Raw genomic sequence first — 55,967 nt, 5'->3', positions numbered from 1 at the left:
GGGCCCATTGAAGGCGAGCCCTTCAACTGGGATGTCTTTGCGTTCACCATCGCAGCGAGAGCGCGCGAGGAAAGAAGCCCCGGTTGGGCCCACGTCGCCCTTCGCATCTACGATGCCCTCGCGAAACAACCTCCCTTGGGAGCTACAGAGCACTCATTCATGCTCTCGGCGATGAACTTGCGGGCAGGACTGATCTCCGAATTGGGCGAACGCGAAGGTGACCCCGTCCTCGACTCCGAGCCCATCGTCGCGTGGATCCAGCGCCTCACGACGATGTCGCTGGAGGAAGCGTCACGATGGATGGCACTGGCGCAGGAAGACTTCCGCGCCATCCCCATCGAGAAGCTCCTCGTCATGCGAAGACTCAAGAACGCGCTCAACACCCTGGCCCATGCCCTGCCCAAGACACAGGTGGAGCAGAAGCACCCGGAGCTCGTCCCCTGGCTCCAGTTCCGGACCCGCCTGCCCTGACGCGACGGCGCCCTACCCCACCCCGCCAGGCACCTGCGTCACGTGGTTCAGGAAGTCGCGCAGGATGCGCGCCGTCGCGCCCCAGATGACGTGCGTCCCATACGTGTAGAAGTACAGGTCCCGCTCCGCCCCCATGATTTCCTTCTGCTCCACGCGGAGGATGGACGGGTCCAACAGCCCCGACAGTGGCACCTCCAGGATGAAGGCCACCTCCTCCGCGCTCGGCCGGTACTTCCCGTCCCCGGGAATCACCCCCACGAAGGGCCGCACCCGGTACTGCGAAATCGTGGGCACTTCATCCAGCATGCCCAGCACCCGCACGCCGCGCCGGTCGATGCCCAGCTCCTCTTCCGTCTCGCGCAGCGCCGTGTGCAGGGGCGTCGCGTCCTCGGGGTCGCGGCCTCCCCCCGGGAAGCTGTACTGGTCCGCATGCGTCCGCAGCGTCGCGGGCCTGCGCGTGAAGAGCACGTGGGGCACGCCGTCCCGCTCGAACACCGGCACCAGCACCGAGGCTTCCCGCAAGGTCCACCCCGGCAAGTACACCTCACGCGCCGGCCGCGAGGACAGCCGTGACTCCAGTGTCTGGAACAGCGCCTCCACACTCACGGCCCACGTCCTCTCACGCTAGTCGGTAATCTGCTTCTCCACCGGCGGCGTCCCCGGCTTGCCAGGGACCTCCACGTTCTCCGTGCCCGACATCGGGCTCAGCGTGCCCGTCTGGAGCAGCACCAGCAGCAGCACGCCCAGCGCCACGCGGTAGACGACGAACACCAACGTCGTCCGCGTGCGCAGGAAGCGCAACAGCCACGCGATGGCCGCCATGCCCGACGCGAAGGCCACCAGCGTCCCCACCCAGAGCGCCATCGCGGAAGGCCGCGTCTCCGCCTCCAGCAGGTGCTTGAGCTCGAAGACGCCCGCCAGCGTGGTGGCCGGAATGGACAGCAGGAACGAGTAGCGTGCCGCATCCTCGCGCTTGAGCCCCAGCGACAGGCCGCCCGTCAGCGTCGTGCCAGAGCGAGACGCCCCCGGAATCAGCGCCAGCGCCTGCCACATGCCAATGAGGATGCCATCCTTCCACCGCATGTCCGCCAGCGTCCGCTGGTGCGAGGCCCGCTTCTCCACGTAGAGGAGGATGAGGGCCAGCACGATGAGGCTTCCGGAGATGACGTAGAGCGAGCGGAACTCGTTCTCGATGAACTTCTTCAACGTCAGCCCGGCGATGCCAACAGGCAACGTGCCCACCAGGACGAACCACGCCAGCCGCGCCTCCAGCGTGCCGAAGGGCTCGCGCCGCGCCAGCCCCCGGAAGAAGGCCGCCACCAGCGACACGATGTCCTTGCGGAAGTAGATGAGCACGGCCGCCACCGTGCCCAGCTGGATGACCGCCGAGTACGCCGCGCCCGGGTCCTTCCAGCCGAACAGCTCCGGCGCGATGCGCAGGTGCGCCGTGGAGCTGATGGGAAGGAACTCCGTGAGACCCTGGACCAGACCCAGGACGATGGCTTCGAGGAGGCTCATAGGGTGCGGCCCCCGGATGTATGCCTGCTCTCCCCGCCCAGCAAGGGCGTTCCACCGCCTCTGTACGCACGAACACCCACGGCCCGCGCGGGCCGGGTAGGCTCGGACCGCACCATGCCCCCTGCCCCCCTCTGTCCCTGCTCCTCCGGCCTGCGCTACCGCGAGTGCTGCGCGCCCTTCCACCGAGGCGAGGCCGAGCCGCCCGACGCCGAGCGACTCATGCGCAGCCGCTACAGCGCCTTCGCCCTGCGCGAGGTGGCCTGGCTGTGGAAGACGCTGCACCCCAGCCACCCCGACCGCGCGCGGCCCCAGGACGAGGTGCTGCGCGAGCTGCGCGCCTTCGCCCAGGCGCACCAGTACCCGAAGCTGGTGGTGATGGACCGCCGGGAACCGGACGCGGACGGACTGGCGCAGGTGCTCTTCTTCGCCAAGGTGTTCGAGAAGGGAAAGGACCGCTCCTTCGTGGAGCGCTCCGACTTCCGCCACGACGGCACCGGCTGGCGCTACCTGTCCGGCGTGGCGCTGGCGCCCAGGGAGCTGGCCGTCCCTCCCGAGTCCCTCACGCTCGCCACGTTCCCTCGCTAGGTGGGCGTCTGGAAGTGGATGGAGCAGGCTGTCCGCCTGCCCCCGGGGGCGGCAGTCTCTCGTTGAAATGAAGGGGTCCTTTTCGTAGGTTCCCCGCTGACTTCGAGGAGCGCTGCGAGGCCGGACCCGGCCCCAGGCTCGAAGCGGAATCACCCAACGGCGCTCACCTGTACGCGTCTCTTGCGAGGGTGAGTCGTCGCAGCATTCACACCGAACTTCCCCGAGCCCGGAACGCCGCGCCCGCTGGACCAGGAGCCATTGCCATGACCGCCGCAACCAAGTCCCTGAAGCAGGATTACGCCATCGCCGACCTGTCGCTCGCCGACTGGGGCCGCAAGGAAATCCGCATCGCCGAGAGCGAAATGCCCGCGCTCATGGCCATCCGCGAGGAGTACGCCAAGACGCAGCCGCTCAAGGGCGCGCGCGTGACGGGCTCGCTGCACATGACCATCCAGACGGCCGTGCTGGTGGAGACGCTCCAGGCGCTGGGCGCCGAGGTCCGCTGGGCGTCGTGCAACATCTTCTCCACGCAGGACCACGCCGCCGCCGCGCTGGTGCAGGCCGGCACGCCGGTGTTCGCGCACAAGGGCGAGTCCCTCAAGGAGTACTGGGACTTCACCCACCGCATCTTCGACTTCGGCCCCGCGGGCAGCGACCACGAGGGTCCGAACATGATTCTGGACGACGGTGGTGACGCCACGCTGCTCATGCACCTGGGCAAGCGCGCGGAGAAGGACGCCAGCGTCCTGGCCAACCCCCAGAGCGAGGAAGAGCGCGAGCTGTACGCCGCCATCAAGGCGAAGCTGGCCGAGGACGCGACCTGGTACACGCGCAAGAGCGCGAAGATTCTCGGCGTCACCGAGGAGACCACCACGGGCGTGCACCGCCTCCAGGAGATGTCCGCCAAGGGCACGCTCCTGTTCCGCGCCATCAACGTCAACGACAGCGTGACGAAGAGCAAGTTCGACAACCTGTACGGTTGCCGTGAGTCGCTGGTGGACGGCATCAAGCGCGCCACGGACGTGATGATCGCCGGCAAGATTGCCGTCGTCGCGGGCTACGGCGACGTGGGCAAGGGCTCCGCGCAGGCGCTGCGCGCGCTGTCCGCCCAGGTGTGGGTGACGGAAATCGACCCCATCTGCGCGCTCCAGGCGGCCATGGAAGGCTACCGCGTCGTCACCATGGAGTACGCCGCGGACAAGGCGGACATCTTCGTGACGGCCACCGGTAACAAGGGCGTCATCACGCACGACCACATGGCGAAGATGAAGGACCAGGCCATCGTCTGCAACATCGGCCACTTCGACAACGAAATCGAGGTCGCCGCCCTGGAGAAGTACCAGTGGGAGGAGATCAAGCCGCAGGTCGACCACGTCATCTTCCCGGACAACAAGCGCATCATCCTGCTGGCCAAGGGCCGGCTGGTGAACCTGGGCTGCGGCACCGGCCACCCCAGCTACGTGATGTCCAGCTCGTTCGCGAACCAGACCATCGCGCAGATTGAGCTGTACTCGCACAGCGCCAACTACGAGGTCGGCAAGGTGTACGTGCTGCCCAAGCACCTGGACGAGAAGGTCGCTCGCCTCCAGCTCAAGAAGCTCAACGCGCAGCTCACCGAGCTGAGCCAGGAGCAGGCTGACTACATCGGCGTGAAGACCTCCGGCCCGTACAAGCCGGACACCTACCGCTACTGAGCGGTCCGCTGTCGCCCTCGCCCGCCTGCACCGGGGCGAGGGCCTCGCCCAAGCGCCAGGCATCACGGGCGCGAGTAACGCTCAGGCTGAAACACAACGGGCCGCCTCCCTCGCTGGGAAGCGGCCCGTCTTGTTGCGGGCCCTCACGCGCCAGCGAAGCGCCCAGGCGGAAACACAACGGGCCGCCTCCTTCTGATGGAGACGACCCGTGTGCTTACAAGCCCTCACGCGCCGGTGAGGCAGCGCGAGGGCCGAATTGAAGCGCCCTGCCTCAGACGGCCTTCAGGCGGCGGCCACCTGACGGCGTGGCGCTCTTGGCGGCATCCCGCAGCGCGTCCTTCTTCTCCTCGACGCGCTCCCAGGTGAACTCCTTCTCCGTGCGGCCGAAATGGCCGTAGGCGGCGGTCTTCTGGTAGATGGGCCGCAGCAGGTTCAGGTACTCGGTGATTTCGCGCGGACGCAGGCCGAACGTCTTGCGGACGGCCAGGGCGATGCGCTCTTCCGGAACCGTGGCGGTGCCGAAGGTCTCCACCATGACGCTGACGGGCTCGGCCACGCCGATGGCGTAGGACACCTGCACCTCGCAGCGCCGGGCCAGGCCCGCGGCCACCACCGTCTTGGCGATGTGACGGCCCATGTACGCGGCCGAGCGGTCCACCTTGGACGGGTCCTTGCCGCTGAACGCGCCGCCACCGTGACGGCCCATGCCGCCGTAGGTGTCCACGATGATCTTCCGGCCCGTCAGGCCGGAGTCACCCATGGGGCCACCCACCACGAAGCGGCCGGTGGGGTTGATGAAGAACTTCGTCTTGTTGTCGATGAGCTTCTTGGGCAGCGCCTTCGCGATGACGTCCTCGCGGATGGCCTCCTGGATCTTCTTGTTGGAGACCTCATCGGAGTGCTGCGTGGACACCACCACCGCGTCGATGCGGGCGGGGCGGCCGTCGCGGTACTCCACCGTCACCTGGCTCTTGCCGTCCGGGCGGATCCACGGGTGCTGCTTGCGACGCACATCCGCCAGGCGGCGGGTGATGGCGTGCGCGTAGTGGATGGGGGCCGGCATCAGCTCCGGCGTCTCATCGCAGGCGAAGCCGAACATCATGCCCTGGTCGCCGGCGCCCTGGTCCTTCTTGTTGTCGACACCCCGGGCGATGTCCTGGCTCTGGCCTTCGATGGCCACCATGACGCCGCAGGTGTTGCCGTCGTAGCCCATGGAGCTGTCGGTGTACCCGATGCGGCAGATGGTGCTGCGGACGAGCTTCGGGATGTCCACGTAACAGTTCGTCGTCACCTCACCCGCGACGATGGCGAGGCCCGTCTTGACGAGCGTCTCCACGGCGACGCGCGCCTGAGGGTCCTTGGCGATGATGGCATCCAGCACACCGTCGGAGATCTGGTCGGCGATCTTGTCCGGGTGGCCTTCAGTGACGGATTCAGACGTGAACAGGAAGTCGGTAGGCATGTCGTCTCAGAGGCTGCGCTGACAGTGCGCGAAGGCCGGACACTAGACGTGGCGTCCTAGAGGAGTCAAACGCGCAAGAGCGCCGCATCATTCAACTTTTCGGAATCCGCCAGCGAACAGCGACCAGGCTGGCGACGGCCGGATGGCCGCCTCCCACCCCAGCGTGAATTTCGCGAGGCGCCGGACGTTCCCTTGGGCTAACAGACGTCCGCGCATCCGCTCTGGAGGAGCAGCCCGACATGAACGCCCGCTTCCGTACCCTCGCCTTCCTGGCCACCTTCGCCTTCGCCCTCCCCGCGCTCGCCGCGAAGGAAGACCCCATCGCCAAGCCGGTGAAGACCGTCGTGCAGTCCGTGCGCTACGAGCGCGACGCCCTCGCCCTCAAGCACTTCGGCAGCCAGGAGCAGGGCAAGTTCCTGCTCGGCGACAACTGGGACAAGGGCACCGATGCGCAGCGCAAGGAGTTCGTCACGCTGTTCCAGGACCTCTTCGCGAACATCGCCTTCCCTCGCGTGCGGGAGAACTTCAAGAACCTGGACAGCATCACCTACGAGCCCTCGCAGGTGCAGGGCCCCGAGGCCACGGTGGCCTCCACCGTCTTCATCAAGCACCCGCTGAAGACGCAGGAGATGAAGCTCAAGTACCGCCTGGTGAAGGAAGCCGCCGCCTGGAAGGTCGTGGACGTGACGGTGCTGGGCTCGTCCATGCTTCAGGACATCCGGGACACGCAGGTGAAGCCGCTGATGGAGAAGGGCGGCTGGGACCTGCTGCTGGAGCGCATGCGCACGGAGCTGGCGAAGGTGAAGAAGAAGTAGCCCGCACCTGCCCGGCGGCCGGGCCACCAGGCTTCCCGGCCGCACCATTGTTTTCGCGAGGTCCGCGCATCGCGTAGAGTCGCCCCTCCCCTCGTGCCTGGCCGATGACCGACCCCGCCCCCGTGCCGTCCCCCGCCCCCAGGCAGCAGCCCTCCGCCCGCGAAGTGGACGCGTTCTGCATGCAGTACGCGCCCCGGGCGCCGGGCCACTCCGCCGTGCGGGATTTGTACCGGTTGCTGTGCAACGTGCCCGAGGGCAGCCTGGAGGACCGGCTCCAGTGGGTGGAGCGCTGGATGCAGTGGCTGCGCGAGCGCATCCCCGCCCACGCGCTGGTGGACGCCTCCGAACCCGAGGCCTCCGCCGCCGACACCCGGCTGGCCCTGATGGTGCGCGTGCTCGAAGGCGAGCCCGCCATGCGCGCCGCCCTCACGCGGCTGGTGGCCACCGTGTTCGAGGGCAGCCGGGGCCTCAAGCTCTTCGCCCAGGTGGGGCTGCCCGCCGGACAGGGCTTCTTCGCGGAGGCGTCGGACCGGCTCGCCCGTTCGCTGCTGCCCGCCCCTCCGGAGCCCGGCAAGCTGTCGGAGCTGCTGCTGCGCCTGTGCCCGAACCCGGACGACGCGGACTGGCTGGCACGGCTGTCCCCCGCGCGGCTCGCGCAGCTCGCGGCGCTGGTCGGCGAACCCGCGTCGCCAGAGCCCATGCCCGCCGCCCGCGTGCGCGCGGACTTGATGGACGCGCTGCTGCTGCTGGCGGTGCAGGTGGCGGCCCTGGGCATGGCCGAGGACGTGCGCGACCGCAGCCCGGAGACCTCCTTCCGCGCCTCGCCCTTCCTGCGGATGCGGCTGGTCTGTGACGCGGTCCTGGCGCGCGACGCGGCGGCGGACACGCTGCGGGATTTATCGCAATGCGTGGCCGACTGCCGCCAAGTGGTGGGCAGCGTGTCACGCCACCTGGAGGACTCGGGCGTCAGCGTGGACCTGGTGTACCGGCTGGAGCGCATCCGCCGGGGCCTGGAGCGCATGGAGGCCATTGCCCGCGTGCTGGGGGCCCCTCGGGGCGAAGCGCGCTGGCGCGAGGCCATGGCGCTGGTGTCGGACCTGCTGCGGCGCGCGCACGCGGACCGCTCCGTGGTGGAGCTGGTGAAGCGCAACATGCGGATGCTGGCGCGCAAAATCATCGAACGCGCGGGGCACTCCGGCGAGCACTACATCACCAGCACCCGCGAGGGCTTCCACGCGATGGTGCACTCCGCGGCGGGCGGCGGGCTGGTCACGGCGATGGCGGTCGTCGCCAAGATGCTCCTGTCGGGCCTGATGCTGGCGCCCTTCTTCTCCTTCCTCGCCGTGGGCCTCAACTACGCCCTGGCCTTCCTCCTCATCCAAGCGCTGGGCTTCACCCTGGCCACCAAGCAGCCATCCGTGACGGCAGCCACGCTGGCGGGCGCGGTGGGAGAAGGTGCCCGAGGAGAGCGGCTGGCGAGCCTGGTGGAGCTCATCCCGCGAATCACCCGCTCCCAGTTGGCGGCCTTCATGGGCAACCTGGGCGTGGTGGCCCCAGCGGCCATCGTGTTCGCGCTGGGGTACCAGTTCATCACCGGCCACGCCTTCCTGAGCCCGGCCAAGGCCCAGGCCACGGTGGCCTCGCTGCATCCGTGGAAGAGCGGCACGCTGATATTCGCCGCCATGACGGGCGTCATGCTGTGGATGAGCAGCGTGGCGGGTGGTTGGCTGGAGAACTTCGTGGTGTACCGGCGGCTGCCCGAGGCGCTGGCCCACCACCGCGTGCTGCGGCGACTCCTGGGGGAGGCGCGCGCCCGGCGGCTGGCGGACACCTTCCAGCACGCGGCCTCCGGCCTGGGGGCCAACGTGACGCTGGGCTTCCTGCTGGCCCTGGGGCCGTTGGTGGGCGGCTTCTTCGGCCTGACGCTGGACGTGCGCCATGTCACCTTCGTGCTCGGCTCGCTCTCCCTGGCGGGCACGGCGATGGGCCCCGGCGCGGTGCTCCAGCCGGAGTTCCTGGCCGCGCTGGCGGGCATGGCCCTCACCGGCGTCATCAACTTCGTCGTGTCCTTCTCGCTGGCGCTGGGGGTGGCCGTCCGCGCCCGCGACGTCCCGGCCCGCGAGGCCCTGCCCTTCCTGCGCGCCGTGCTCTCGCACCTGGTGAAGCACCCGCGCTCGTTCCTTTTGCCTCCCAAGGAACCGGAAAACGACGTGCTGCGGGTCTCCGCGCCGCCCGCCCACTGAGGGTGGGCCCTGGGGCGCCCCGCCATGACGCGGGCGTCCGTGGCAGGGCAGCGGCCGGGCGGCCGGGCTTTGCCTTTCGGGTCAGGGCGTTTGCCAGTAGGGTCGCCGCCGCATGAGCGGCGATAGAAATCCGAACTCCCACTCCCGTTTCGCCCACGCCTTCGCCGGACTGCTGGTCCGCAGGCCCGGGGCGGTCCTCCTGGTGATGCTGGCCCTGCTGGCCGTGTCGCTGTGGGGGACGTCGAAACTGCACATCAACTCCAACCAGCTCGACCTCATCTCCCAGGACCTGGAAGAGGTGAAGGACGTCAAGCAGGTCATCGACATGGTGGGCGGCAGCGGCTTCCTCATGGTCGCCCTGCGCTCGGAGGACGAGGCCGCGCTCAAGCGCACCGCCGACGACCTCGCGAAAATCATGCAGGAGGACAAGGAGAACGTCCGCAACGTCTCCTACAAGCTGCCCGTCGAGTTCATCCAGCAGAACATGGTCCTCTTCGTGAAGACGGAGGACCTGGTCGAGGGCAAGCGCCGCATCATGGCGTTCCTGCGCGACAAGCTGAAGCGCAGCAACCCGTTCTTCATCGACCTGGGCGGCTCCAAGCCCGTCGAGCTCGACATGCAGGACCTGGTCGACAAGTACTCCTCCATTGGCAAGAAGAGCATCCGCGACGACTACAACATCTCCAACGACAAGAAGATGTTGATGCTGCTCGTCAAGCCGATGTGGGACAACACCGAAATCGGCAAGACGAAGGACTACCTCGAGCGGCTCAAGGGCCAGATTGACGCGTACTCCGCGCAGCCGGGCAAGGTGAAGCTGGTGGAGGACTACCAGCTGATGGGGGATGGAAAGACCATCGCCTACGGCTTCACCGGTTCCTACAAGACGACGGTGGATGACTCCTACGCGATTGAAGAGTCGCTGGAGCCGGTGACGCTCATCGCCCTGGGCTCCATCTTCCTCATCACCATCATCTTCTTCCGCAAGCTGGCGCCGACCTTCCTGGTCGTCATCGGCACGGTGGTGGGCACGATTTATACGCTCGGCTTCACCTACGCGACGGTGGGCGAGCTGAACATGATTACGTCCATCCTGGGCGGCATCCTGCTCGGCTTCGGCATCGACTACGGCATCCACTTCGTCTTCCGCACGCGGCTGGAGCTGGGCGCGGGCAAGCCGTACGACGTGGCCATCCGGGACGCGGTGATGAACGCGGGCCGTCCGGCCGCGGTGGCCGCGGTGGTGACGGCGGGCTCCTTCTTCGTGCTGATGGTCAGCGAGTTCCGCGGCTTCAGCCAGTTCGGCTTCCTGGCCGGCATGGGCACGCTCATCCTGGGCCTGACGCTGTTCTGCTGGAGCGCGGCCATCCTGGCGCTGGCCGGCCGCCTCAACCCGGAGCTGCCCCAGAAGCTCATCGGCGTGATGAAGCCCCCGCCCACCAACTCCGCCACCACCGGCAAGGAGCTGCGCATCCCCAAGCCGAAGATGGTGCTGGGCATCAGCACGGCCATCGTCGCGCTCATCTGCGCCGCCGCGGTGCCCTGGGCCGGTTCGGAGGAGCCGCCCAAGGGCGTGGAGCTGGGCTTCTTCGAGCGCCTCAAGTACGGCGTGAGCTTCAACTACAACACCCGCGCGCTCATCCCCGACGGCATGTCGTCCGTGCTGCTCCAGGACGAAATCAACGAGCGCTTCAACATCTCCAGCGACCCGATGGCCATCTACACCAAGGACCTGGACGAGGCCGAAGGTGTGTACCGGGAGCTGACGCAGAACGCGCACAAGTACCCCTCCATCGACCAGGTGGTGAGCATCTTCACCTTCGTGCCCCCGGCGGAGACGGCCGCGGCCAACGCCAAGGTGCTGGAGGAGTGGAAGGCGGAGATGCAGCAGTTGGAGGACGAGGGCTTCTCCGTCGCCGCGCTGCCGCCGGAGATGCAGGCCAACGCGGACTTCTTCAAGAAGGTGCTGGACGCCAAGCCCTTCGACGTCCACGGCGTCCCGGCCAACTACACCGCGCAGTTCCGCAACCTGCCCTCCGCGAAGCCGGAGAACCACGGCTACCTCACGTACATCTACGCGAGCGTGGACCTGATGGACGGCCAGAAGATGCTGAAGTTCTCCGACGAGACGAGGGTCATCAAGGCCGCGTACACGCCGGGCAAGTTCGACCAGGACGCGTGGGACCCCAAGGCCCCCACGGTGGAGAAGGAGTTCCGCGCCGCGGGCGCCACGCAGCTCTACGCGCGGCTGGCGCGCATCGTCCTCTGGGACGGCAAGGTCACCGTGGTGCTCACCGCGCTCTGGATTCTGGCCATGCACTTCCTGGACTTCCGCAACGTGAAGCTGGCGCTGGCGTCCGTGATTCCGCTCGGCGTGGGCGTGGCGATGATGCTGGGCATCATGGCGCTGACGGGGCTGCGCCTGAACTTCATGAACATCATCATCCTGCCCATCCTCCTGGGCTTCGGGGTGAGTCACGGCCTCTACCTGCTCCACCGCTTCCTGGAGGGCACCTCACCCCTGGTGGCCTTGCGCAGCGTGGGCGCGGCCGTGGCGTCCTCCACGCTCACGGCGGTGGTGGCCTTCGCGGCGCTGCTGGCCGCGGCCCACAACGGCCTGCGCTCCATGGGTCTGGTAGCGTGCATTGGCCTCATCACCACGCTGGTGGTGTCCTTCACGGTGCTGGCCGCGGTGATGCAGCTCATGTACGACCGGCGTCAGCGCGAGTCGGGCGCGTCCTCCGGTGAGGGCGGCTCGACTGGCGGTGGCAAGGACACCGAGCCGAAGGCGGCCTGAGCCGCCTGGCCCGGGCGTGCACCTGAAGGAGGCCCCCTTCCCGCGGAAGGGGGCCGGGAGAGGGACATCATGATGAAGCGACTGTTGCCCGTGCTCGGGCTGGGCCTGCTGTCCGGATGCTCCGCGGTGAAGAATCAGCGGCTGCGCAGTGACTACGACACGGTGGACAGGCACCAGGTGAAGCGACTGGTGGTGGTGACGCAGCCGCTGCCCGACGGCAAGGTCGCCGTGGGCGAGCTGTGGAGCCTCATCGCCCGCCAGTGGGTGAACCAGAACCGTGACTTCCTGGTGAAGGAGAGCGCGGCGCTGCCCGACGTGCCCACGGACGCCACGTTCAAGACGCTGTGCGTGGAGGGGCTGGAGGGCGTGCTCTGGCTGTCCCCCCAGATTCAGCTCCGGGGCAGCGGCGCGGAGGCCGCGGTGAGCGCGAAGCTGGTGCGCTGCCGCGACGGTGAAGAGGTCTGGTCCGCCGAGGCCGCCGGGAGCTGGAACTCCAAGGACGAGGACTACGAGCAGCGCGTGAGCCAGTACGTCCAGGAGCTGGGTGAAGAAGTGGCGCCCTACGTGGTGCCGTCCAGCAAGCTGCTGACGGCCACGCTGGCCACCTTGCCCAATCCCGAACTGAGCGAAGCGGACAAGGACGAGAAAATCGAGCTGGGTGAGTAGGCTCCCCGCTCGTGGATGAGCAGATTGTCGCGCTGAGATTGGCCCTGGCCGCCCTGCTGGGGGGCGTGCTGGGCCTGGAGCGTGAGGTGCGCGGCCAGGCGGCCGGGCTGCGCACCCACATCCTCGTCTCCCTGGGCGCGTGCTGCTTCACGCTGGCCAGCGTCTTCATCGAAGTGGCGTTGGGCCCTGACACCCCCGAAGGTACCCGAGGCGACATCAGCCGCATCGCCAGCCAGGTGGTGGTGGGCATCGGCTTCCTCGGCGCGGGCGTCATCCTGCGCCACAACGGACAGGTGAAGGGCCTGACGACGGCGGCCAACCTCTGGCTCACCGCGTCCGTGGGCCTGGCCGCCGGCCTGGGCTTCTACTTCGCCGCCGTCACCACCATGACCATCGCCCTGCTGTGCCTGGCGGGCCTGCGCCCCCTGGAGCGCGCCATCAGGCGCTACCGGAAGCGGCAAGGCGCGACTCGCGCCCCGGACGTGGACGAAGACGCCGAGGCTTAGCGGCGCGCGCTTCCCGGACGCCGGGCCCGCGCAGTTGCTTGCGCCGTAAACGCAACTCAGATACAACAACACCCGACACATCAACACCGCCATCCCGACGTGACTCCGCGGCAGCGCATCGTCGCGGCATGCCCTGTCATGTCCGCGCGGCTGGAGCCCACCATGCCCAAGGGAAACCGCACCATCATCCATCTCGTGTCGTCGGCGGGGACCGGCTACGTCTACACAACGACGAAGAACAAGCGGAAGTCGCAGGAGAAGCTCCAGCTCAGGAAGTACGACCCGCGCGTGCGCAAGCATGTGATGTTCGTGGAGGGCAAGCCATGACGGCGCCCGCGGCCACGGCCCGGCTGCCGGTGACGGTGCTCTCCGGCTTCCTGGGCGCGGGCAAGACGACGCTGCTCAACCACGTCCTCCAGAACCGGGAGGGCCTGCGGGTGGCGGTCATCGTCAACGACATGAGCGAGGTGAACATCGACGGTCGGCTGGTGAAGACGGGCGGCGGCGCGCTGAGCCGCGTGGACGAGAAGCTGGTGGAGCTGTCCAACGGCTGCATCTGCTGCACGCTGCGCGAGGACCTGCTGCTGGAGGTCTCCCGGCTCGCCCGGGAGGGCCGCTTCGACTACCTGCTCATCGAATCCACCGGCATCTCCGAACCGCTGCCCGTCGCGGAGACGTTCACCTTCACGGACGAGCAGGGCCAGGGGCTGTCGGACGTCGCGCGGCTGGACACGCTCGTCACGGTGGTGGACGCCCTCAACTTCCTGCGGGACTGGAGCGCCGCGGATGACCTCGCCGCGCGCGGACTGGCCGCGGCGGACGAGGACGAGCGCACCGTGGTGGACCTGCTGGTGGAGCAGGTGGAGTTCGCGGACGTGCTCGTCCTCAACAAGACGGACCTCGTCCCGGCGGAGGAGCTGGCCCGGATGAAGGACATCCTGCGCAAGCTCAACCCGGACGCGCACCTCGTCACCTCCGAGCGGGGCCGCGTGCCACCCTCCGCCGTGCTCAACACGGGCCGCTTCGACTTCGAACGCGCGCGGCGCGCTCCGGGCTGGCTCAAGGAGCTGCGGGGCGAACACACGCCGGAGACGGAGACCTACGGCATCCGCAGCTTCGTCTTCCGCGGCCGCGTGCCCTTCCACCCCGCGCGGCTGTGGGACTTCATCCATGAGAGCTGGAAGGGCGTGCTGCGCTCCAAGGGCTTCTTCTGGCTCGCCACGCGGATGGACATCGCCGGTGTCTGGGCCCAGGCGGGCGGCGCCTGCAGCTTCGAGCCCGGCGGCGTGTGGTGGGACGCGATGCCCCGCGCCGAGTGGCCGGAGGATGCCCAGGCGCGCGCGGACATCGAGCGCGAGTGCGTGGGCCCACACGGCGACCGGCGGCAGGAAATCGTCTTCATCACCCAGGACGCGGACCACGAGGAGATGGCCCGGCTGCTGGAGGCCTGTCTGCTCACGCCGGAGGAGCTGGCGCGGGGCCCCCAACACTGGGCGCGGCTGGAGGACCCCTTCCCCGAATGGCAGGTGCAGCGGACGGACGCGCCCGATGAGGACGGGGAGCACGCCTGATGCAGCCCGCCCTCCGCGCCCTCGCTCCGCCCGCCCATGCCTTCGTGTGGACGCCCGAGGAGCTCGCGGGCATCTACCGCGAGGACCTCAACCTCTGCGTGTGGCGCCGGGGCCTGGACACGCCGCTGGCGCACTGGCTCAGCGACGTGGCGGCCACCCGCGAGCTGGACGTCATCGCCCGCGTACGGGGCGACGCGCCGGACTTGCGGCGCCGGTTGGATGGGCTGCCCCAGGGGCCCCATTTCGAGACCTGGCTCACGGACGTGCACTTCCTCCTGCACCTCTACACGGACCTGTTCGGCGCGGCGGAGCTGGGCGTCCGCCTTCACATCCTGGCCAGCGACATGTGCCCGCGCTTCCACGTGGACCGCGTAGGCGTCCGGCTGCTCTGCACCTACGCGGGGCCGGCCACCGAATGGCTGGAGAACGCGCACGTCGCGCGCGGCGCGCTGGGCGCCTCGGGTGACGTCACGCGGCCCGGCGCGCCCGTCCACGCGCTGGAGCGCTTCGACGTGGCGCTCCTCAAGGGCGAGTCCTGGCCCGGCAATCAGGGCAACGGCGCCGTGCACCGCTCCCCCGCCATCGCCCGCAGTGGCCGGCGGCGGCTCTTTCTCTCCATCGAAGCACTCTAGAGGACCCCACCATGTCGAAGGTCTGCCAGGTCACCGGGAAGCGGCCGCTCGTCGGCAACACCGTCTCCCACGCCAACAACCGGCACAAGCGGCGCTCGCTGCCGAACCTCCAGTGGCACCGCTTCTGGGTGCCCAGCATGAACCGCTTCGTGAAGCTGCGGGTGAGCACGCACGGCATCCGCATCATCAACCAGCGCGGCATCGACCGCGTGGTGCGGGAGCTGCTCGCGGAGGGAGTGAAGCTCTGATGCGCCGGCGCGATGGACGCCCCACCCGCCCCACCCGCCTCCGGGCCGCCGCGCGGCACCGGCTTCATGGCCGTGAGTTCGCGCCCCCGCTGCTCGTCGACGTCGGGGCGGACGACGCGGACGAATCCCCGGCACTGCCGCCCCACCTGAACGTCGTCCCTCCCCCGCCCCCCTGAGCGAGAAAGACACAGCCATGGCGAAGAAGAGCAAGGTCGCGCGCAACGCGCAGCGCAAGGCCCTGGTCGCGAAGTACGCGAAGCGCCGCGCGGCGCTGAAGGCGCGCATCCGCGACCTCACCCTGCCCGATGAAGAAAGGCGCGCGGCGCAGGACGCGCTGGCGTCACTGCCCCGCGACTCGAACCCCAACCGCGTGACGAACCGCTGCGCGCTGACGGGAAGGCCTCGGGGCAACCTGAGGCGCTTCGGCCTGTCTCGCATCGCGTTTCGTGAGAAGGCGCTCCGGGGAGAGATTCCCGGCGTCATCAAGTCGAGCTGGTGAGCAACGCCGCGGCGGGGGCGCTCAGTGGCGCGTGTACCGCCGCGCATCCGCGGAAGGCGCCTCGCGACGAGGCGCCGCGTCGCCCTCCCCGCGGGCCCACTGCTGCATGCCGGAGGGCTCCCGGGCCGAAGATGGCGCCGAGGACTCTTCGTCGGTGTCGTCGTCCGCCCAGCCCAGTCCGCCCGTCAAATCGTGCTGGAGCGGCAGGCCCGCCGTGGTGGAGGTCCGCCGCGCGGGTGCCAGGGCCTCCGGCTTGAGGTCCGGCAGGTGCGACAACTCCTCACGCAGGTAGACGTCCTCCCCGTCGATGTCCGCCACATCCGAGAAGGACAGCCGGCAGTCGCGCGTGAAGAGGCGCCCCCTGCCGATGAAGAAACCCGCCGCGTCCGCGGCGATGATGGTGCCCACCTTCTCACCGTCCCGGTCTCTCGCGGTCATACCCATCTGGATGTCGGCGGGATTGAACATGCTTGCTCCTGGGGCGAGCCCGTGTGCTCGTCCCGGCAAGTTGCACACGACGGCTCGCGTCCGGAATCCCCTTCGGGTCCGGTAGCCATGTTGGCAAGCCACCGCCGTCCGCCCCGCCCGCACGGGCGCGGGGTCAGGCCGTGTTCCGTCCCGAGGGCGAGGCCCCGTGCTCGGAGGGCTCGTGGTCCGCGGGCTCCGCGTTCCCGACTCCCGGCGCGCCCGGCTCCATCGTCTCACTGAAGCGGCGGTCCATCTCCGTGCGCACGTAGCGCTCGATTTCCTCCGCCGTGGTCAGCTCCATGGCGTTCTGAAGCAGGTCCATGGCGTCCACGCGGCTCACCCGGCGCAGGAAGCGCTTCACCACCGGAATCTGCCCCGACGTCATGGACAGCTCGTCGAAGCCCAGCGCCAGCAGCACCAGGGTGTAGAGCGGATCTCCCGCCATTTCCCCACACATGGACACGGGGATGTTGGCCGCCCGGCCCGCGTCGATGATGCCGCGCAGCTGCCGGAGCACGGACAGGTGGAGGGGCCGGTAGAGGTAGGCGACCTCGCGATTCTGGCGGTCGATGGCCAGCGAGTACTGGATGAGGTCGTTGGTCCCCACCGAGAAGAAGTCCGCCTCCTGGGCCAGCCGGTCGGCGATGGTGGCCGCGCTGGGCGTCTCCACCATGATGCCCACGGGGAAGCGCTTGCCCACGGGGACACCCGCGCGGCCCAGCTCCGTGCGGCAGGCCTCCAGCTCGCTGCGGGCCTCACGCAGCTCACTCACCCCGCAGATGAGGGGGAACATCAGCCGCAAGTTGCCGTGCACGCTGGCGCGCAGCAGGGCGCGCAGCTGGGTGCGGAACAGCTCCCGGTTGGACAGGCAGTACCGGATGGCCCGCAGGCCCATGGCCGGATTGGGTTCCTTCTCGTGCTTCGTCTTGCCCGGCACCTTGTCGCCGCCCAAATCCAACGTGCGGATGGTGACGGGGCGCCCGCCCATGGCCTCCAGCACCTGGCGGTAGGCGCGATAGTGCTCCTCCTCGGTGGGCGCCGTCTTCCGGTCCAGGAACATGAACTCGGTGCGGTACAGGCCAATGCCCTCCGCGCCGTGCGCCAGCAGCGAGGGGATTTCCTCCAGGAATTCGATGTTGCCGTTGAGGCGAATCTGGAAGCCGTCGGTGCTGACGGCGGGCAGGTCCTTGGTCGCCAGGGCCAGCCGCTCGCTCTCCTGGTAGCGGCGCTGCTCCTCGCGGAAGACGGTGAGCTGCTCGTCCGAGGGGTTCACCAGCACCACGCCCCGGATGCCATCCATGGCCACCAGGTCGCCCGGCGAAATCTGTTCGCTGGCCCGGCCGGCGCCCACCACCGCGGGCGTCTCCCGCGCGCGGGCGACGATGGCGGTGTGGCTCGTCTGGCCGCCCAGGTCCGTCACGAAGCCCCCCACCCGGCCGCTGCGCGCCATCAGCGCCGCGTCCGCCGGAGACAAGTCGTGTGCGACGACGATGGCCTCCGCGGGGACCTCCACTTCCTCATCCACCACCTGCCCCATCAGGTTGCGGATGATTCGGTCGGCGACGTAGTCCACGTCCGAGCGGCGCTCGCGGAAGTACTCGTCGGGGATGTTGTCGAACAGGTGCTTGATTTTGCGCGCCACGCGCCGGACGGCCCACTCGGCGTTGATGCGGTCCTCGATGATGAGCCGGTTCACCTCGTCCACGAGCATGGGGTCGTGGAGCATCAACCGGTGCGCCTCAAGGATGAGGGCGTGGTCGCTGCCCTCGGTGCGCGTAATCTGTTCCTTCAGCTCGGCGAGCTGGCGGTCGGACAGGTCAATGGCTGTCTTCATCCGCATCCGCTCGGGCTCGACCTCCGCCTCCGCCAGCCGCAGCTTGGGCGTGCGGATGCGTTTGCGGTCCAGGATGAAGGCGTGCCCCACTGCCACGCCGGGAGAGGCACCGATGCCCAACAACCTCAGAGTGGGGGTGGCCTGGCTGCTCACGGTTCCTTCCGTTCCTGTCCGTCTACCGCGTTTTCCGACCAACCCTTCACTGCGCCTCGCCGAAACGGTCACCAATGAGCTTCGCCAGCTCCTGGAGACAGGCATCCGCGTCGTCGCCCTTGCAGGTGAGCTTCACCTGGGTGCCCTGGGCGGCGGCGAGCATCAGCACGCCCATGATGGATTTGGCATTGGCCCGCTGTCCCTGGGCTTCGATGGTGACCTCGCTCTTGAACCGGTTGGCCACCTTGACCATCTGCGCCGCGGCCCGGGCGTGCAGCCCCAGCGCGTTGATGATCTCGTATGTCCCTTCGACCACGCTTGCCATCGCGACTCCCACTCTCCTTAGAGGAACGCTCCCGCCACGCAGGCCAGGCCCGCCGCGACATAGAGCACCACGTAGTTCGGCACCCGACGGCTGACCAGCACGTAGGACGCCACCCCCAGGGCCAGGCATCCGGCCGCCAGCAGGGGCGCATACAGCCCACCCGCGTTGGCCCCGAATGACACCGCGAGCCAGGCGGCCACACCGCCCGCGCTCGCCGCCGCCACCGCCCGCAGCCGAGCCCCCCGCGCGGGGAGGTTGGCGCGAGCCACTGCTTCCACCAGCCGGTCTCCCAGCGTCAGGCCCAGCCAGTACAGGCGCACCCGCAGCAGCAGGTGCACCAGATTGTAGAGCACCAGGAACAGCGGCACCGCCCACACGCCCAGCAGCGGCACCAGCGCGGCGCTCACCGCCCCCGTCGCGGGCTTGAGGGACAGCCAGAAGAAGCCGTCCCCCAGCGCGGCCAGGGGCCCCATGAGCGCGGCCTTGAAGGCCACCACCTTGTCCGGTGTCTCCTCCCCCCGGGCAATGCGCTCCTCGTGGTTGATGACGCCGCCGACAATCGCCGCCGCGACGTAGGGGTGCGTGTTGAAGAAGACGAGATGGCGGCGCACCGCCTCCTCGCGCGCGGGCCCCTGTGGGTACAGCGCCGCCAGCGCGGGATAGACGGCGTAGGCCAGCCCCAGGTTCTGCATGCCCTTGGGGTTCCATGACGCCTGGAGGAAGAGCGAGCGCAGGAAGACGCGCAGCAGCACGCCGAAGGGAAGCGCGGCCGGGGGCGCGCTCATCGGCCCTCCAGGAGGATGACGCACACGACGGACGCCGTCACCACCGCCGCGCCCAGCCCCGCGTAGAGCGGCGCGCGCCGCGCGTGGCTGCCCTGCGCCGCGATGGCCGCCGCCACGGACGCCATGGCCGGCCAGGCCCACGCCAGCCCGCGCACCACCACGGGGGGCAGCGCCTGGAGCAACGGTTCGATGAAGAAGCCCAGCAGCGCGCAGAGCGCGGTGAGCGTGCCGTACACGGCGAAGTGGGGCCACATCCCCCACAGGTTCTGCCGCATGGCGCGGGTGATGTTCCCCGCCTCCGCGGAGGCCAGCGCCACCCGGGCCAGCCGCGCCGTATAGCCCTCCAGCAGCCGGTCCCCCTTGCGGCCCACGCGTCCCAGGCCGATGAACAGCAGCACGGCGAGCGACCAGATGGCCGGCGTGGAGCCCGCGCCCGTGGCCGCGGACAACGTGGCCGCGGCGGCGCTGGTGCCGGTGGCCGCCAGGGTGTCGTTCTCCGGCAGCGCGGCGCCCAGGTTGGCGGTGCCCAGGAAGAACAGCTCCAGGAGCATGCCGATGGCCAGACCCGATGCCACGTCATCGAGCAGTGCGCCCATGACCGTGGCCGCGACCAGGGGCCGGGACATCATGGCCTGGAGGAACGCCTTGCGTTCCAATGCCACCAGTCCGCCCCACAGCCCCGCAAGCGCCACCTGGGTCCAGACGACGCTCACGCGCTCACCCGGCCTTCGCCCACCGCTCGCGGAGGTCCGGCAGGTCCACGGGCTTCTCGGCGGGCACCGCGCGGGCCGCCACCCGGACGCCCTGGTCGGCCAGTTGCTGGAGCGTCGTCAGCTCGGCCTCCGCCAGGAAGACGGACGGGGAGACCTGCCTGCGGCCGGTGCCGAAGTGGACGTTGCCCAGATTCAGCTCATCCATGGCCAGCCCGTGCGCATGCGCGAAGGGCACCGAGGCGACATCCCTCAGCAGCACCAGGGTGCGCACACCGTCCCTGGACAGGGCGGCGAAGTCCACCTGGGACAGGGGCAGAATCTGCACCTCGATGGCGCTCTGGACGGCCAGGGCCATGGCGGCGCGGATGAGAGGACTGGAAGCCGCCTCGTCATCCGCCACGACCACCCGGGAGACTTTGAGGAACGGGAGCCAGGCCTCGACGACCTGACCATGGATGAGGCGGTTGTCGACGCGGACCAGGGTGATCACGGCAGTCTCGAATCGCCGACCCGCGCGGGTCCGTCAAGTTCGCGGCTGCTGTGCCTCGCGAAGCAGGGCGGATGCGCAGGTGATGTTGCGCTGGCCGTGGGAAGCCAGCTGGTTGGCCATCTCCGGTAGCGACAACTGCTCCGAACGGAGCGAGTTCGCCTTCAGCAGCATGGGCAGGTTGACGCCAGCAAGGACCTCCACATTCATTCGCTGACACATCATCAGCGACTCCTTACAGGGCGTACCTCCGAAGAGGTCGGCCAGGATGATGACACCCGCGCCCTCATCCACTCGGGCGATTGCCTGCTTCATCTTCGCCCGGATGTCCTCGACAGGAGTTCCAGGCTCGATGTTACAGGCTGCCACCGCGGGAAGCTCTCCCACGATCTGCTCCGCGGTGGAGACCAGCTCCTCCGCCAGACGTCCGTGCGCTGCGACGACGAGGCCGACCATGTCCGCTCCTGACCAACCCCCCGAAGCTGCGTCCTACGCCTGAACGGTGCGGCGCGCAACTCCGGCGAAAGTTTCCGCCCTGACCTCTGACCTAAGCTGCCTCTTCCCGCCTCGAAAGCTAAGACGACCACAGCGATGGTGCCCGAAATTTCGGGTCCGGCCGCGCACAGGGCTGTCGCCTGCCGGACGGGGGAGCGACACCGCTTCCCCACACTTTATGAGATGCGCTGGCGACTTCCAGGGTGCGTCGAGAAGGACGCCCATCATTAGGCGCCGTATCAACCGCCCGAAAGGCAAGCAGGCATCCAGAGGTCGTCTTTGACGCCCGTTTTCGGCACGGCGGATTACTTGTGGGGATGCAGCGGGCCAGATGGGATGAGCCCGGCGTTGAACGCACCGGCCAGACTCCGGGGCGACGCGAGGACGTCATGGCCAAGACGAAGCTGCTGAAGCAAGGCGATGCGGTACCGGACATCACCCTCACCGGCGCGGGTGGGCAGTCGGTGCGGCTGCGAGACCTGGTGGGTCAGAAGGTATTGGTCGTCTACTTCTATCCGAAGGACGACTCGCCCGGTTGCACGGCGCAGGCCTGTGGACTGAGGGACCAGTACGAGGACTTCGTCGCCGCGGGCGCGGAGGTGGTGGGCATCAGCGGTGATTCGGTGGGCTCGCACGAGGGCTTCGCGGCGAAGCACCGGCTGCCCTTCAAGCTGCTCAGCGACGCGCGCGGCGAGGCACGTGAGGCCTTCGGCGTGTCCTCGTCGTTCCTGGGCCTCTTGCCCGGACGGGTGACCTTCGTGGTGGACCGGTCGGGCATCGTCCGCGACAGCTTCGAGTCGCAGATTCGCGTCAGCGAGCACGTACGGCGCGCGCTCGAGCTGGTGCGCGCGCTGGCGCAGGAAGGTGGCGCGCCGGCGTCCGCCGCGAAGTAGCGGGCGGAGGGGCGCGCGAGGTGGCTCCGGGCCCCACGCCCCGGAGCACCACCGCGGCTAGCGCTGCAGGACGGTCGGAATCTCCGCGAGCGGCGGGAAGCCCCAGCGCGCGCGCTCCTCGTCCGTGACGTTGGGGTCCACCGGGTGGAGCGTCATCGCCTTCGATTCCGGGTTGAAGCGGTACTGGGTGCCGAAGCGCTGCGGAAGGTTGGCGTTCATCAGCCAGCGGTCCCAGGCCGCCGCGGCCAGCCACAGGCCACGCGGGTGGCCTCGCTTCGCGGCCTCCGCGCCCATCTGCCTTGCCATGGCGTAGTCCTCCGGCGTGTTGCCGTGCTGGAAGATGAACCCCGCGGACAGGAAGTCCGCGCCTTCCTTCAACGCGCCTTCGGCCAGCAGGGCCTTCACGCGCTCGCGCCGCTGCGCATCCCGCTCGGCGACCCGCTTCCACGCGTCCGCCCCATCGAGCGGCCGCTGGCGGTCACTCTGGTCCTCCACGAAGAGCGTCTTCAGCTCTGAACTCGAGGTGGGATGGGGGTCCGGGAGCGTGGTGATGCGCTCCACCTGCGCGAGGTACACCGGCTCCTCGCGCAGCGGCTCCAGGTCCGAGTCCTGCATCAACCACCCCACGTCCCGGAAGCCCAGCTCCACGGCCTGGGACAACCTGCGCAGCGCGACGTCCTTCCGTCCGAGCCGGGCCGCCGAACACGCCGCGGAGTACGCGGCGTTCGGGTCCCGATTCCCCGCGTCCAGGGCCTCTTCATAGAGCGCCAGCGCCTCCGCGAACTTCTCTTCCCGCGACAACGCGTCCGCCTTGCGCACCTGCATCCAGCCGGGCATCGGCGGGGCGGGCGGCTCCATGTGGGGCAGCCCCGCGACGGGCGTGGGGGTCGCCGGGGCTTCAGCGGACGGCGTGGCCGCGGGGGCCTCGGCGCGCGGCGCGGATTCGGGTGCGGAGGCCGGCGCATGGGCACACGCCGACATCAGCAGGCAGACAAGGGAGGAGATGAGCGTTCGCATGGCCCGCATCCTAGGGGGCCCGCACGGCGTTCCGATACGCTTCGTACGAGTGCCAGCACCGCACGCGTGAATCCCATGCGCGGACGGACGCGGCTGACCGCGTGTGTCACCACGTGATTTCACGGGGGCGAAAGCGCCGGCGCGCCCAGAGGGATGGACGCAGGAAGCACGTCTCCGCCGTGCGAGGACGCGCGTTGGCCCAGGCCTTGCTCAATGTCTTTCTGTCTCGCGATGCACGCGAGGCGGAAGGAGCGCCGTCATGATGTTCCCCGATGAGAACTGGTTCGACGATGTGGTGCTCAACATGGGCCTGTTGATGGCCCTGAAGGTGGCGGGCGTGGTGATGCTGCTCGTCACCTATGCCCACCCGTCGTGACGTGGCGGCACACCGCTTCCGTGCGCAAGCATTTCGCCGCGGAGGACGGCCGCGGCTTCGTCACGCAGAACACCGGGCTGCGCGCGTTCCGGGCGCGTTATCGTGGGCCCATGTTCAACTCATCCGGTAGGCGGTGGGGCATCGCGGTGCTGTCCCTGGGAATGCTGGGCAGCGCGTGCGCGGCGCGACAGGACGTCGCGCCATCCACTGAAGCGACGCAGGAGACCCCGGCCATGGCAACGACCTTGACGTGCACGCTGAGCGGCCCGGCGCAAGTGCGCGCGGGCGAACCCGTGGAGCTGGTGTTCGAGCTCAGCAATCCCACGGCGCAATCCCTGCGCGTGCTCGGCTGGCACACGCCGCTGGAGGGCGTACGCAACAACATCTTCGACGTGTCCCGTGATGGTGACTCGCTCGAGTACCGGGGGCCCATGGCGAAGCGCGGGCCGCCCACGGCCGACAGCTACGTCGCCCTCTCCCCCGGCACGTCGGTGGAAGGCAAGGTGGACGTCGCTCGCTTCTATGACTTGCAGGCGCCGGGAACGTACCGCATCGCGTTCCGCGGCCCGCTGATGGACGTCGCCCGGGAAGGCGAACCGGTGCCCGCTCCGAATGGCGGATTCCGCCCGGCGGAAGTGCCATGCCCCGCGGTGGAGGTCACCGTCACGCCCTGACGGCCAGGACGCGAGCCTCGCGCGGACCGTGCTTCCGCGCGGGGTGGCGCACCGTCAGCCCGCCACCAACATGGCACGCTGCCGCGCGGGGCGGATGCGAGCGGTGGCACCCGCGCCGAAGCGGAGGAAGTCCTCCTCCACGCCGTCGCTGAAGATGACGCCCTCCGACGCCATTCGCGACTCCAACACCAGCTCGCGCTCCTCCGTCACGTCGCCCATCACCAGACTGGCGCCCGAGTGACGGCTGGCGAAGGGTTCGCGCACCACGAAAATCAGCTGCGGGTCCTCCCAGCCCAGGCGCACGGGCGCACACGGCACGCCACCCGCGTGGGCCGTCACGCCTCGCGCCAGGTTGAAGATGGAGGACAACCACCCGGTGGCGCCCGCGCCCGTGGACACCACCACGCCGCTGGAGGACTGGGACTCCTCCTGGTCCCCGGTGCGCAGCCGGTAGCGCGCGGACACGTGGGAGCGCGCCCCGATGAACAAGTCATTGAAGGCCAGCAGCCGCTGCCCGTCATCCAGCCGCGCCTCCGCCAACGTCACGCGCTTGAAGGCCGCCTTGCCCTCCAACACGCGCCGCACCGCCCCGCGCGCCCCCGAAACCGAATGGGGCAACAGCACGCCGTCGAAGCGCTCCGGGTCCGGATTCACGCCCACCAGCGGCTGCTCCCCCACGTACTTCGCCACGTTCGCCACCAGCCCGTCCTGCCCCGCGACGACCACCACCTCCTTGCCGGTGAAGAGGAAGGTGGGCACCAGGCTCCGGTCCACCTGCTGCACCGGCAGCCCGAAGGACAGCGACTCTCGCAACGAGTCCACGTTGCACCGGTAGGTTTCGTCCTCGCGGGTGAACTCATCGAAGTCCTGCCCCGCGTGCTCCACGTAGAACTTCGCCTGCTTCTTGGTGTTGAAGCGCTCCACCAGGCCCGCCATCCGTGTGCGGCGGGTGACGAGCACGATTTTCTCGTACATGGCCCCCTCCTTCGCCTCAGCGCTCGCGGCCCGCCGCGCCCACCAGCGAGCGCAGGAGGTCCGGCGACACGTTCAGCTCGCCGATGCGCTGCGCGTTCTCCGCCATCTCCCGGAAGGCCAGGGCGATGTTGAGCGCCGGGTCCCCACCACTGGCCGACGTGGCCATCAGCGTCTTCCAGTCCACCCCGCGCACCGGGGCCAGCGTCTTCTCCAGCGCGTACGCGCGGGCATCCGCGGCCTGCCGCTCGTTGTCACTCCAGCGCGTCATCAGCGCGGCGCGCTGCTCCTCCACGGCGATGTCCGCGGCCATCTTCGCCTCGCGAATCTGCCGCTGCCGCGCCTCCACCGCCAGCTCCGTGGCCAGCTCGCTCTCCTTGATGCGCCGCTCCTGCTCCACCGCGGCGTTGCGGCGCGCGTAGATGGCTTCATCCGCGTTGCGTTGCAGCGCCTCGCGCGCCTCGGCCTCCAGCGCCCGCGCCATCTCCGGCGCCGGCTTCACCGACAGCAGCGAGAAGGCCATGACCTCCACGCCCAGCGCCTTCACCGGCTCCGCCACGGCCAGGGCCGCGAGCACCTGCTGCTCGATGGCGTCCGAGCGCACCAGCACCTCGCGCAGCGTCAGCCCCTGCACCACCGAGCGCGCCCGCACCTGCGCCACCTGCACCAGCCGCTCCTCGAGATTCTCCGGGTCGTCCGAGTGGTAGCGCCCCGTGGGGCCCAAGGAGTAGTCCAGCAACGATGCAAGCCGGCGCGGGTCGGTGACGCGCCACGTGAGCTGCCCTTGCAGCGTCACCGCCTGGAAGTCCCGTGTGACTTCGTTGAAGACGAAGGGCACGTCCGCGCTGGACAGCGGCACCGACACCAGCGTCGCCGACGGCTTCCAGTAGAAGAACGAGAGCCCCGCCCCCTCCCGGACCACCTTCCCCGCCTCGAACTGCATCACGTACGTCGTCGGTGCCGCCTTCATGTAGCCGATGACCATGGGCCCTCCGCCCTGCTTCGTGTCTTCAGGACACATAGTTAGTGTCAAACAGACACGATTTCAAGTCAATGTGCGGAAGCGCGAGGTGTGGGCCCACGGATGTCCGGTGCCGAAACGCGGTTCATCCGCGTCGCGACACAAAGCACACAGGTCTCATGGACGAATGCGCCGGTCGTGCGCAGGGTGGCGGGAGCCCCGGAGCTGGCTCCAGTGATGCCGGGCCAAGAGGAAAGGCGCGTCGTGGTGACACACGAATGGCATCCGGTTGCAGCGAGATTTTCGCGCGCCGACCATTCCGCCGCCGCACGCAGTCCCTACCTTTCCAGGGCACTTTGGGAGAGCGCATGCGGATCGCGGTGATTTCGGACCTACATCTCGGGCGGCGTGATGCCGCCGACCACTTCGGGCACGACGACTCCGGCTTCCTGCGGTTCCTCCGTTTCTTGGAAGGCAACTTCGAGCACATCGTGCTGCTCGGGGACATCTTCGAAACGCTCACCCCGCGCACGCCGGGGCGGAAGGTGGCCGAGCTGCTGGCGGCCCGCGCGGCGCACCCGGAAATCGTCCGGCGCTTCGAGCTGCCGCGCTACCACTACATCCACGGCAACCACGACCTGGTGGCGGGCACCGTGCTGGGGGCGCCCGACCAGCTGATTCTGGAGGCGGACGGCGTGCGGATGCTGTTCACCCACGGACACCACCACGACTGGATGATTCGCAAGGCGCGCCTGCTGTCGGAGGCGGCGGTGTGGGCCGGGGCGTGGCTGCGGCGGATGCGGATGCGGGCGATGTTCCGCTGGTTCCAGGCGCTGGACTTGAAAATCACCAACGCGCTGCCGGACCCGGAGCGGTGCACCTTCCAGCGCTGGGCCATGGCGCGGGCCAACGCGCATCACGCGGACGTTGTCGTCACCGGCCACACCCACCTGGGCCTGCGGGTGGAGCACGGCAGCAAGCTGTTCCTCAACAGCGGCACGTGCTCGGAGGGGCAGTTCTCCTTCCTCAGCCTGGACACCCGGGCCGCGAGCTACTCGCTGCACACCACCTGGTAGCCGCGGGACCGCGGGCGGGCAGGAAGGCGGCAGGGAGCCCGGTCCGCCGCTTCTTCCTCCCCCATACCGCGGGCGGGGGAAGTAACATTGGCGAATGTTCAGGCGGCTCACCGAGGCGCTCCGCGTCCTGACGCGACGCTCCCCGACAAGAGGCCCCGGCCCCACGCCGGGTGCCCCCCGGCAGATGCTCCTCTCAGACGTGGCCGCTGACGGGCGGCCCCGGACGAAGAAGCCGGCCGCGCGCCGCTCACCGCCACGCACCACCCGGCTGGCGCGCTACTTCGACCTCCACGACGACTTCCGCATCCCCGGCCGGCCCGAGCTGAGCGACCCGGTGGCGGTGGATGTCCGCCGGAAGCTGGACTCCGTCTGGCTCTTCACCTCCGGCGCCCGGGTGCGGAGCGTGGGCAAGCTGCGCCTGGCGGTGACGCCGCCGGGACTGCCGCTGGACTTCTCGCTCGCGGGCGCGGGGCTCACCCCCGTCGTCTCCGCGCGGGTGGCCTCCGTCTTCCGGGAGCTGGCCCCCGATGACGTGCAGCTGCTGCCTGTGGAGGTGGAGGACCGCGATGAGCCCCACTTCATCCTCGTCGCCACCCGGCTGGTGCGCTGCATCGACGACCGGGCCTGCGAGGAGGTCATCCACTACACCGCCGAGGACGGACTCCCCGAGCGCGTGGGGCACTACCGCAACGTCCGCGGACTCCGGGTCGATCCCACGAAGACGAACGGCGCCCGGGTGTTCCGCACCTGGGGCTGGCCGGTGAGCCTCATCGTGTCCGAAGGCATCAAGGAGGCCCTGGAGCATGCCGGCATCGCTGGCGCGCGCTTCGCCGAGGTGACGAAGCCGCCGCGCAAGCCCCGCCGGAAGAAGACCGCCGCCAAGAAGTCCCGGCCCAAGCGCCGCTGAGCCCACACCGCCTCCAGGCCCACGGTTGCAACAGAGTTGCCACCTGGCTGGAAACTTGTGGGGTAGGGGCACTAACAATATCTTCCTCGTTTTCCAGCAAATACCTGGGGACGACGTTGGACAACGAGGACAGCTCTTTCGGCAAGTACAGGCTTGTCCAGCAGCTGGCGACCGGCGGGATGGCCCAGCTCTATCTGGCCTCCATCGACGGCCCCGACGGGTTCTCCAAGTCCTGCGTCATCAAGCGCGTCCTGCCGGAGTACGCCAGCCTGGAGTCGTTCAGCCGCATGTTCGCGGACGAGGCGAAGGTCGCCGCGCTGCTGACGCACCCGAACATCGTGCAGGTCTTCGACTTCGGGCGGGTGGACGGCCAGTACTACCTGGCCATGGAGTGGATTCAGGGCCACTCGTTGGACCGGCTGCTGCGGCAGGCCCTCCGGAGCGGCCGGGTGGTGGGGACTCGCGTGGCGGTGGACGTGGGGCTCGCGGTGGCGGACGCGCTCGCGTACGCGCACGCGAAGACGCTGCCGGATGGAACGCCCCTCATGCTGGTGCACCGCGACGTCACGCCGGGCAACGTGCTGGTGTCGCGCGACGGCATCATCAAGCTGGCGGACTTCGGCATCGTGAAGAGCGCCGTCAACGCGGAGCGCACCGTCGCCGGGGTGGTGAAGGGCAAGTACCCGTACATGTCCCCGGAGCAGATCACCAGCCAGGAGCTGGACCACCGCTCCGACCTGTATTCGCTGGGCATCGTCCTCTACGAGGCCGCCACCGGGCGCCGCCTGTTCAAGCGCGACACGCTGGAGGCCACCATCATGGCCGCGTCCCAGGCGAACGTGCCGCCGCCGTCGGAGGGGATGCCCGACTTCCCCGCGGAGCTGGAGCGCATCATCCTCCGGCTGCTGCAGAAGGACCCCTCCGCGCGATACCAGAGCGCCCGGGAGCTGCGCGATGACCTGGAGCGCTTCCGCGCCGCCCAGCAGTGGGCGTCGGGAACGCATGAGATGGCGGCGCTCGTCGCCGAGCTGTTTCCCCCCGGCCTCACGGGCCAGCCGCCCACCGCGCTGCCCGCCTCCAGCACCTCCCATGGCAGCAACTCCGCCACGGGCCGGACGCCCGCCCCCAGCGCCGAGCCCAAGCGAGAGCTGAGCAGCACCTCCGCGGCCACGCGGGCGCATGGCGCCGTGGAGGTGCCGCTCGACACGGGCGGCCAGGGCTTTCCGTGGGGAATCGCCCTGGCCGCGTGCTGCGCGGCCCTGGGCACAGCGCTGTTCTGGTTACTGGCCCCTTGAGCGGCTGCCGCCCGGCGCTGACGGCGCGGCAACGAGAGCCTGATGAAACAGAAGACGTGGATTGCCGTCATCATCCTGGGCACGCTCGCCGCCAACGCGGTGGCCTACCGCGTGGTGCGAAGCCGACGCGACAGCGCCCCCGAGGCCACGCCGGGCGCCATCACCCACACGCCGCCCACCCCGCCGCCCACCGCGCCCGAGGAACCTCCGCGAGAGGACCCGAACGACGGCCTGGCCCGGGCCCGTCGCGCCGCGGGACTGGCCGCGCTGGAGGACCGCGACTACGACGCGGCCGTCTCCGACTTCACGGAGGCGCTGCGGCTGCGCAAGGACGACCAGGGCGACCTCGTGGAGCTGCTGCGCATCGCGGCCGAATTGCGAACGCGAGAGCAGGCGCGTCAGCAAGGCGAGCAGGCCCGCGCCCAACGCGAACCCACGCCGGCCCCCGCCCGCTCCGTCCAGCGCACGCGGCCGGCGCGCGGGACAGCCCGGGCTCAGCCTCGCCAGGAGTCCACTTCCGCGGACGAGGCACGCGGCGGATTGCTGCTGGTGACGTCCACGCCCCCCGGGCTGATGGTGCGGGTGGACGGCAAGCCCATGGACCTCACGCCGGCGCGGCTGCCGCTGCGCGCGGGGACGTACCGCGTGGCGCTCGCGCAGGGTGAGCGCACGCTGGCCGAGGAGACGGTGGCGTTGGGCGAGGACGACGTGCGCTCCCTCAACCGCGACCTCACCGCCGAGCTCGCTCCCGCGCCAAGGCCCACGGCGGCCGCGCCGGCCTCCGTGGAGGCGCCGCCTCCCGCCGCCCCGCCCGCGGCCACCAGCCCCGCTGCCACCGCGGCGCGCGCCGAGTCGCCTCCCACCGCCGAGCCGTCCGTGGCCACCGCCGCTCCCACGGCGACGGGCAAGGGCCGCCTGGACGTGACGTCTCCCGGCCTCTACGGCGAGGTGTGGATCAACAACCGGCCGTATGGCTTCCCGCCGCTCGTCGCCCAGGGACTTCCCGCGGGGCCCGCGCGCCTGGAGGTCCGCGTCAATGGCGTGGTGAAGCGGAAGCTGACCGTCGACGTCGTGGCGGACCAGAGCACCGCCGTCCGCATCCGCTGACCTGAAGGCCGTTCGCGCGGAGAGCCGCGCTCCCTTTCCGCATCGAGGTCGATATGCGCCGCTGCCGTAGGTGGTCCGAACCTTCAATCGGAGCCCTGCTCCTCCTGTGCTCCAGTCCCGCGCTCGCCCAGGACACCGACGCGGGGAACCTGGGTGACGAGGAGCCGGAGGTCCACAGCCAGGTGGCCTCCTTCGCCGTCACCCGGCTCCAGGAGTCCCCCGCCGTCGTCACGGCGATGAACGCGGAGGAGATTCGCAACTCCGGCGCCCGCGACTTGATGGACCTGCTGCTGCAGATTCCAGGCTTCTTCTTCGGCGTGGACACCCAGGGCGCGGTCGGCCCCGGCTTCCGCGGCCTGTGGGGCTACGAGGGCAAGGTGCTGCTCGTCGTGGACGGCAAGGAGATGAACGAGCAGCTCTACTCCACGATGCAGTTGGGCAACGAGTTCCCCATCGAGCTCATCGAACGCATCGAAGTGGTGCGCGGCCCCGGCTCCGTCATCTACGGCGGCAACGCGGAGCTCGCCGTCATCAACGTCGTCACGCGCGGCGTCCAGGGCAGCACGGACCTGATGGTGTCCGGCATGTACGGACAGATGGGCAGCGTGAACGGCCGGCGGGGGCTCACCGTCTCCGGCCGCAAGGTCTTCGAGTCCGCGCCGGGCCTGAGCATCTTCGCGTCCGCCGGACTGTCGCAGGCCCAGCGCAGCAGCGGCGTCTTCCAGGACTTCTTCGGCAACACCGCGCAGCTGGGTGGCAACTCGCGGCTGGACCCGACGATGGTGCAGGCCGGCGTGGGCTACAAGGACCTGCAGCTCAGCGTGCTGTACCAGCGCTATGGCACCTCCGCCATCGTCGCCTTCGACGAGGTGTTGGAAGCGCCCGCGCCCACCGACTTCGAGTCCCTCCACGCGGAGCTGAGCGACAGGTTCCGCCCGGACGAGCGGGTGGAAATCATCCCCCGCCTCAACCTCACCTTCTCCAAGCCCTTCAGTGACTCGGACCAGGATTCGCCCTTCTTCTACGACAAGCAGGTGCTGCGCCTGCGAGGGCGGACGCTGGCGCGCTGGGCGGCGCTGGACTGGCTGCAGCTCACCGGCGGCGTGGATGTGACATCCGACCAGGGGTGGGTCAACGGCCCGGTGGGTGTGGGCCTCCAGACGGGCTTCGGCCCCGAGGAGGCCGACAGCGTCTCCTACGTGAACCTGGCGGGCTTCGTGGAGGCCTTCTCCGTCAATCCGTTCATCAACGTGGTGGCTGGCGCGCGCGTGGAGAACCACAGCGCCTTCGGTGAGTCCTTCGTGCCGCGGCTGGTGCTGCTGCGCAGCTTCGGGCCGTTCAGCGGCAAGGCCTTGTTCAGCCGCGCCTTCCGCGCGCCGAGCATCGAGAACATCAGCCTGGGCGCCGACGTCCGGCCCGAGCGCACCACGGTGCTCGAGCTGGAGGGCACCCTGCGCATGGGAGAAGGCCACGCGCTGAGCGCCAACGCCTTCGACATGGGCGTGGCGGACCCCATCATCTATTCATACGACGCGTTAACGAACACGGAGGCCTACCGGAACCTCGGGCGCCTGGGCAGCCGCGGCGTCGAGCTGGACTACCACGTGCGCGGAAGCTGGGGCCGCGCCGCCCTCAACTATTCGTTCTACACGCCGTCAGGCCGCAATGACGTGGAGGACTACCAGGTCCCCGGACAGCCCAACGCCTTCACGGGCATGCCCACTCACAAGGCCGCGCTCACCGGCAGCATCAAGGTCCTGCCCTGGCTCACCGTCAGCCCCACCGCCGTCCTCGTGGGCAAGCGCTACGCCGTGGACGTGCCGGATGACGAGGGCAACGCGGCGGTGGAGGAGCTCCCCACGCAGCTGCTGCTCAACCTCTTCGTGCGCGCTCAGGACGTGGGCACGCGCGGGCTGGAGATTGGCGCGGGCGTCTACAACCTGACCGGCACGAACTTCCGCATCGCCCAGCCCTACAACGGCGGCCACGCGCCCATGCCTGTCTTCTCCCGCGAGTTCATGGTGCGCATCAGCTACCTGCTGGACCCTGTCAGCGACGAATAGCAGCACGTCCAAGCCTGACGTCCGCCACGGCCCACCTTCCCTCGGGAGGGTGGGCCGTCTGCCTTTGCAGCAATGCGTCACAGGGAATGGACTGTCACAGACTTGCAATCACCGGATTCTCGCTGGTACTTTCTTCGCCACTCGAAATAACTCGCGTTCGTTCGCGGCTGCTCCACGCCTTTCCGACGCGCCGCCCTAGGAAACGACGACTCTCGAAGCACCCTTGTTTCTTCGCAGTGGGAATGAAGTCTTCCAGCCGTGGAGGGCAGCGCATGCATCCGAACAAGCGTTTCGCGTGGGCGTGGGTGGCGGCGGGCGTTTTCGCGGTGTCTGGTCTGGTGGCGGGATGTGACCCTGAAGAGGACCCCACGCCCACGCCTGACGCAGGTCAGCAGACCCCGGATTCCGGCACGCAGCCTGACTCCGGCACGCAGCCCGACTCGGGTACGGAGCCCGACTCGGGCACGCAGGCTGACGCCGGCACGGAGCCGGACGCGGGCACCGAGCCCGAGGAAGACGCCGGCACCGAGGAAGACGCCGGTACCGTCCCCACCCTGCCCCTGGCCGTGGACGGCACCTGGATTCCCAGCGGCTACATGGGCGACGGCTCGCGGGGCGGCGTCACCTACGACGGCACCGAGTGTCTGCCTGGGCGGGCGGGTTCACAGCGGGGCGCCTGCCACAAGTTCACCTGGACGCCCGGCAGCGACGGTTGGGCGGGCGTGTACTGGCAGTACCCGGAAGGCAACTGGGGAGACCAGCCCGGCTTCAGCGTCCCGGACGGCGCCACCACCGTATCCTTCTACGCCTGGGGCACGGAGGGCGGCGAAGTCGTCTCCTTCATGGTGGGAATGAACGCCGCGGACGGTTTCGAGGTGAAAGAAGCGAACGTGGCGCTCACCACCACCCCGACCCAGTACACAATCGACATCAGCCGCGTCCGGTATGGACAGGTGGTGGGTGGCTTCGGATGGACCGCCGATGGAAGGACGACTCCGCTCGTCTTCTTCATCGACGACATCCACTGGCACTGACACCCACCCCATCCTCGCGGCGGAACGGAGCGAGAGGACGATGCGAGTGGGAACGGCGGTGACGACGGTCGATGCGGCGGGCATGCGCGCGCAGAACAGCAGCCTGCTGCTCAACATGATCTGGCGCGAGCGTCAGATTTCCCGGGCGGAGATCGCCCGGCGGACGGAGCTCAGTCCGTCGACCGTCTCCGCCATCGTGGCGGACCTGGAGCGCTCCGGCCTGGTGCGCAGCATTGGCGCCGGGGTGTCCCGAGGCGGCCGTCGCCCCACCCTCATCGGCTTCTGCGATGACGCGTTCAGCCTCATCGGCGTGGAGATGGGCGCCACCCACGTGACGGCCGCGCTCACCGACCTGCGCGGCCGGGTGCGCGCGTACCGGCACGCCAGCCATGCCGTCCGCGAGGACCCCAAGGGCACGCTCCAGAAGGTGCGCGAGCTGGTTCAAGAGGTCCTGGACGCCGAACGCGTACCGCGCCGCTCCGTGGCGGGCATGGGCATCGCCGTGCCCAGCCCCGTCCACCCGTCCGCTCCCGGAAAGCTGTCCCCGCTGCTGGTGCCGGCCTGGCGCGACTACGACGTGCAGGAGTCGCTGCGGAGCGCGTTCGGCCTGCCGGTGTTCGTGGACAACGACGCGAACCTGGGCGCGCTGTCGGAGTGCTACTGGGGCGCGGGCGTCAACGGCGAGGACCTGGCGTACATCAAGCTGGCCACGGGCATCGGCTCCGGCCACATCATCCACGGCGACGTCTACCGTGGCGCGGGCGGCACCGCGGGCGAAATCAGCCACATGGCGGTGGACTCCTCCGGACCGCAGTGCGTGTGCGGCCTGCGCGGCTGCCTCGTCACGCTCATCGGGTCCGCGGCCCTGCTGGAGCGGGCGCGGGAGCTGATGGGCCGCAAGGACAAGCGCGCCCTCACGGTGCGCGAGCTGGTGGAAGGCGCGCGGGCGGGTGAGCCGGCCGCGCGTCAGGTCATCGACGGGCTCGGGCACTACCTGGGCATCGCCGTGGCCGGTCTGCTGAACCTGCTCAACCCCGCCATCGTCGTGCTCGGCGGCGAAATCTCGTCGGTGGGAGACCTGCTGCTGGACCCGCTCCGCGCGTCGGTGCGCAAGCGGGCGCTGTCCACCTCCATGGCGGAGACGCGCATCGTCACCTCCGCGCTGGGAGACCGCGCCATCGCCGTGGGCGCGGCCACCCTGGTGCTCCAGGCCGCGCTGCGTGACCGAACCCTCTTCCCCCTCCAACACATAGGCAAACCTGCATGACGCTCCAGCGCCTCCTCCCCGTGGCCCTGGCCCTGACGGGCCTCGCCTGTGACCCGGCCGCCAACCGGGTGAACCGCCCTGGCACCCCGCCGCCCCTCACCCATCCGCAGCCCAGCACGGACTGGGAGCTGGTGTGGCAGGACGAGTTCGATGGACCGGAGGGGACGCCGCCCTCACCCGAGCGGTGGGTGCACGACGTGGGGGGACACGGCTGGGGGAACGAGCAGCAGGAGTTCAACACCGACCGGACCGAGAACACCGCGCATGACGGCGCCGGCAACCTGGTCATCACCGCGCGCCGCGAGCGCTACAACAGCCGGGACTACACCTCCGGGCGCATCCGGACGCAGGGCCGCTACGAAACCACGTATGGCCGCATCGAGGCGCGCATCCAGCTCCCCGTGGGCCGCGGCATCTGGCCCGCCTTCTGGATGCTGGGCGCGAACATCAACAGCGTCGATTGGCCGGAGTGCGGCGAAATCGACATCATGGAGTACCGGGGCCAGCTGCCGTCCATCCTCCGGGGCTCGCTGCACGGGCCGGGGTACTCCGCCGGCGACAACCTCGGCCAGGACTACGTCGTCAGCGGCGTCCGGCTGAACGAGGACTTCCACGTCTACGCGGTGGAGTGGGAGCCGAACCGCATCCGCTGGTTCCTGGACGGCACCGCCTTCTTCGAGGCGACGCCCGCCCAGCTCCCCGAGGGCGCCCGCTGGGTGTTCGACCAGCCCCAATTCATCATCCTCAACGTCGCGGTGGGGGGAAACTTCGTTGGCCCGGTGGGCAGGGACACGGTGTTCCCGCAGCAGATGAAGGTGGACTACGTCCGCGTCTACGCGAGGCCCACGTGAGGGTCGCGCGCTGGGCGCTGACACTCCTGTTGGTGGCCTGCAAGGTGGAACCCCGCCCACGGCCGCCCGGAGTGCTGTTCGTCTCCGTGGAGCAACAGAGCACCTGGGTGCGCAACTTCAACCCGCTGTTCGCGGGCGCGGGCGCTCGTTGGCCCACGCGCGCGGGCATCTACGAGTGCCTTGAAATCTTCAGCCCCGCGGTGGGCCAGTGGACGCCCTGGCTGGCCACCGGCCACGCGTGGTCCGAGGACCGCCGCACGCTGCGCTTCACCCTGCGCCCCGGCGTGCGCTGGTCCGATGGAAGGCCCTTCACCGCGGACGACGTGGCCTTCACCTTCCAGTTGCTCAGGCAGCACGCGGCGCTGGACGCGGGCGGCGTGTGGCGCTTCGTGGAGGACGTGCGCGCGGAGGACGCGCACACGGTGGCCTTCCAGTTCTCCCGCATCTACATCCCCGGCTTCGCGGAGCTGGCGCAGCAGCCCATCGTCCCCCGGCACGTCTGGGAGAAGGTGGCGGACCCGGTGACGTTCACCAACCCGCGGCCGGTGGCCACCGGGCCCTTCACCGAGGTCACCGTCTTCCGCAACCAGGTCTACGAGCTGGGCCGCAACCCGCACTACTGGCAGCCCGGCAAGCCCGCCGTCTCCGCGCTGCGCTTCCTGGCCTTCCCCACCAACGACCAGGCCAACCTGGCGCTGGTGGAGGGGGAAGTGGACTGGGCGGGCAACTTCGTCCCCGCCGTGGACCGCACCTTCGTCGCCAGGGACCCGGCGCACCATGGCCGCTGGTTCCCGCTCTACGGCAGCACCGTCTTCCTCTACCCCAACACCACCCTGCCGCCGCTGGACGACGTGCGCGTGCGCAAGGCACTGAGCATGGCGTTGGACCGCGAGCGGCTGGTGGAGGTCGCCATGTACGGCTACACGCGGCCGGCGGACGCCACCGCGCTCAGCGACGCATACACCGCGTGGCGCGACGCGGACGCGGCCCAGGGTGCGTGGGTGAAGCACGACCTGGCGGCGGCGAAGCGGCTGCTGGACGAGGCGGGCTTGAAGGAAGGCCCGGACGGGCTGCGGCGCAAGGCGGATGGCCAGCCGCTCGCGCTGGACATCGAGGTGGTGGGCGGCTGGTCCGACTGGGTGCGCGCCGGACAGGTGGTCGCGCGGGACTTGCGGAAGCTGGGCGTGCAGGCGCAGCTGCGCACCTACGAGTTCGGCGCGTGGTACGCGCGGCTCCAGAAGGGTGAGTTCCAACTGGCCATCTCCTGGTCCCTGGACGGCCCCACGCCGTACACCTTCTACAAGTGGCAGTTGTCCCCGCGCACCGTGCGCCCGGTGGGCGAAGTGGCCGCGTCCAACTGGCACCGCTTCGGTGATGAGGCGGCGGACGCGCTGCTGACGCGCTTCGAGCGCGCGGACACCGAGGACGCGCAGCGCGCGCTGATGGCGGCGGTGCAGCGGCGCTACTCCGAGCTGGCGCCGTCCATCCCCCTCTTCCCCAACCCATCCTGGGGCGAGTCCAACTCGCGGCGCTTCACCGGCTTTCCCACCGAGCAGAACCCCTACGCACGCCTGTCCCCCCATGCCGAGCCCGACAGCCTGCTGGTGCTGACGTCGCTCGTCCCCAGGGAGCCCTGAGCGCCATGGCCTACGTCCTGCGGAGGTTGGGCTTCTACCTGCTGGCGGCCTGGGCGTCCTTGACGCTCAACTTCGTCATCCCCCGGCTGGCGCCCGGTGACCCGGCGTCCGCCATGTTCGCGCGCTTCGAGGGCCGCGTGCAGCCCGAGGCCATGGTGGCGCTGCGCACCGCCTTCGGCTTCACGGAGGCGCCCTGGTACGTGCAGTACGCCACGTACCTGAAGCACCTGCTGCGCGGCGACCTGGGCCTGTCCTACGCGTACTACCCGGCGCCTGTGTCCGAGGTGATTGGCACCGGCCTCTTGTGGACGCTGGGGCTGGCCGGGTGCGCGGTCGTCATCAGCTTCACGGTGGGCTCCATGCTGGGCGTGCTGGCCGCGTGGAACCGCGGCGGGTGGCTGGACGCGACGGTGGCGCCGGCGCTCGCCTTCCTGGGGGCCTTCCCCTACTTCTGGCTGGCCATGCTGGCCCTGTACCTCTTCGGGTTCGGGCTGGGCTGGTTCCCGCTGCGGCACGCGTACTCGCACGACCTGGAGCCGGCGCTGTCCTTCACCTTCGCGGCGGACGTGGCGCGGCACGCCTTCCTGCCCGCGGCCTCCATCGTCGCGGCCACGCTGGGCGGGTGGATGCTGAGCATGCGCAACACCATGGTGGCCACGCTGGGCACGGACACGCTCCGGCTGGCGCACGCGAAGGGACTTCCGCCCCGGCAGGTGATGCTGCGCTACGCCGCGCGCAACGCGCTGCTGCCCAACGTCACGGGCTTCGGCATGGCGCTGGGCTTCGTGCTGAGCGGCTCGCTGCTGACGGAGATTGTCTTCTCGTACCCGGGCACCGGCTACCTGCTCATCCTGGCCGTGCGCAATCAGGACTACCCCCTCATGCAGGGGCTCTTCCTGACCATCACCTTCGCCGTGCTCGCCGCGAACTTCGCCGTGGACCTGCTGTGTCTGTGGCTGGACCCGAGGACCCGCGCCCATGCGTGACCTTCTTCGACGGCTGCTGCGCCAACGCAAGGCGGCGGTGGGCGGGAGCATCCTGCTGGGCTTCATCGTGCTCGCGCTCATCGGGCCCTGGCTGGTGATGGACCCCACGGAGCTGGTGGGCCGCCCCCACCAACCGCCCTCCTCCGCGCACTGGTTCGGCACCACGGGCCAGGGGCAGGACGTGCTGGCGCAGACGGTGGTGGGCGCGCGCGAGACGCTGGCCATCGGCTTCGCGGTGGGCGCGCTCGTCACGCTCCTGGGCGCGCTCATCGGCGTGACGTCCGGGTATCTGGGCCGCCGCGTGGATGACGTGCTGACGCTCACCACCAACGTCTTCCTCGTCATCCCCGGCCTTCCGCTGGCCATCGTCCTGGGCGCCTACCTGCCCTCCGGCCCCTTCCGCATGGTGGTGGTGCTGTCGCTGGCCGGCTGGGCCTGGAACGCGCGCGTCTTCCGCGCCGAGGCCATGGCCCTGCGCAACCGGGACTTCGTCTCCGCCGCGTTCGTCGCGGGAGAGAGCCGCTCGCGCATCGTCGTCCGGGAGCTGCTGCCCAACATGGCGTCGCTGCTGGGCTCGTCGTTCATTGGCAACACGCTCTACGCGGTGGGCGCGCAGGTGGGCCTGGAGTTCCTCGGCCTGGGCGACGTGGGCGCGGTGACGTGGGGTACCAACCTCTACTGGGCCGGCAACGACGCGGCGCTGCTGACGCGCTCCTGGTGGGTCTTCGTGCCCACCGGTGTGTGCATCGCGCTGGTCGGCTTCTCGCTGACGCTGCTCAGCTCCGCCATCGACGAGGTGACCAATCCGGCGCTGAAGGCGCCGCTGGTGGCGACCACGGCGGTCCGCTCGGCGCGGTCCTCTTCGGCGGACGCGGCGCCGCCGTCCGGTGCCCTGCTGAGCTTCCGGGACGTGTGCATCGAATACGCCACGGAGCGTGGGCCCGCGCGGGTGGTGGACTCAGTGTCCTTCGACATCGCGCCCGGTGAGGTGTTCGGACTTGCGGGTGAGTCCGGCAGCGGCAAGTCGACGCTGGGATACGCGCTGCTGCGCCTGCTGCCTCCGGCCGCCAGCATCACGCAGGGCCGCATCCTCCTGAATGGCACGGACGTCACGGCGCTGGATGAAACCGCGCTGCGCGCATACCGCTGGAGCCAGGTGTCCATGGTCTTCCAGAGCGCGATGAGCGCGCTCAACCCGGTGCTCACGCTGGGGGACCAGTTCCACGACACCCTCGCCGCCCATGGGCGGACCACCCGCGCCGCGGCCCATGCCCGGGCACGGGAGCTGCTGGCCATGGTGGGGCTGGCGCCGCAGCTGGTGGGCGCGTGGCCGCACCAGCTCTCCGGTGGAATGCGGCAGCGCGTGGGCATCGCCCTGGCGCTGGCCCTGGAGCCGAAGCTGGTGGTGATGGACGAGCCCACCACGGCGCTGGACGTCGTGGTGCAGAAGGAGTTGCTCCAGCGGGTGCTGGAGTTGAAGCAGCGGCTGGGCTTCGCGGTGCTCTTCATCACGCACGATTTGCCACTGCTGCTCGCGCTTTCGGACCGAGTGGGTGTGCTCCAGGGCGGCAAGCTGGTGGAGTTGGACACCGCCGAGCGCCTGCGCACGGACGCGCGCCACCCATACACGCGCCTGCTGCTGTCCTCCTTCCCCCACCTGAGCGCCGCGGACGCGCAGGTGCCGGCGGACGTGACGCGGGCGAGCTCGGAGCGCGCGCCGCCCCAGGCCGCCGCGCAGGGAGGTGGCCGATGAGCGCCCCACTGCTGGAGGCCACGGAGTTGCTGCGCACGGTGCCCGTGGGCGGCTTCCTCTCCCGGTCGCGCCGCACCCTTCTCAACCGCGTGTCCTTCACCCTGGAGCGCGGCGAAATCGTCGCGCTGGTGGGCGAGTCCGGCAGCGGAAAGTCCACCCTGGCCCGGGTGCTGGCGCGGCTGGACACGCCGGATGCTGGCAGCCTGCGGCTGGGCGGCAAGGACGTACTCACCCTGGAGCGCGGCGGCGCGTCGCTCGCGTACCGGGGCCGCGTGCAGATGGTCTTCCAAGACCCCTTCGCCTCACTCAACCCCGTCCACACCGTGGCCCATCACCTGGAGCGCCCGCTGCTGCGCCATGGCCGGGCCACACGCGCCGGACTCGAGGACCGCGTCCACGCCCTGCTGGAGTCCGTGGGCCTGACGCCCGCGGAGCAACTGGCGCAGCGCTACCCGCATGAGCTGTCCGGCGGCCAGCGGCAACGCGTGGCGGTGGCGCGCGCGCTGGCCGTGGAGCCGGACGTCATCATCGCCGATGAGCCCACCTCCATGCTGGACGTGTCCACGCGACGGGGCGTGCTCCAACTGCTGCGCGCTCTGACGCGCGAGCGCGGCATCGGCATCCTCTTCATCACCCATGACCTGGCCAGCGCGCGCCACCTGGCCGACCGCGTCCTGGTGCTGTACGCGGGCAGCGTCGTGGAGTCCGGCAGGACGGCGGACGTGCTCGCCGCGCCCCGGCACCCGTACACCCGGCTGCTCCTGTCCGCCGTGCCGGATGGCGCGGACTTCCTCAACACCCCGCTGCCCGTGCGGCCCGCCACGGGCCCCAGGCCGGTGTTCGGCTGCCCCTTCGCGCCCCGCTGTCCCCATGCGGACGCGCGCTGCCACGACACCCTCCCCCCCGCTCACGTCCACGGCGCGGCCCACATGGTCCGCTGCCATCTCGAATCCTCGAAAGGAGCCTCCGACAATGCGGCAGTTCCCCAATGACTTCCTGTGGGGTGTGGCCACCTCCGCCTTCCAGATTGAGGGCGCCACCAGCGCCGATGGGCGCGGTGAGTCCATCTGGGACCGCTTCGCCGCCACCCCTGGCAAAATCAGCGACGGGTCGGACGGCAAGGTCGCGTGCGACCACTACCACCGCTGGCGCGAAGACGTGGCGCTGATGCGATGGCTGGGCGTGAAGTCCTACCGCTTCTCCGTGGCCTGGCCCCGCGTGCTCCCCACCGGGCGCGGCGCCGTGAATGCCGCGGGCCTCGACTTCTACTCGCGGCTGGTGGACGGGCTGCTGGACGCGGGCATCGAGCCCTTCGTCACGCTCTACCATTGGGATTTGCCCCAGGCGCTCCAGGACCTGGGCGGCTGGCCTTCCCGCGACACCGCGAGCGCTTTCGTCGAGTACGCAGACGTGATGAGCCGCAAGCTGGGCGACCGCGTGAAGCGGTGGATTACCCACAACGAGCCCTGGTGCATCAGCGTGCTCGGCTACGGCAACGGCGAACATGCCCCCGGCCACAAGAACTGGGGCGAGGTGCTGGCCACCGCGCACCACACGCTGCTGTCCCACGGCCAGGCGGTGCCCGTCATCCGCGCCAACGTGAAGAACGCGGAGGTGGGCATCACCCTCAACCTGTCGCCCGCGGAGCCCGCGTCTCCCAGCCCCGAGGACGCGGAGGCGTGCCGCCGCCATGACGGCAGCTTCAACCGCTGGTTCCTGGACCCGCTCTACGGCCGCGGCTACCCGAAGGACGTGGTGGAGGACTACGTGAAGGACGGGCACCTCGCCTCGTCCACGCTGCCCTTCGTGCGAGACGGCGACATGGCCGCCATCGCCGTGCCCACCGACTTCCTGGGCATCAACTACTACTCGCGCGCCATCATGCGCAGCGACCGCATCCCCGAGTCGCAGAACGCGCCGCGCACCGTGCACCCCGAGCCCGAGCGCACGGACATGGGCTGGGAGGTGTACGCCCCCGCCCTCACCCGGCTGCTCGTGCACCTGCACACCCGCTACCAGCCCGGCTCCCTCTACATCACCGAGAACGGGTGTGCCTACGCCACCGGCCCCAGCGAGGACGGCAAGGTGCATGACGACAAGCGCGTGGCGTACCTGCGCTCGCACCTGGAGGCGTCACTGGAGGCCATCCGCCAGGGCGTGCCGCTTGCGGGCTACTTCGCCTGGTCGCTGATGGACAACTTCGAGTGGGCCTTCGGCTACCAGAAGCGCTTCGGCATGGTCTACGTGGACTACGACTCGCAGCGCCGCATCCCGAAGGACAGCGCTCACCTCTACAAGGCCCTGGTGGAGAAGAACGGGCTCGATGTGGAGCTCGCCGCGTGAACGCCCTCATCCTCGTCACCAGCCTCGCGCTCACGCTGGGTCAGGTGCCGCCGCCCAGCGGGCCGGAGACGCCCCCACCTCCGTCGGACGCGCCGGTGGTGCGGGTGTCCCCCGTCACCATCAACGCGGCGGCGCAGGCCGTCCGCGTGTACCGGGACGAGCGCGGCTTCAAGCTCCAGGTCAACGGCCGGGACTTCCCCATCTTCGGCATGAACTGGGGCTACACGCCCATTGGCGAGAACTACCGGTACTCGCTGTGGACGCAGAAGGAGGACTTCATCCGCGCGGTGCTGCACCGCGAGATGACGCTGCTGCGCGACATGGGCGTCAACGCCATCCGGCAGTTCGACGACATCCCGCCGCAGTGGGTGACGTACATCCACAAGAACTACGGCATCTACACCGTGGTGAACCCACTCATGGGCCGCTACGGCACGAACGTGGACGGCGTCATGGTGCCGAACACGGACTACTCCAACCCCAACCACCGCCGAGCGCTGCTCAACGATTTGGCGCAGAAGGTGGAGAAGTACCGGGACGTGCCCGGCGTGCTGATGTGGATGCTGGGCAATGAGAACAACTACGGCCTGCACTGGACGGGCTTCGAAATCGAGGCGCTGCCCGGCCAGGAGGACACCGCCCGCGCGGAGCACCTCTATTCGCTGATGGGCGAGGCGGTGCGGACCATCAAGCAGCGCGACACGCTGCACCCCGTCTCCATCGCCAATGGCGACTTGCAGTACATCGACCTCATCGCGCGGCTGATGCCCGAGCTGGACATCCTGGGCTCCAACGTCTACCGCGGCCCGTCCGCCCGCGACTTGTTCGACGAGGTGCTGCGCAAGCTGAACAAGCCCGTCATGTTCACCGAGTTCGGCGCGGACGCCTACGACGCGAAGGCCGGCCGCGAGGACCACCTGGCGCAGGCCGAGTACCTGCGCAGGCAGTGGGAGGAAATCTACTCCCAGGCCTATGGACAGGGCCGCGCACAGAACGCCCTGGGCGGCTTCGTGTTCCAGTGGGTGGACGGCTGGTGGAAGTACAACCAGGAGGCCAACCTCTCCGTCCACGACACCACCGCGTCCTGGCCCAACGGCGGCTACGAATCCGACTTCGTGCCGGGCCAGAACAACATGAACGAGGAGTGGTTCGGCATCTGCGCGCTGGGTCCCGAGGACGAGGCCGGCATCGCGCGCATTCAACCACGCACCGCGTACTACGTCCTCCAGGCGGCCTTCCGCATGGACCCGTACGCCCCCACCACCAACCCCGACACCATCCGCGAGCACTTCGCGTCCATCCGCCCCACGGAGCTGTCACGCGGCTATGAGTCGTCCATGGCGCTGGCCCGGGCGGATGACCTCAGCGCGGTGCGCGTCTCCAACCTGCGCCTGTTGATGGACAGCTCGCTGTCGCGCGGGAGCATCGCCACGGTGCGGCCCAACCAGGTGGCCGCGGACCACACGGAGTCCATCTTCTTCGACCTGGCACTCCAGCCGACCTCGGGCGTGTACGGGCGCGCCTCGTTCAACGTCGTGGGCAACGTGGCGCAGAACCGCCTCAACAACATCTTCTATGAGAACCGCGGCACGCCCCCCGCGCCCACGACGGCCAACGGCGGCGTGGGCCAGGCCCCCGTCCCCGGCGTGGGCAACCCGGCGGGGCAGCAGCCGCTGGGCCTGGACCGGCTCGCGCTGTACCAGGCCGAGTTCAAGCTGGACCGAGCGGACTTCCAGTTGGAGGGCTTCTACCGCACCGCCCACTACCACTGGGGCGAGGAAGGCGACTTCTTCGGCCTCTACCGAGAGGCGAACTACGGCCCCGCCCTGGACATCTACAAGGGCAACGCGCCCTTCGGCGTCGTCTTCACCGGGAAGAACAACCTGGAGGGCCTCAAGGTGGCGGTGGGCCCGGAGCTCTACTGGGGCGCCAACCCGTCCATCGTCGCCAAGTACCGCCGGAACGTGGGGCCAGTGACGCTGACGCTGATGCACCAGGAGGACATCGCCCGGGGCTCCACCCAGCTCACCGCCTCCGTCATCCGCGAGCGCGTGGCGCGCAGGTCGACGGTGTCACTGGGATGGACGAAGGGGCCCATGGCGCTTGAGGTGGGCGGCATCCTCGCCGCCCCGCAACGCGTGGGCGAGGCGTTCACCTGGTCGCGCCCCACGGACGGCCCCAGCTACCTCGACAGCGGCTACGAGGTGATGCGGGACGAAATCCGGATGCTCGACACCCTGGGTGCCAAGGCACGCCTCACATATGACCTGGGCGCGGTGCGAACGTTCCTCCAGGGCTCCTACCGCGGCCTGGTGGCGGACGGCGGTCCGGAGCAGGGCATCCTGCTGACGGGCTGGAGCCTGCGCGAGAGCGGCCGTGGCAACCACTTCGGTGGACAGGCCGGCGCGGTGGTGCAGGTCGGCAGCGCGTTCCAGGTGTCGCCCAACCTGCTGTACCAGAAGCCCCTCATCGGGCCCAACCCACGCATCGAGGACGCGTTCGACCCGGAGTCGGGGCGGTACTTCGCCGGCGTGCGTCCGCGCAACGTGCTGGTGGACGCCTTCACCGTCCTGGACAACCGCGAGACGCTGGGCGCCGAGCTGCTCCTCACCTTCGACCCCACGCCCGGCACCTGGTTCTGGCAGTGGGACCGCGACATGCGTGAAGACGCGCCCTTCGCCGCGGGTCTGGACCTGGTGTACCGGCGGCAACCGACGTCTCGTGACGCGGGCATCGCCATCCTCGCGGATGGCAGCATGGTGGCCTTCGGCAACGCGCCGTCCGCCCGGGACGAATGGGAGGCCACGCTGCGATTGGTGACCAACCCGATGCAGCGGCTGAAAATCTTCGGCGCCGCCTTCGCCGGCAGCAACCAGTCCTCCGGCGAGGACGACCGGCAGGTGCGGCGCTTCGGCGTGGATGCCTCCGTGCTGTGGGACACGCTGATGCTGACCACGCAGCTCCACTTCAACAACTGGGGCCCGTATGACTACCACCGCGTCTTCAACCTCACCTACCCCATCCAGCTCGGTGGAGACCTGTCCTACGGCCTCAAGCGCCCGGTGATGGGGACGGTGACGACGCGCTTCGGCGTGCGCGGACTGGTGCGCATGCTGGACCAGTACTCGGAAGGACTCAGTCAGACGGCGCTCGACCAGGGACTCGAAGGCCGCGAATTCGAGGTGGGCGCGTATGCCATCCTGTCTCTCTAACGGAGGACGTATGAAGACGTGGCTTCTGCTGGCCTGCGCCGGAGTCGTCACCGGCTGCTACGACCCCGCCAGCTTCGTGTATGGCGAATCCCTGGACGGGCTCACGCTCCAGTTCCACAGCCCGGACGTCGGCATCTACCCGGACCAGTCCGTGCTGGACGACCCGAACAATCCGTTCCGAAGCAGCACGCCCGGCGCGGAGACGAAGTGGGACATCGAATCCCGCGCCGGCAACGTGGCCGCGTTCTATTCGTGGGCCACGTTGCTGGCCCGCGAGCCGGGCGGCGAGGCCCAGTTCTACGTAGGCAACAACCTGCTCGCCATCTACCAGAACGGTGAGGCGCGTCAGGAGGACCTGCCGCAGGTGCGGCTCCAGGCCATCCGCGCCTATCAAACGATGCTCGATTCCTTCCCGGACGCGGTGACGTACGACGCCACGGGCACCTACGCCTATGACCTGGCGACGCCCGCGTACAAGGGCATCGTGGAGATGGGAGGCGCGGTGCAAGGCGGTTGGGTGTTGATGAGCACGGCTGGCGGCGGAGACCGGGCGGTGCGGCCATGAGGCGCGCGGGCTTCGCGGTGCTCATGCTCCTGGCGGGCTGCCGTCCCGACCCGGGCGTGCCGGACTACACGGACCAGGGCTACAACCGGCCCGACGCGGGCGGAGAACCCAACGACGAGGCGCTCCCGGGCCCCTCCCCCTATGTGGAAGGTCAGCGGCGCCTGGGCGTGGGTTTCTACGAGGGGGGCCGCTCCCAGGACATCCCGGTGGACAACACCACCGTGCACATCCACCTCTACGACGGCACGCTCTCCCTGGAGCCCTCCACCACGCGCATCGAGGGCCGCCAGTCCGACCTGGTGGTGCACGCGGGCAAGACGTGGCTGGGCTTCGGCGTGCACTGGAGCACCCCGCGCAACCTGGATGGCTGGACGACACTGCACGTGAGCCTCAACTCGGCCGACCCGGGCTTCGCCAACGTGTCCATTGGCATGAACGACGACCAGAGCGTCCAGCTCCCCGCGTCACGGTACGGCTACACGAATGACGGGCAGTGGCACCACCTGGCCATTCCGCTGGCGGACTTCGTCGCGGGCGGATTGCAGCTCAACGCGGTGCAGGCGCCGTTCGTCTTCATCGCTGGCGCGGGCCCGGCCGCGGACACGCTCCTGCTCGACAACGTGTATTTCACCGCGGACTGAGCCAGCCCCTCCGTGGAGCCCGGCCCGCTCCGGGGTCCGGGTTTCACGGAGATGTCATGTTGAGGTGGTATCCACGGGTTTTCAACCTGGAGGATACGCATGCAGTTTCGCAGCATTGCTCTCGCATGTTTCACCGCGTTCGCGGCGTCTGGCTGTGCCGACACGGCCTCTGAGCCGGTGGTCGAAGCCGGCGTCGTCACCGCCGAGGCCACGGCGCCCACCCGTATCTACGCGTCCGAAGGGGCGCTCGAGCTGAGCTTCGAGACGCTCGGCACCTTCGAGGAGCGGGACGGGGAGCGCGCGCTCGTCCTGCGCGCCACCGCGAACCGCTACCTCCAGCATGTGTTCAGCTTCGTCCCGGACGACGCCTTCGGCACGGCGGCCATCATCAGCGAGCGCCGCTTCGAGGTCGTCCTCAAGGAGGGGCACGAGCTGAACACCGTGCTCTCCGGCCTGCCACTCTTCATCACCGTCAACACCTTCACAGGCACGCCGAACCAGTACACCGCGCGCATCGTGGTGGCGCCGCGCTTCTACGACTTCCGTGGCGCCAGCGACATCTACGTGGAGACGGAGGTCAACCCCGTCTACGTGCGCAATGGTGATGACGTCCTCGTCTACCGAGGGCACGTCAGCGCGGCGGCGAACTCGCTCCTGGTGACTGCGCCCGATGGGACCCCGACGGTCACCCGCGTGAGCGCGGGCCAGTTCCTGCTCGACTGGCGGTACCCGGCCGTCTATCAGGCCATCGACCCGCACACCGTGCCGCTCACCTTCAACGCCGCGCTCACCGGCGGCGGTACGGCGCAGAAGACGGCCCGGCTGGTCGCGCGCGTCACGGAGCTGGCGCTCACGTCCGGCGACGCCTACGAGGTCTGGCCCAGCCAGCCCTGCCTGCCTTCCGTGCACGCGTGCGTCTATTCGCAGCCACAGGGCGCACTGGACTTCTCCGCGTGTGGCACCTACCGGCAGGTGTCCCGCTGCATGTACGCGGGCGTCTGTGAGGGTGGAGCGACCTCGCCCCTGGCCCTCACGGCCATTGACGCCTCGGTCCTGGAGCCGGAGCGCCTCCAGTGGAACTCCACCTCCACGGGCATGAGCTGGCACCACCTGGAGCCCGTGGACGCGTACAGCATCCCGGAGTGCCCCACCGAGCCCAAGACGATTCAGTCCGTCATGGCGAAGCTCACCGCGCTGAACCCTCAACTGCCGTACCCGGACACGGGGAGCTTCGTCGGCCGCAGCGGCTTGTCGCAGGTGCTGTTCTTCAATCCCTGGCGGGACGGAGACCAGCTGCTGGCCGCGGTGGATGCCTTTGCCGGCGGCGGCGAAGTGCAGGCCTGGATTTCGACGTATGAAGTGCCCTGCCACAACTGCCACGACAACGAGGCGTGGGCGGTGCTGTTCTATCCAGACAGCGGCAAGGTGCTCGTCTTCAAGGGCAACCACGGCTACGACTCCTGAGGAGCGCGTCCACTTTCCGCCAGGGCTTCGGATTAAAGCCCCGGCGGAAAGATGGACCTTCCTTGCGTTGAGTTGCAGACATCGCCTGACTTCCCCGAGACTCCCGCGCCAGTTGTCCCTCATCACCTTTCAGCGTGGGAACTCATGCGCATGTATCGCCTCGGAGTGGCGTGTGTCTCGATGTGCCTTGTCTTGTCGGGCTGTGCCGACAATGGACCGGATGTCACCAACGACCCCAAAGACAATCCACCACCAGCGTCACCCAACGGCATCCCAGGGGAGGACGGGACCTGGACGGGTCAGCCCACTGGCGAAGACGATGCCCCCGGCGAAATGGATGATGTTGACTCGGGCGACGTCATCATCACCCACACCGAGCGCTTCTACACCTCCGTGGGCGTCGCGGTCCGGAGCAAGGACCTGTCCTCCAATCCTCCCGAGCTGCTCGTCCGCACCCGGACCGGCTTCACGCGCTACACCGGCGCGCCCTCATCGGAGGGCTATCGCTTTCCCAGCGTGCCTCAGGGGGAATACTACCTGAAGACGGGGAGCGCCTATGTCGTCACCGACGAGCGGCGTGTGGAGATTGGCCGTCATTATCTGGGACGTCAGGACGCCGTCGCGACGTCTCACTCCATGACGCCCGCGTACCTGAACCTCACGAACCTCGCCCCCTGGCAGGATTCCGTCGGGTACAGCGGTGGCAGCCGGCTGCAGATTGTCTCCGGGCAGGTCGACCTCTCGGCGGAGGTGTACACCAACGACTACGTCGCCGTGGGCCAGACGCAACTGGACGCGCAGGACGCGCAGGCCTACGGCCTGTCGGGCAACTTCCCCGTCTTCGAAGCGGCGAAGGGGGACCGGCTGTACGTGAATCAACTCACGAACGTCTTCGGAAAACCGCTTCCGAACGGTGAACCCCTGGTTGCCTCGGCCCTCGTCCGCAGCGCGCAACTGCCTGCCTTCAACTTCACCGCGGATGGGGTGACGCCGCTCGTCATCATCGGCGCCATGCAGGACGTCCCCATGACGGACGTCTCCTTTGAGTGGCGCCTGGGCAACTACGCCTCCGTCGCCACCGAAATCCACCCCGCCGCGATGGCGCGCACGCCGTCCTTCTACATCGAGCCCTCGGCCCACGGCCCCCAGGAGGGCTGGGTCGGCTACTCGGGGGAGCTCTTCAGCCTCCTGCTCCCGCCTGGCACCTCTCACACGATCGCTGACCGGTTGCCGTATGGAAACCCCTACCCTTCGTCGTGGCGCCCCGTGGGCACCGCCACCTATCAGTACCGCATCCTGGAGCCCCTGCCGGGCAACACCACCATCACGCGAAGCGTGACGGGCTCGCTCATGACGTCGGACTATGTGGAGAACCTGGTGGCGAGCCCCATCACGCCCGCGCTGACGCCTCCGCGCGCGCTGTCCATCGACGGCATTCCGGCGACGTCCCAGCGCGTGGTGGGCAACACCAGCCCCATCATCACCTGGAAGCCACCCGCGAACGGCGCGCCTACCGCCTATCGGGTGAGCCTGATTCGCTACGTCAACACCAGCGCGTCGACCCAGACGGCCCTCTACCTGCCGGGCACGGCCACCGAGGTCCGGCTGCCCGTGGGAACGCTGGCGCCCAACGCCATCTACTCGGTGAGGGTCACGGCCCTGGACAGCCCGCATCAGGAGGTGACGCGAGAGCCCTTCACCATCTTCGAGAAGCTCCCCCTCCACATGGCGGACACCATCAGCTCCCTCTTCACCACGCCGTGAGCCACGGCACGTCCCGTCCCTAGCGGCGCCTCCGCTGCTGGGGACGGGTGGGCTTCGCCTTCGTCTCCGGAGGCAGCGCGTCCAACCACGCCCGCACCGCCTCGGCCTGGAGCGTCCGGCCCGAGGCCGTGAAGCGCTCACGCGCCTTCGCCGCCTCGGTCCGCGCCTCCACACCCTGCCCTTCCTTCCACAGCGCCCGCGCGAGCGCGAAGCCCGACTCCCCCAGCGAGTCCTCCTGCGCGCCCGTGAAGGCCACCGCCTTGCGCAGCGGCGCCAGCGCCTCGCGCGTGCGCCCCAGTCCCAGCAGGGCCTGCCCCACGCCGTCGTAGGAGTACTGGAGGTCCTCGTCGTCGGGCCCCAGTTGGGCGCGCTTCACCGCCAGCGCCGCCTCATAGACTTTCAGCGCCTCTTCGTGGCGGCCCAGCGCGAGCAGGCTCATGCCCTCCTCGTCGAGCGCCTCCGCCAGCTTCAGGTGACTGTCGCCCAGCAGCTCGCGGTGCAGCGCCACGGAGGCCCGGGCATGCGCCAAGGCCCGCGCGAACTCCCGCTGCTCGCGCAGCGCCATGGACAGGCCCTGGTGGCGCCGAGCCACGTCCAGGTGCCGAGGCCCCACCGCCGCCTCCGTCTGGCGCAGCGCCTCCTCCATCACCCGCACGGCCTCCGGGAAGGCCCCCACCTCCAGCAGCACCCGCCCCAGTGAGAACGTCACCCGCGCGCGCTTCGGATGGCCCGGCACCAGCGCGTCCGCCAGCACGGTGTTGGCTTCCTCCAGCAACGCCCGGGCGTCTTCCGTCTGACCGCGCATCAACGCGATGTTGGCCTCGTTCACCAGCAGGTCGCCCCGCAACACCGCGTCCCCGCCCAGCCGCTGGAGGGTCGCCTTGCCCAGGCGTGCCCATTGAGAGGCGTGCTCGAAGCGTTCGCGCTCCCCTTCCACGTAGAGCAACTTGTTGAGAATGGAGACCTCCAGCCGGTCCGCCCGGCCCGACGTGGCGTCATAGACGGCCTGCTCCAGCAGCCCCGCGCCCTTCTCCTTCTCCCCCAGCACGGCCTGGAGCCATCCCTGGTGGAAGCGCAGCTCCGCCGTCAGCGGCGCGTACCGCGCGGCCAACACCCGCGACTCCACCACGTTCGCCGCCGCCAGGGCCTGGGGATAACGGCTGGTGTCCACCAGCGCCTTCACCTCCGACAGCGCGCCCTCCAATGACTCCAGCTCCGCGCGCATCGCCGGGTCCGCGGGTCGGGGCTGCTGGCTCGCCAGCGCCTCCACGTCCGCGCAGTCCTCGGGCGAAGGCAGCGCATACGCCGCGTCCAGCGTCTTCTCCACGCCCGCCTTGTCCACCTGGGACAGGGCGCCCACCAGCGCGCGCAAATCCTTGTGCCGCCGCTCCAGACACACCACGCGCTGGGTGAACAGCGCCTCCGGCTGCACTTCGTGCAGGCGCGTGGCCTCGCACGCGTCGGTGTGCTGCCGCACCCAATTGCTGGCATAGGCATCCAACACCTGCCCCACCCGGCCCGCCATGTCCCCCGCCAGGGGGCTGCCCGTGGCCGCAAAGGCCGAGGCCAGTCGCTGCTTCGCCTCGGCCCCCCAACTGTCCGCCAGCAGCCCCTCCGCGCCCGCGCAGACGCTGGACTGAAACCACAGCCCACCGCCCACCGCGCCCACCAGCGCCACCGTGGCCGCGGCCATCCCTCCCGCCTTGCGGGCCCGTGCGCGCTGCTGCTCTTGCGACAGCGCCTCCAGCAGCGCCCCCATGGAGGCGAAGCGCGCCTCCGGCTCCAGTGACAACCCCCGCATCACGGCGCGCCGCACCCAGGCGGGGACGCGGGCGTCGCTCGGCGGCTCGTGGATGGGCGAGGGCTCCCGCCCGGCTCGCTCCAACGGCGCCGTCACCTTCGCGGGTGCGGACCTCAGCGCCTTCGCGGCACGCGAGAGCTCGTCGGGGTCGAAGGGGCGCTGGTTGTAGAGCGCTCGGTACAGCGCCGCGCAGAAGCTGAACTGGTCCGAGCGCGCGTCCAGGGACTCGCCGCGGAACTGTTCGGGGGACATGAACGGCGGCGTGCCCAGGACGACGCCCGTTTCGGTGAGCGGGTCATGCAGCGGGCGCGACGTCTCCGAGGCGTCGCGCACGCGCGCCAGCGTGGGCTGTTCGTCCAGAGGCAGGTTGTCCACGGGACGCGCCAGGCCGAAGTCCGTGACGCAGACGCGCCCGTCACGCCCCACCAGCACGTTGGCGGGCTTGAAGTCGCGGTGCACCAGCCCCGCCGCGTGCGCGGCCTCCAACCCACGTCCCGCTTGCAGGTACTTCTCCAGCACCTCGCGCCAGGAACGGGGCTTCTCCCGCCGCCAGTCCGCCAGCGTGCCACCGGCCACGCACTCCATGGTGAAGAAGACCTGCGCGTCCCAGGTGCCCACCTCGTAGATGGGAATGACATTGGGATGGGAGACACGCGCCATGGCCTGCGCCTCGCGGAGCAGCCGGGCACGCCCGCCCTCCTCGTCCGCGGAGCGGGCCTCCACGCTCAACAACTTGAGCGCCACCTTGCGGTCCAGGTCCGGGTCATAGGCCGCGAACACCGCACCCATGCCGCCCTGCCCCAGCAGCTTCAACGGGATGAAGCGCCCCACCCGCTGGCCCAGCGGGCTCCGCGAACGCCACTCCCCAGGCGCGTCGCGCGCGGAGGAAGACTCCGCCGCATGCGGCGTCCCCTGCACATCCGCTGACACGACCTGCGTGGACAGCTCTGGCGAATCATCAGCACCCGAGCCCCGGTCATCGGTGTTGGCCATGACGCAAGTGTACCGGGAAGCGAGCGACTCCCTGCGCCCATGAAGGATTCACGCGCAACAACACACACATGCCGCCGATAATGCGAACAGGCGAAGGAAGTCAGGGAGGGTCCGCCGTGACCAGGATTGTCACCACCATGTTCAACTCAGCGCCGCAGGCCCTGTCCAAGCCCATCCATCCGGCCGTGTTGAAGGACGCCAGGACGCCCATGGAGACGTCACCCGCCAGGCCGGTGAGCAGCCCCGCCCCGGCGATGCCTCGTCTGGAGCGGGACACCTTCCAGGACACGAAGCCCGCGGCCAAGGGCGTGCCGCGGCTGTCGGTGCCGGACGCCACGGGGACCAGCGAGCTTCCCTTCCTGCGAGACCTGGCACCCGAGAATGAAGCGGCGCAGGCGCAGGCCGACAAGGGCTGGGCGCCCACCGCGTCGGTCATCGCGCAGAGCTCGGACACGGGCTGCGGCGAGGCGACGCTGGCCTTCCTGAGCCGGGCGAGCCGCAGCGTGACGAAGGGCAGCCTGTGCGAGAAGCAGGAGCGAGCGACGGTCCGCGAGCGCGCGTCGCAGGTCAGCCGCGCCCGGTCCGTCCACGCCCCGGTGGACGTCAACCTGGATGATGGCGCCACGCCCACGGAGATGGCGACCGCGCTGGGGGGCCTGGGCATCGAAGTCACGGACGGCTTCGCCGACTTCGACGCGGCGGCGATGAGCAAGGTGATGAAGGCCGGTCAGTTCGGCCTGGCGCTCGTGGACGCCAATGCCATCCTCAACGGCGCGCTCGCACCCGAGCAACGGCGCAACGGGCCGGGCCAGCTCCACTGGGTCACCATCGACGGCGTCAACAGCAACGGGACGGCCGACACGTCGGACGACCTGTTCCGCGTGAAGGACCCCGTCAATGGCGAGTACTGGGTGTCCGCCAGGGACTTGGAGAGCGCGGTCCAGGCCGGCAAGGAGCACCACGGCAGCGGCGGCATCTTCGCGCTGGAGAACCGCCCGGACGTGGGCGGACAGAAGGAGCGTGACGCCCTGGCTCACCTCAACCGCGAGCGCACCGCGTCCTTCGCGGACAAGAACGGCGTGGGCAGCAAGCGCCTCAGCCTGGGCGAGTCGAGCTGAGGCGCGCGCCCGGAGCCTGTCTCAGTAGGTGTAATAGACAGGCGGCGTGGTGCTGGTGAAGAAGTCGTAATACGTCGCCACGTAGTTGGGGCGGTTGCCGACCTCACCCGGCAGCGGGCCACCCTTCGTCCCGTAGACGACCAGCGTCGCGCCGCCGTCCGTCTGGTCTAGCGCGCAGGAGTTCACATGGTTCGTCCCGTACATGACGACGATGTCATGCGAGCGGACCATGCCGAGCGTCGCCGGGTCGATGTGGTTCACCTGACAGCGATTCATCGAGCTGCCACTGGGCGTGGGCTTGTACGAGAAGGCCGTGGCCACGCCGTAGCTGTTGGCCAGGAGCGCGAGGTACGGGGTGTTGTAGGACCGCCCCAGCGTCACGCTGCCCGCGCCATGGGCGCACGTGCCGGACGCCGCGCGCGTCACGACGATGTCCAGGCTCGGAGGCATGGAGCCGGGCACCGGCACGGAGGAGATGGTGTACGTGCAGCCCTGCGTGGTGCCGGTCACCAGCGCGGCCTCTTGCTGCGCCAGCGCCTCCTGCGCGGGGGCCTCTTCGGGGGCGCCACAAGCGGCCAGGGACACGGCGGCACAACACCAGACGGCGGACTTGAAGACTCGCATGTCGGGACTCCAGGACGGAGAGGATGGGGACTCATCCCCACCTCTCCAAAAGCTGACAGAGTCCTTGTCCCACCTTCAACTGGAGCAAACTGCAACACAATTACATTGCAATTTGGCGGCGCTATTCCTTCTCGATGTCCCGGTCCCAGAGCTGGACGCGGGTGTCTTCGTCCGTCAGGCGCCGGGTGAGCTCGGCGGCGATGGCGACGGAGCGGTGCTTGCCGCCGGTGCAGCCCAGGGCCACGGTGAGGTACGCCTTCCCCTCCTTCTGGTAGCGAGGGAAGAGGAAGCGGCAGAGGTCCACGACCTTCTCGAGGAACTGCTGTGTCTCCTCACGCTCCAGCACGTAGGCCGCCACCTTCGGCACCTTGCCCGTGAGCCCCTTCAGCTCCGGGACGAAGTACGGATTGGGCAGGAAGCGCACGTCCAGGACGAGGTCCGCCTGGGGCGGCACGCCGTAGCGGTAGCCAAACGACATGATGGACAGGCTGGGGCCCGCGGCGGGCTCCGGGCTGAAGCGCGCCTGCACCATGCGCTTCAAGTCATGCACGTTCAGCGTGGACGAGTCGATGACCTGGTCGGCCAGCTCGCGCAAGTCACGCAGCGCCTGGCGCTCCGCCTTGATGCCCTCGGCGACGGTGCCGTTGGGCGCCAGCGGGTGGCGGCGGCGCGTCTCGCTGAAGCGGCGGATGAGGCTGTCGTCGCTGGAGTCCAGGAAGAGCACTTCCACCTGGTGCCCGGCGCGGCGGACCTCCGCGAGGATGCGGGGCGCGTCCTTGAGGAAGACGCCTTCGCGGACGTCCACCACCAGCGCCATGCGCTCGAAGTGGCCGCCGCCCGCCAGCTCCGTGAGCTTGGGCAAGAGCAACACCGGCAGGTTGTCGATACAGAAGAAGCCCGAATCCTCCAACGCGCGGATGGCGGTGGACTTACCGGACCCGGACATGCCGGTGATGATGACGATTTGTTTCGCGGGGGCGGTCACTCGACCTCTTCTCCCAGGGTACGGCGCATCGCCCCTTCGGCGATGGCCCGGTTGAGTCGCTCGGCGAACTCTCTCGCCGAGTGGTGGCCCTGTAGCTTTAGCAACTGATTACGCGCGGCGACCTCGATGATGGTCGCCATGTTGCGGCCCGGACGAACGGGCACCACCGACAGGGGGATGTCCACCCCCACAATCTGCAGGTGCTTGTCCTCCACGCCCAGCCGATCATACTCCTGGTGGGGGTCCCACTCCTGGAGCTCGATGACCAGCTCGATTTTCTTCTGTTCGCGGATGGCGGCCACTCCGAACAGGTCCTTGATGTTGATGATGCCCAGGCCGCGAATCTCCATGTGGTGCTTGATGACCGGGTTGCCAGCGCCGTAGACGGCCCCCTTGCGGCGGGTGACGTCCACGATGTCGTCCGCGACCAGGCGGTGGGCCCGCATCACCAGGTCCAGGGCAATCTCGCTCTTGCCGATGCCGCTCTTGCCCAGCAGCAAGATGCCCACGCCGAACACGTCCATCAACACCCCGTGCAGGCTGCTGGACTCGGTGAGGGCCTCATCCAGGAACGTCTGCACCCGCATGATGAACTCACTGGAGAGCAGCGGCGTCTTCATC

52 protein-coding genes and 1 riboswitch (1 of these 53 cut by a window edge) are annotated in these 55,967 nt (G+C 69.4%); of the genes, 35 read left to right on the top strand and 17 right to left on the bottom strand.

The features are described from left to right. The first annotated feature begins 159 nt into the window (after window positions 1–159). Window positions 160–471: a hypothetical protein gene (locus tag BLU09_RS39320; RefSeq protein WP_244171566.1), complete on the top strand. Its 312-nt coding sequence runs from the start codon at window positions 160–162 to the stop codon at window positions 469–471. A gap of 12 nt (window positions 472–483) precedes the next feature. On the opposite strand, the gene BLU09_RS09280 is transcribed toward BLU09_RS39320, so the two are convergent. Continuing rightward, on the bottom strand, window positions 484–1,077 hold the full coding sequence (locus tag BLU09_RS09280; protein ID WP_090488326.1) for a CoA pyrophosphatase: 594 nt from the start codon (window positions 1,075–1,077) through the stop codon (window positions 484–486). 18 nt (window positions 1,078–1,095) lie between these two features. Next, a complete protein-coding gene (locus BLU09_RS09275; protein ID WP_090488324.1) occupies window positions 1,096–1,989 on the bottom strand; it encodes an undecaprenyl-diphosphate phosphatase in 894 nt (297 codons plus the stop codon). A 114-nt stretch (window positions 1,990–2,103) separates the two neighbouring features. On the opposite strand from BLU09_RS09275, the gene BLU09_RS09270 reads away from it, so the two are divergent. Next, entirely contained in the window at window positions 2,104–2,574 is a 471-nt protein-coding gene (locus tag BLU09_RS09270) for a YchJ family protein (RefSeq protein ID WP_090488322.1), read from the top strand. A 98-nt stretch (window positions 2,575–2,672) separates the two neighbouring features. Further along, window positions 2,673–2,746: riboswitch (S-adenosyl-L-homocysteine riboswitch) on the top strand. A 91-nt stretch (window positions 2,747–2,837) separates the two neighbouring features. Beyond that, window positions 2,838–4,268 (top strand): adenosylhomocysteinase, encoded by a 1,431-nt coding sequence (gene ahcY / locus BLU09_RS09265; RefSeq protein WP_090488320.1) that lies wholly within the window; start codon window positions 2,838–2,840, stop codon window positions 4,266–4,268. Between the two features lie 271 nt (window positions 4,269–4,539). On the opposite strand, the gene metK is transcribed toward ahcY, so the two are convergent. Continuing rightward, entirely contained in the window at window positions 4,540–5,730 is a 1,191-nt protein-coding gene (gene metK, locus BLU09_RS09260) for a methionine adenosyltransferase (RefSeq protein ID WP_011556448.1), read from the bottom strand. A gap of 239 nt (window positions 5,731–5,969) precedes the next feature. Here metK and BLU09_RS09255 point away from each other — a divergent pair, with 239 nt between their 5' ends. The 11 genes from BLU09_RS09255 to rpsN all read left to right on the top strand — a co-directional run bounded on the left by BLU09_RS09255 (window position 5,970) and on the right by rpsN (window position 15,707). After that, entirely contained in the window at window positions 5,970–6,545 is a 576-nt protein-coding gene (locus tag BLU09_RS09255; protein ID WP_011556449.1) for a Tgt2/MlaC family protein, read from the top strand. 104 nt (window positions 6,546–6,649) lie between these two features. Then, window positions 6,650–8,788: a site-specific recombinase gene (locus BLU09_RS09250; RefSeq protein WP_090488318.1), complete on the top strand. Its 2,139-nt coding sequence runs from the start codon at window positions 6,650–6,652 to the stop codon at window positions 8,786–8,788. A gap of 112 nt (window positions 8,789–8,900) precedes the next feature. Beyond that, window positions 8,901–11,585, top strand: a complete 2,685-nt coding sequence (locus BLU09_RS09245; protein ID WP_090488316.1) for an efflux RND transporter permease subunit — start codon at window positions 8,901–8,903, stop codon at window positions 11,583–11,585. 69 nt (window positions 11,586–11,654) lie between these two features. Next, window positions 11,655–12,251: an MXAN_6521/LA_1396 family lipoprotein gene (locus BLU09_RS09240; protein WP_090488314.1), complete on the top strand. Its 597-nt coding sequence runs from the start codon at window positions 11,655–11,657 to the stop codon at window positions 12,249–12,251. A gap of 11 nt (window positions 12,252–12,262) precedes the next feature. After that, window positions 12,263–12,757, top strand: coding sequence for an MgtC/SapB family protein (locus BLU09_RS09235; RefSeq protein ID WP_090488312.1), 495 nt, complete (start codon window positions 12,263–12,265; stop codon window positions 12,755–12,757). Between the two features lie 162 nt (window positions 12,758–12,919). Next, window positions 12,920–13,084: a 50S ribosomal protein L33 gene (rpmG, locus tag BLU09_RS09230; protein WP_090488763.1), complete on the top strand. Its 165-nt coding sequence runs from the start codon at window positions 12,920–12,922 to the stop codon at window positions 13,082–13,084. Next, window positions 13,081–14,328 (top strand): zinc metallochaperone GTPase ZigA, encoded by a 1,248-nt coding sequence (zigA, locus tag BLU09_RS09225; protein ID WP_090488310.1) that lies wholly within the window; start codon window positions 13,081–13,083, stop codon window positions 14,326–14,328. Before rpmG ends, zigA begins: the two co-directional genes overlap by 4 nt. Beyond that, on the top strand, window positions 14,328–14,960 hold the full coding sequence (locus BLU09_RS09220; RefSeq protein WP_090488307.1) for a DUF1826 domain-containing protein: 633 nt from the start codon (window positions 14,328–14,330) through the stop codon (window positions 14,958–14,960). The genes zigA and BLU09_RS09220 overlap by 1 nt, the downstream gene beginning before the upstream one ends. Window positions 14,961–14,971: 11 nt before the next feature. After that, a complete protein-coding gene (gene rpmB, locus BLU09_RS09215; RefSeq protein WP_011556457.1) occupies window positions 14,972–15,208 on the top strand; it encodes a 50S ribosomal protein L28 in 237 nt (78 codons plus the stop codon). After that, window positions 15,208–15,384 carry a hypothetical protein gene (locus BLU09_RS38705; protein ID WP_167371059.1) on the top strand — a complete coding sequence of 59 codons (177 nt, stop codon included), beginning with the start codon at window positions 15,208–15,210 and terminating at the stop codon, window positions 15,382–15,384. The genes rpmB and BLU09_RS38705 overlap by 1 nt, the downstream gene beginning before the upstream one ends. 17 nt (window positions 15,385–15,401) lie before the next feature. Beyond that, window positions 15,402–15,707, top strand: coding sequence for a 30S ribosomal protein S14 (gene rpsN, locus BLU09_RS09210; protein ID WP_090488305.1), 306 nt, complete (start codon window positions 15,402–15,404; stop codon window positions 15,705–15,707). A gap of 21 nt (window positions 15,708–15,728) precedes the next feature. Here rpsN and BLU09_RS09205 read toward each other — a convergent pair whose 3' ends face one another. From BLU09_RS09205 to BLU09_RS09175, 7 genes are all read right to left on the bottom strand, one after another. Beyond that, complete coding sequence (locus tag BLU09_RS09205) at window positions 15,729–16,175, bottom strand: hypothetical protein (protein ID WP_186817772.1); 447 nt, start codon at window positions 16,173–16,175, stop codon at window positions 15,729–15,731. A 133-nt stretch (window positions 16,176–16,308) separates the two neighbouring features. Continuing rightward, window positions 16,309–18,162 (bottom strand): phosphoenolpyruvate--protein phosphotransferase, encoded by a 1,854-nt coding sequence (gene ptsP, locus BLU09_RS09200; protein ID WP_090488301.1) that lies wholly within the window; start codon window positions 18,160–18,162, stop codon window positions 16,309–16,311. Between the two features lie 46 nt (window positions 18,163–18,208). Next, a complete protein-coding gene (locus BLU09_RS09195) occupies window positions 18,209–18,487 on the bottom strand; it encodes an HPr family phosphocarrier protein (protein WP_002633201.1) in 279 nt (92 codons plus the stop codon). Between the two features lie 17 nt (window positions 18,488–18,504). Then, a complete protein-coding gene (locus BLU09_RS09190; RefSeq protein ID WP_090488299.1) occupies window positions 18,505–19,272 on the bottom strand; it encodes a PTS system mannose/fructose/sorbose family transporter subunit IID in 768 nt (255 codons plus the stop codon). Beyond that, window positions 19,269–19,985 (bottom strand): PTS sugar transporter subunit IIC, encoded by a 717-nt coding sequence (locus BLU09_RS09185; protein ID WP_090488296.1) that lies wholly within the window; start codon window positions 19,983–19,985, stop codon window positions 19,269–19,271. Before BLU09_RS09185 ends, BLU09_RS09190 begins: the two co-directional genes overlap by 4 nt. A 4-nt stretch (window positions 19,986–19,989) precedes the next feature. Further along, entirely contained in the window at window positions 19,990–20,475 is a 486-nt protein-coding gene (locus BLU09_RS09180) for a PTS sugar transporter subunit IIB (RefSeq protein WP_090488294.1), read from the bottom strand. 33 nt (window positions 20,476–20,508) lie between these two features. Next, the gene (locus BLU09_RS09175) at window positions 20,509–20,928 is read right to left on the bottom strand and encodes a PTS sugar transporter subunit IIA (protein WP_011556465.1); all 420 of its coding nucleotides are present in this window, start codon (window positions 20,926–20,928) and stop codon (window positions 20,509–20,511) included. A gap of 428 nt (window positions 20,929–21,356) precedes the next feature. On the opposite strand from BLU09_RS09175, the gene BLU09_RS09170 reads away from it, so the two are divergent. Continuing rightward, window positions 21,357–21,860, top strand: coding sequence for a peroxiredoxin (locus tag BLU09_RS09170; RefSeq protein WP_090488292.1), 504 nt, complete (start codon window positions 21,357–21,359; stop codon window positions 21,858–21,860). A 57-nt stretch (window positions 21,861–21,917) separates the two neighbouring features. Here the strand turns inward: BLU09_RS09170 and BLU09_RS09165 are convergent, their stop codons facing one another. Further along, the gene (locus tag BLU09_RS09165) at window positions 21,918–22,877 is read right to left on the bottom strand and encodes a TPR end-of-group domain-containing protein (RefSeq protein ID WP_244171565.1); all 960 of its coding nucleotides are present in this window, start codon (window positions 22,875–22,877) and stop codon (window positions 21,918–21,920) included. 396 nt (window positions 22,878–23,273) lie between these two features. Here BLU09_RS09165 and BLU09_RS09160 point away from each other — a divergent pair, with 396 nt between their 5' ends. Next, complete coding sequence (locus BLU09_RS09160) at window positions 23,274–23,927, top strand: protease (RefSeq protein ID WP_244171564.1); 654 nt, start codon at window positions 23,274–23,276, stop codon at window positions 23,925–23,927. Between the two features lie 54 nt (window positions 23,928–23,981). Here BLU09_RS09160 and BLU09_RS09155 read toward each other — a convergent pair whose 3' ends face one another. Continuing rightward, on the bottom strand, window positions 23,982–24,902 hold the full coding sequence (locus BLU09_RS09155; protein WP_011556471.1) for a diacylglycerol kinase catalytic domain-containing protein: 921 nt from the start codon (window positions 24,900–24,902) through the stop codon (window positions 23,982–23,984). Between the two features lie 16 nt (window positions 24,903–24,918). Then, a complete protein-coding gene (locus BLU09_RS09150) occupies window positions 24,919–25,884 on the bottom strand; it encodes an SPFH domain-containing protein (protein WP_186817771.1) in 966 nt (321 codons plus the stop codon). 344 nt (window positions 25,885–26,228) lie between these two features. On the opposite strand from BLU09_RS09150, the gene BLU09_RS09145 reads away from it, so the two are divergent. The 18 genes from BLU09_RS09145 to BLU09_RS09060 all read left to right on the top strand — a co-directional run bounded on the left by BLU09_RS09145 (window position 26,229) and on the right by BLU09_RS09060 (window position 49,825). Beyond that, a complete protein-coding gene (locus BLU09_RS09145) occupies window positions 26,229–26,936 on the top strand; it encodes a UDP-2,3-diacylglucosamine diphosphatase (protein ID WP_090488285.1) in 708 nt (235 codons plus the stop codon). A gap of 184 nt (window positions 26,937–27,120) precedes the next feature. Then, window positions 27,121–27,843: an imm11 family protein gene (locus BLU09_RS09140; RefSeq protein WP_011556474.1), complete on the top strand. Its 723-nt coding sequence runs from the start codon at window positions 27,121–27,123 to the stop codon at window positions 27,841–27,843. Between the two features lie 179 nt (window positions 27,844–28,022). Beyond that, the gene (locus BLU09_RS09135; protein ID WP_244171563.1) at window positions 28,023–29,138 is read left to right on the top strand and encodes a serine/threonine-protein kinase; all 1,116 of its coding nucleotides are present in this window, start codon (window positions 28,023–28,025) and stop codon (window positions 29,136–29,138) included. A gap of 42 nt (window positions 29,139–29,180) precedes the next feature. After that, a complete protein-coding gene (locus BLU09_RS09130) occupies window positions 29,181–30,245 on the top strand; it encodes a PEGA domain-containing protein (protein ID WP_090488281.1) in 1,065 nt (354 codons plus the stop codon). Window positions 30,246–30,298: 53 nt separating this feature from the next. Then, window positions 30,299–32,308 carry a TonB-dependent receptor plug domain-containing protein gene (locus BLU09_RS09125; RefSeq protein WP_090488279.1) on the top strand — a complete coding sequence of 670 codons (2,010 nt, stop codon included), beginning with the start codon at window positions 30,299–30,301 and terminating at the stop codon, window positions 32,306–32,308. 272 nt (window positions 32,309–32,580) lie between these two features. Beyond that, a complete protein-coding gene (locus BLU09_RS09120; RefSeq protein ID WP_090488277.1) occupies window positions 32,581–33,342 on the top strand; it encodes an ICP22 family protein in 762 nt (253 codons plus the stop codon). A gap of 40 nt (window positions 33,343–33,382) precedes the next feature. Further along, a complete protein-coding gene (locus BLU09_RS09115; protein ID WP_011556479.1) occupies window positions 33,383–34,609 on the top strand; it encodes an ROK family transcriptional regulator in 1,227 nt (408 codons plus the stop codon). Then, window positions 34,606–35,460: a glycoside hydrolase family 16 protein gene (locus tag BLU09_RS09110; RefSeq protein ID WP_090488274.1), complete on the top strand. Its 855-nt coding sequence runs from the start codon at window positions 34,606–34,608 to the stop codon at window positions 35,458–35,460. Before BLU09_RS09115 ends, BLU09_RS09110 begins: the two co-directional genes overlap by 4 nt. Continuing rightward, on the top strand, window positions 35,457–37,097 hold the full coding sequence (locus BLU09_RS09105; RefSeq protein WP_090488272.1) for an ABC transporter substrate-binding protein: 1,641 nt from the start codon (window positions 35,457–35,459) through the stop codon (window positions 37,095–37,097). Before BLU09_RS09110 ends, BLU09_RS09105 begins: the two co-directional genes overlap by 4 nt. A gap of 5 nt (window positions 37,098–37,102) precedes the next feature. Beyond that, a complete protein-coding gene (locus tag BLU09_RS09100; protein ID WP_090488270.1) occupies window positions 37,103–38,083 on the top strand; it encodes an ABC transporter permease in 981 nt (326 codons plus the stop codon). After that, window positions 38,076–39,836: a dipeptide/oligopeptide/nickel ABC transporter permease/ATP-binding protein gene (locus BLU09_RS09095; protein ID WP_090488269.1), complete on the top strand. Its 1,761-nt coding sequence runs from the start codon at window positions 38,076–38,078 to the stop codon at window positions 39,834–39,836. Before BLU09_RS09100 ends, BLU09_RS09095 begins: the two co-directional genes overlap by 8 nt. Beyond that, window positions 39,833–40,828, top strand: coding sequence for an ABC transporter ATP-binding protein (locus tag BLU09_RS09090; RefSeq protein ID WP_090488267.1), 996 nt, complete (start codon window positions 39,833–39,835; stop codon window positions 40,826–40,828). The genes BLU09_RS09095 and BLU09_RS09090 overlap by 4 nt, the downstream gene beginning before the upstream one ends. Beyond that, on the top strand, window positions 40,809–42,179 hold the full coding sequence (locus BLU09_RS09085) for a GH1 family beta-glucosidase (protein ID WP_090488265.1): 1,371 nt from the start codon (window positions 40,809–40,811) through the stop codon (window positions 42,177–42,179). Before BLU09_RS09090 ends, BLU09_RS09085 begins: the two co-directional genes overlap by 20 nt. Next, on the top strand, window positions 42,176–45,391 hold the full coding sequence (locus BLU09_RS09080) for a glycoside hydrolase family 2 TIM barrel-domain containing protein (RefSeq protein ID WP_090488263.1): 3,216 nt from the start codon (window positions 42,176–42,178) through the stop codon (window positions 45,389–45,391). Before BLU09_RS09085 ends, BLU09_RS09080 begins: the two co-directional genes overlap by 4 nt. Window positions 45,392–45,401: 10 nt before the next feature. Then, window positions 45,402–45,956, top strand: coding sequence for a hypothetical protein (locus tag BLU09_RS09075; protein ID WP_244171562.1), 555 nt, complete (start codon window positions 45,402–45,404; stop codon window positions 45,954–45,956). After that, a complete protein-coding gene (locus tag BLU09_RS09070; RefSeq protein WP_090488259.1) occupies window positions 45,953–46,597 on the top strand; it encodes a hypothetical protein in 645 nt (214 codons plus the stop codon). Before BLU09_RS09075 ends, BLU09_RS09070 begins: the two co-directional genes overlap by 4 nt. Window positions 46,598–46,696: 99 nt before the next feature. Then, complete coding sequence (locus tag BLU09_RS09065) at window positions 46,697–48,061, top strand: hypothetical protein (protein ID WP_090488257.1); 1,365 nt, start codon at window positions 46,697–46,699, stop codon at window positions 48,059–48,061. A gap of 333 nt (window positions 48,062–48,394) precedes the next feature. Beyond that, entirely contained in the window at window positions 48,395–49,825 is a 1,431-nt protein-coding gene (locus BLU09_RS09060; RefSeq protein WP_090488255.1) for a fibronectin type III domain-containing protein, read from the top strand. Window positions 49,826–49,844: 19 nt separating this feature from the next. Here BLU09_RS09060 and BLU09_RS09055 read toward each other — a convergent pair whose 3' ends face one another. Next, on the bottom strand, window positions 49,845–52,619 hold the full coding sequence (locus BLU09_RS09055; RefSeq protein WP_244171561.1) for a serine/threonine-protein kinase: 2,775 nt from the start codon (window positions 52,617–52,619) through the stop codon (window positions 49,845–49,847). Window positions 52,620–52,756: 137 nt separating this feature from the next. On the opposite strand from BLU09_RS09055, the gene BLU09_RS09050 reads away from it, so the two are divergent. Beyond that, complete coding sequence (locus BLU09_RS09050) at window positions 52,757–53,737, top strand: hypothetical protein (protein WP_244171560.1); 981 nt, start codon at window positions 52,757–52,759, stop codon at window positions 53,735–53,737. A gap of 21 nt (window positions 53,738–53,758) precedes the next feature. Here the strand turns inward: BLU09_RS09050 and BLU09_RS09045 are convergent, their stop codons facing one another. The 3 genes from BLU09_RS09045 to hprK all read right to left on the bottom strand — a co-directional run. After that, entirely contained in the window at window positions 53,759–54,361 is a 603-nt protein-coding gene (locus BLU09_RS09045) for a hypothetical protein (RefSeq protein WP_090488251.1), read from the bottom strand. 121 nt (window positions 54,362–54,482) lie between these two features. After that, a complete protein-coding gene (rapZ, locus tag BLU09_RS09040) occupies window positions 54,483–55,346 on the bottom strand; it encodes an RNase adapter RapZ (protein ID WP_013937801.1) in 864 nt (287 codons plus the stop codon). Continuing rightward, on the bottom strand, window positions 55,343–55,967 hold the 3' portion of the coding sequence (hprK, locus tag BLU09_RS09035; protein ID WP_090488249.1) for an HPr(Ser) kinase/phosphatase. 341 nt of this gene lie beyond the right edge of the window; 625 of the gene's 966 nt are visible here — the last part of the coding sequence; its start codon lies beyond the right edge, outside the window — the gene reads right to left on this strand; the stop codon is at window positions 55,343–55,345. The genes rapZ and hprK overlap by 4 nt, the downstream gene beginning before the upstream one ends.

Source organism: Myxococcus virescens (assembly GCF_900101905.1).
Classification (GTDB): Bacteria; Myxococcota; Myxococcia; order Myxococcales; family Myxococcaceae; genus Myxococcus; species Myxococcus virescens.
This window is presented reverse-complemented; position numbering and strand designations above follow the sequence as displayed.

What these genes read in the sequence shown, in the direction of transcription:
- BLU09_RS09150 (WP_186817771.1), bottom strand. Translation starts at nt 25,884, where the DNA reads ATGGTCATCGGCTACATGAAGGCGGCACCGACGACGTACGTGATGCAG.
- BLU09_RS09275 (WP_090488324.1), bottom strand. Translation starts at nt 1,989, where the DNA reads ATGAGCCTCCTCGAAGCCATCGTCCTGGGTCTGGTCCAGGGTCTCACG.
- BLU09_RS09245 (WP_090488316.1), top strand. Translation starts at nt 8,901, where the DNA reads ATGAGCGGCGATAGAAATCCGAACTCCCACTCCCGTTTCGCCCACGCC.
- BLU09_RS09125 (WP_090488279.1), top strand. Translation starts at nt 30,299, where the DNA reads ATGCGCCGCTGCCGTAGGTGGTCCGAACCTTCAATCGGAGCCCTGCTC.
- BLU09_RS09085 (WP_090488265.1), top strand. Translation starts at nt 40,809, where the DNA reads ATGCGGCAGTTCCCCAATGACTTCCTGTGGGGTGTGGCCACCTCCGCC.
- BLU09_RS09255 (WP_011556449.1), top strand. Translation starts at nt 5,970, where the DNA reads ATGAACGCCCGCTTCCGTACCCTCGCCTTCCTGGCCACCTTCGCCTTC.
- metK (WP_011556448.1), bottom strand. Translation starts at nt 5,730, where the DNA reads ATGCCTACCGACTTCCTGTTCACGTCTGAATCCGTCACTGAAGGCCAC.
- BLU09_RS09240 (WP_090488314.1), top strand. Translation starts at nt 11,655, where the DNA reads ATGATGAAGCGACTGTTGCCCGTGCTCGGGCTGGGCCTGCTGTCCGGA.
- BLU09_RS09220 (WP_090488307.1), top strand. Translation starts at nt 14,328, where the DNA reads ATGCAGCCCGCCCTCCGCGCCCTCGCTCCGCCCGCCCATGCCTTCGTG.
- BLU09_RS09110 (WP_090488274.1), top strand. Translation starts at nt 34,606, where the DNA reads ATGACGCTCCAGCGCCTCCTCCCCGTGGCCCTGGCCCTGACGGGCCTC.
- BLU09_RS09175 (WP_011556465.1), bottom strand. Translation starts at nt 20,928, where the DNA reads ATGGTCGGCCTCGTCGTCGCAGCGCACGGACGTCTGGCGGAGGAGCTG.
- BLU09_RS09075 (WP_244171562.1), top strand. Translation starts at nt 45,402, where the DNA reads ATGAAGACGTGGCTTCTGCTGGCCTGCGCCGGAGTCGTCACCGGCTGC.
- BLU09_RS09270 (WP_090488322.1), top strand. Translation starts at nt 2,104, where the DNA reads ATGCCCCCTGCCCCCCTCTGTCCCTGCTCCTCCGGCCTGCGCTACCGC.
- BLU09_RS09060 (WP_090488255.1), top strand. Translation starts at nt 48,395, where the DNA reads ATGGATGATGTTGACTCGGGCGACGTCATCATCACCCACACCGAGCGC.
- BLU09_RS09170 (WP_090488292.1), top strand. Translation starts at nt 21,357, where the DNA reads ATGGCCAAGACGAAGCTGCTGAAGCAAGGCGATGCGGTACCGGACATC.
- BLU09_RS09140 (WP_011556474.1), top strand. Translation starts at nt 27,121, where the DNA reads ATGCTCCTCTCAGACGTGGCCGCTGACGGGCGGCCCCGGACGAAGAAG.
- BLU09_RS09135 (WP_244171563.1), top strand. Translation starts at nt 28,023, where the DNA reads ATGGCCCAGCTCTATCTGGCCTCCATCGACGGCCCCGACGGGTTCTCC.
- BLU09_RS09100 (WP_090488270.1), top strand. Translation starts at nt 37,103, where the DNA reads ATGGCCTACGTCCTGCGGAGGTTGGGCTTCTACCTGCTGGCGGCCTGG.
- BLU09_RS09145 (WP_090488285.1), top strand. Translation starts at nt 26,229, where the DNA reads ATGCGGATCGCGGTGATTTCGGACCTACATCTCGGGCGGCGTGATGCC.
- rpsN (WP_090488305.1), top strand. Translation starts at nt 15,402, where the DNA reads ATGGCGAAGAAGAGCAAGGTCGCGCGCAACGCGCAGCGCAAGGCCCTG.
- BLU09_RS09250 (WP_090488318.1), top strand. Translation starts at nt 6,650, where the DNA reads ATGACCGACCCCGCCCCCGTGCCGTCCCCCGCCCCCAGGCAGCAGCCC.
- rpmB (WP_011556457.1), top strand. Translation starts at nt 14,972, where the DNA reads ATGTCGAAGGTCTGCCAGGTCACCGGGAAGCGGCCGCTCGTCGGCAAC.
- BLU09_RS09045 (WP_090488251.1), bottom strand. Translation starts at nt 54,361, where the DNA reads ATGCGAGTCTTCAAGTCCGCCGTCTGGTGTTGTGCCGCCGTGTCCCTG.
- BLU09_RS09115 (WP_011556479.1), top strand. Translation starts at nt 33,383, where the DNA reads ATGCGAGTGGGAACGGCGGTGACGACGGTCGATGCGGCGGGCATGCGC.
- BLU09_RS09055 (WP_244171561.1), bottom strand. Translation starts at nt 52,619, where the DNA reads ATGGCCAACACCGATGACCGGGGCTCGGGTGCTGATGATTCGCCAGAG.
- BLU09_RS09205 (WP_186817772.1), bottom strand. Translation starts at nt 16,175, where the DNA reads ATGTTCAATCCCGCCGACATCCAGATGGGTATGACCGCGAGAGACCGG.
- BLU09_RS09130 (WP_090488281.1), top strand. Translation starts at nt 29,181, where the DNA reads ATGAAACAGAAGACGTGGATTGCCGTCATCATCCTGGGCACGCTCGCC.
- BLU09_RS09195 (WP_002633201.1), bottom strand. Translation starts at nt 18,487, where the DNA reads ATGGCAAGCGTGGTCGAAGGGACATACGAGATCATCAACGCGCTGGGG.
- BLU09_RS09095 (WP_090488269.1), top strand. Translation starts at nt 38,076, where the DNA reads ATGCGTGACCTTCTTCGACGGCTGCTGCGCCAACGCAAGGCGGCGGTG.
- BLU09_RS09070 (WP_090488259.1), top strand. Translation starts at nt 45,953, where the DNA reads ATGAGGCGCGCGGGCTTCGCGGTGCTCATGCTCCTGGCGGGCTGCCGT.
- BLU09_RS09155 (WP_011556471.1), bottom strand. Translation starts at nt 24,902, where the DNA reads ATGTACGAGAAAATCGTGCTCGTCACCCGCCGCACACGGATGGCGGGC.
- ahcY (WP_090488320.1), top strand. Translation starts at nt 2,838, where the DNA reads ATGACCGCCGCAACCAAGTCCCTGAAGCAGGATTACGCCATCGCCGAC.
- rpmG (WP_090488763.1), top strand. Translation starts at nt 12,920, where the DNA reads ATGCCCAAGGGAAACCGCACCATCATCCATCTCGTGTCGTCGGCGGGG.
- BLU09_RS09190 (WP_090488299.1), bottom strand. Translation starts at nt 19,272, where the DNA reads ATGAGCGCGCCCCCGGCCGCGCTTCCCTTCGGCGTGCTGCTGCGCGTC.
- BLU09_RS38705 (WP_167371059.1), top strand. Translation starts at nt 15,208, where the DNA reads ATGCGCCGGCGCGATGGACGCCCCACCCGCCCCACCCGCCTCCGGGCC.
- BLU09_RS09165 (WP_244171565.1), bottom strand. Translation starts at nt 22,877, where the DNA reads ATGCGAACGCTCATCTCCTCCCTTGTCTGCCTGCTGATGTCGGCGTGT.
- zigA (WP_090488310.1), top strand. Translation starts at nt 13,081, where the DNA reads ATGACGGCGCCCGCGGCCACGGCCCGGCTGCCGGTGACGGTGCTCTCC.
- BLU09_RS39320 (WP_244171566.1), top strand. Translation starts at nt 160, where the DNA reads ATGCTCTCGGCGATGAACTTGCGGGCAGGACTGATCTCCGAATTGGGC.
- BLU09_RS09090 (WP_090488267.1), top strand. Translation starts at nt 39,833, where the DNA reads ATGAGCGCCCCACTGCTGGAGGCCACGGAGTTGCTGCGCACGGTGCCC.
- BLU09_RS09050 (WP_244171560.1), top strand. Translation starts at nt 52,757, where the DNA reads ATGTTCAACTCAGCGCCGCAGGCCCTGTCCAAGCCCATCCATCCGGCC.
- BLU09_RS09065 (WP_090488257.1), top strand. Translation starts at nt 46,697, where the DNA reads ATGCAGTTTCGCAGCATTGCTCTCGCATGTTTCACCGCGTTCGCGGCG.
- BLU09_RS09120 (WP_090488277.1), top strand. Translation starts at nt 32,581, where the DNA reads ATGCATCCGAACAAGCGTTTCGCGTGGGCGTGGGTGGCGGCGGGCGTT.